We start from the raw sequence: 57,328 nt of genomic DNA on the forward strand, positions 1-57,328 counted from the left end.
TTATTCAGCTCCTACTCGATTTAGAAGATGTTTCTGGCTTTATATCTTCATATATATATTTTTGTATTTGTTCTTTTGTAATTTCTTCATCAAAGGTAGTATAGTATATACCATCTATTGTATCACCTTTACTATGTTCTGCAAGTGGAAATCTTAGTTGTTCTATATCAGTCATTCCAGAGGTTAATATCTTAGTTCCCAGACTTAAAACTTCAGAAGTTGAAAGACTAGTTTGAACATGAGGTAATATATCGTTAACCATTGAGGGTAATTTAAGAATGCCTACAGTAGATACTTTATTAAATATTTCTGTAAGTAACATTCTTTGTCTTTCAGTTCTACTATCATCACCACCACTATTTTTTCTTATTCTAGAATATGCTAAGGCTTGAGTTCCATTTACATGTTGTCTACCAGAAGTTGAAATTACTCCGTTTAAATCACCTAGTTCAGAATCTTCTACAGTAATATCTATGCCACCTAAAGTATCTATAATGTCTTTAAGATTGTTAAAATTAACTTTTGCATAGTCTGTAATATCTAAACCAAAGGTTTGATTAATAGTTTTTATAGCAAGTTCCTCTTGACCATAAGCATAAGCGTGGTTTAATTTATCATATCCATGACCTTCTATATTAACATAACTATCTCTTGATATAGAGGTTAGCTTTAATTTTTTATGAAGAGAATCAACAGTAGCAACTATTATTGCATCGGAACGTCCAATATCTCCCTCAGTTTGGTCAATACCGAATAAAACTATATTTTTAATTTTAGAGGATGTATTCTTAGATTTTTCTATTCCTAAGTCTGAATCATTTAAACCAACATTGTTTAATTTACCAATCATAGATAGTAAATAGCTACCTAAAGCTGATAAGGAAAATATTAAGATAGTTGCTATTATAATAAGTACCTTTTTGCCAGTGGTTAATCCTTTGGATTTTTTTTTCGATTTTATTTTTTTATCTTTATTCATAAATTCTCCTCCCATTAAGGATTAGTTGTTTTGTCAGTACCTTCTGTAGGTGGTTCGGCTGGGGTATCTGTAGATGTCCCTTCACCTTCAGTGTTATCAACATTATTGGAACCATTACCATTTGAGGAGTTACCTGTATTATTAGTTTTACCATTGTTATTCGGAGTAGAAACCTCTGTTTCCACATTGGTATTAGGAGTTATAGTTTCCGTATTTGTATTTTGATAATCTGAAATTTCATTACTATGTGAGTGTTCAGCATTGTGATTATATACCTTTTGGTTAGGCTCTAGCCACATTTTTCTATCATTAAAAATATACTCATGAATTTGTTCCTCAGTATAATCCTCATCATAGCATAAGTAGAATACACCATCAATTTCTGAGTTTTGAGTATATTCATCTCTTGGGAATCTTTCTTGTTCTATATTTTTAGTTCCTAGGTTAAGTACATTTGCTGCAAGATTAATTATTTCTTTGTTAGATAGACTGGTTTCTACATAAGGTAATAGTTTAGTTGCCATGGAAGCAAGCTCTGCAGTACCGGCTTTAGAGATTTTATTGAACATTTCAGTCATAATCTTACGATGTCTTTCTGTTCTATCAAAGTCACCATTAGCAGTACTTCTAATTCTACAATAACCCAAGGTTTGAAAACCATCCATATGTACTTTACCAGATTCGTTTTTTACTAAAGTCTTTGCTGCAGTATTTGACTTACTTGAAACTCTTACTATATATTTGTCAACTTCTACAATTTCTTCATCGGATAATTCCATATCTATTCCGCCAATTGCGTCTACAAGTTTTTTCAATTCCTTAAAATTAATTTTTACATAGTCCTCAATATTAAGTCCAAAGTTTTGGTTTAAAGTTTTTATTGAAAGTTGAGGACCACCATAAGCATGGGCATGATTGATCTTATCTTTTCCATAATCAGGTATATCTGCATAGGTATCTCTCATTATAGATGTAATCTTTAGTTTCTTATGAACAGGGTCAAAGGTTGCTATCATAAGAGCATCTGAACGTCCTACATCAGTTTTAGTTTCATCAACACCCAGGATTGCTATATTTACTATATCCTTAATTTCGCTAGTTTGTAGTTTTTCTTTAACCTCTTCTTTGATACCTAGATCATTTTCATCAATATCTGATCTTTTCATTTTTGACAGTAGATTATTTCCATAAAACAAACCAATACTAAGTATAACTATAAGTACAGCAATACAGGAAATAATTATTTTTTTCTTTCGAGATTTTTTTCTTTTATTTAAGTTTTGGTTATTTAAGTCTTCCAATGTTATCACATCCTAAAATTAAATTTTTTCTAACAAAATGATTTTAAAAAATATAATAATAACGAAACATATACTTTATTATTATAATATTACATATAATAATAAAGTATATATTTCAATAATATTCACATAAATATTACAGTATATTTATAAGTTAGTTGTTATCAGATTCACCTTCAGAAGAATCACTATCATCAGAAACTTCACTTTCCCATAATTTCTTATCTTTAAATATGTAGTCATGAATCTCTTCTCTTGCTATATTTTCATCAAAAGTAAAATAAAAAATTCCATTGATTAGAGAATCTTCACTATACTCGTTTCTAGGAAATCTGGCTTGCTCTAATTGTGTGTTATTCATAGATAGAACTTGAGTACCAAGAGATAATATTTCAGAGTTAGATAGGCTAGTTTCTACAAATGGAAGAAGTTTATTCATTGTAATAGCTAATTTACCAACCCCAGAATTTGAAATGTTATTAAATATTTCATTCATTACTTTTCTTTGTCTTTCAGTTCTATCAAAGTCACCTCCTAAAGTTCCACGAATTCTCGTATATCCAAGAGCTTCATATCCAGTCATATGAACCGTACCATTTTCTTTAAAGTGTACATGTTTTGGAGTTTTACCTGCAGCAGTATATACAACATCTAGATAGTTATTTACATGTTCTAATTCAGTCTCAGACATTTCCATATCAATTCCACCCATAGCATCAATAATACTTTCGAGTTTTGAAAAATCAACAGAAACATAATCAGTGATATTAAGATCAAAATTCTTGTTTATAGTTCTTATAGACAGTTCTGGTCCCCCGTAAGCATAGGCATGATTAAGCTTATCATATCCATAGTCAGGAATATTAACATAGGAATCTCTCATTAAAGAGGTAATCTTAATTTTATTATTAATTGGATCAAGGGTACCAATCATTATGGCATCAGAACGTTGTATATTATCAACTTTCTCATCTAATCCAAAGAAAGCAATGTTTACTACATCACTATATTCTTTTGTATAAGTATCACTAGTTTTAAATTTATCACTAATTTCTAAATTGTCATCATCGATTGTAGTACGTTTCATTCTACCTAGAGTAGAATTTATACTTACTAAGAATATAATAAGTAATATAATTAATGAGATTATTGTAATGGATATAATTCTTCGTCGCTTACGTTGCTTTGCTCTTTTTTTCTTTGAGCTCTTTTTTTTAGCATCTATAGATGCTGTTTTATTGACAGTGGTTCTTCTATTAATAGAAGTTTTATCATCACCCAATTAAACCACCCTTTCTAAGTATTTTTTATACTAGATGTCAATTATATATTAACAACTATGGTATATATAGAGATTACAAAAGTATTACAAAATTAAATATATTCCATAAACTATTCTATAATTATACGATAAAATTTCTTATAATGGTATATTAAAAGAAGTTTTTATTCTTCACAAATTTCTTTTAAAGTTCATATTATGAAAATAAGCAATATAAAAGGTGATACTTGTGTTATACGCGTTAATTTTGGCAGGAGGCAAAGGTACAAGGTTGTATCCACTGTCTCGCTCTAATAATCCTAAGCAGTTTTTAAAAGTTTTCAATGAAGATAGCTTTTTGACTAATACAGTAAAAAGGATAGAACCTTTAATAAATAAAGAAAATATATTTGTAGTTACTAATAAAGAATATATTGAAAAAATTCATGGAGAATTATCTCAATTAAATAAAGAAAATATATTTATAGAGCCTAGCAATAAAGAAACTGCTACTTGCATAGGTCTTGCAGCAGCAAAGCTATTAAAGAGAGATAAGGATGCTGTTATGGTAGTGTTACCATCTGACCATTATATAGAAGGAGAAAAGGAATTTTTGGATACCTTGAAGAATGCAGTAGAGCTTGCAGAAAAAAGAAGAGGACTTATAACTATAGGCATTGAACCTAGTAGGCCAGAAACTGGTTATGGATATATTGAAATGGGAGACTCGGTGGTAAGCTCTATGAAAACCTATAAGGTAGCTAGATTTACAGAAAAGCCCAATATAGATGTGGCTAAGGATTTTATTTTAAAAGGTACCTATCTGTGGAACTCTGGAATGTTTGTATGGAGAGCTGATGTATTTCTAAGAGAAATGCAAAAGTATTTACCAAAGATGTATAGTTCTATAAGTGAAATTTATAAACATGTTGGAGAAGAGGATGAAGAAGAAGTTATAGAGAGAGAATACAAGATAATTGATGGTATCTCGGTTGATTTTGGAATAATGCAGAAAACTAGAAAAGGATATGTAATAAAAAGTGAATTTCAGTGGGATGATATTGGAAGCTTTGCATCCTTAACTAGATTTTTAGATGAACACAACGGTAATAGGATAGTTGGTTCTGCATATTTAAATTCCAGTGAAAACTGTGCAGTATTTGGACAGAAAAATCTAATTATAGGTTTTGGAATTAAAGACTTAGTTATTGTAGATGCAGGAGATGTTATTTTAGTAATGGATAAAAATAAGGATCAAGAGTTAAAGCATCTACTTAATGAGATGAAGGAAAAAAAGGAACTAGAAGAATTTTTGTAATATGAATTTAAGCTTAGATTTAGAGGGTAATAATATCTTACTAAAACTAAGCTTAATAATTAAATTTTCTCAAACATATAAAACCCTACANNTGTAGGGTTTTATATGTTTGAATGAGAACGGAAAATATATATTTAAAATAAAGTCATCTAGAAGAGTATCACCTTTCTTCCAAGGATCTCTTATATACTTCATTATAGATATCTAAAGTTTTCTTAGCTGTATTTTCCCAAGAAAATTCCTTTGCTCTCAAAAGTGATATTTTGCTAAATTCATTTCGAAGGGTTTCACTACCAAGCATAAGTTCCATGGCATCTAAAAGAGCTTTATCACTATGTGAATCAATTAGAATACCACTATGTCCAACTACTTCTGGGATAGAGGTTGTATTTGAAGAAATTACTGGAGTACCGCAACTCATTGCTTCAAGTGGTGGTAATCCAAAGCCTTCATATAATGAAGGATATGCAAAGCATTCACAGGCATTGTAATAAATAGGCAAATCTTCGTCAGGTGCAAAACCTGTAAATTTTATATATCTTTTCATATTAAGTTTATCAACTAATTTTACTAGCTCCTGAGATTCATCTCTATAGGAGCCTACAATTACTAAATTATATTCTTTATCCATATGGTTTACTAACTTACTAAAGGTACTTATAAGGGAATATACATTTTTTCTTCTACTAAAACCTCCAACATAAAGAATGAAAGGTTTATCTATATTATATTTTTCTTTTATTATATTTTTGCACAGTTCTTTGTCTAAGGGCATGTATTTTTTATCGGCAGCTAAGGGAGTAACAAATACTTTACTCTCATCTATTGGGAAAAATCTTAATATATCTTGTTTTGAGTATTCTGATACTGTAATAATTCCGTTACTAGCTTCTGCGATATAAGGCATTTCTTTTAAAAATTTTAGTAAATAGCCTCTACCTACAGTTTCAGGCATTATATAGGGAATTAAATCGTGAATTGTAACTATTTTTTTGCAATGAACTTCAGGAGTCAACCCTATACCATTTTGTGGAATATGATATAAATCTATATTTTCTCTTTTTAAGTTTTCAGGGAAAAAATTATCCTGAAAGAATCTTTGATATTTTTTTGAGCACATAACTAAATTAGTATTTTCCTTTTGATAACTTTCATAGTTTTCACCAGACCAATAAATTTGATAAAAATTATTTCTATCTATGTTAAGTAAGTTTTTCAAAAGGTTTTCTGTATATGTTCCTATACCACTTCCGTTATACCAGTTTATGCCTCTACCATCTATGGCTAACTTCATAAATTTCACTCCTTTTAAAACCATATATTACATATTAATCAGGGAATAAATAAGTGTTACAAATACTTGAAAACTAAACACACATTTATTGGAGTTATCATATATTACCTATAGAAGGTTTATGGAGGAGGTTTTTTTGAAAGATTTAGAGATATCAGAAATATTGAAAAAAGAATATAACATTCGACTAACTTCTATAGAAAAAATAAAAAGCGTTTATAGAGTAGAGGCAGGTAAACAGATATATTGTCTAAAGGTAGTAAAATATGAACTTCCACATTTTTTATTCATATTAGGAGCTATGAAACATCTAGATAGCAATGGATTTCAGTATGTACCAAACATAATAAGAACAACAAGAGGAATGGATTATATAAAATTCAATGAGAACTTTGCCTATGTAACGCCATGGCTTAATGGTAGAGAGAGTTCTTATGAAAATCCAATTGAACTTTCTATGGCTGCTAAAAAATTAGGACAGCTTCATAAATGTAGTGAAGGATTTATAGTAAGTAGAGATATGAAACCTAGAGTTGGTTGGTTTAAGTGGATAGAAGTGTATAGGACAAGAAAGGGAGAAATATTGAGCTTCAAAGATATTATAGATAGAAGAGACAAAAAGACTGATGTGGACTTGTACTATTTGAGTATGATGAAAGAGGAACTTCAGAGATGTGACAGCGCAATTAATAATCTTTGTGATACAAATTATGAAAATAAGATCCTTGAAGAGATAAGGCTAGGGGGGTTTTGTCATCACGATTATGCCAACCATAATGTATTAATAGGCAAGGAGAATAAGGTTAATATCATCGATTTTGATTATTGCATTTTAGATACACATTTGCATGACTTATCTAGCCTTTTAATTAGAGCTATGAAATATGGAAGATGGAATGAAGAAAGAGTAAAAATTATATTAAAAGCTTATAAATCAACCCATAGGTTAGAGCAAGATGATATTAAAATCATGGCTGCATTTATGGAATTTCCTCAAGATTATTGGCAGCGAGGAATCCAATATTATTGGGAGAAAAAAATGTGGGGAGAGGATTTCTTTTTAAGGAAATTAAAAGCCTATGCCGATGACAGAGAAGAAAGACAGGAATTTATAAATATCTTTAGGAAATTTAAACTAGATAATCTTTAAGGAGGGGATTATGTGAGTAAGAATGAAAATAAAAATTATGGTGAATTTATTGAAGAGCTGGAAGAACTAAAAACCATAGAGGATTATGATAAAAGATTAGAGGACATGGAAGCTTATGTTAAAGAATTAAAGAAAATAAAAAAAAGAAAAAAGAAGATGATGGAGCTTGAAATGGAGAAAGAAGAAATACTGAAGAAGATAAATAAAGTAGAAAAAAATAAACGTAAGTAGAGGTGATAAAATGAATAGATTTTTTTATGATAGCTTCCAGCAATATTTATGTACTAAGGGTGTTAAAAAAGTAAATTTTATGCTGAAAAGTAATGAGACTTTAAGTAGATGCATATTAGAGGAAAAAGTAATAAATCAAATTCACATTATAAATGAAGTCCATAAGTTATCTTGTGGCTTTAATGGATATTTAAGAAAAAGAATAAATAATCACACTTGTAAGCTTATTGAAGATGATAAAATTCAGCTTAAAAAATTTAGACGTAGCCTAGAAAAAATTAAAGATAATGGACCAATAGATAGAGTAGAAGAGATAGTTTTAGAAAAAGGAGACAGAGTTTTAGCTAGAGGTGAAAAGGTTATTAATACCATAATGGATAATGGCTATATGGAGTTAGTTGCAAGAAGTATGGATAATGTAGAGATATGTTTGACTAATGTAGATTTTGATAATCTAGGAAAAAGTGAAACCATAGAAATTGTAAATTTCGATGACATAGCATATAACATGGTAGAGATGGATTACTATTATTTTTTAGTAAAGCTTAAGAGAAAGGGATTTAAGGTGGATTTTAATAAGTGTATAGATGAATTTTGTAAGTTAGAAGGATTGGGTGAAAGTAGTAAAGTCTTCATTAGAGCACTCTTATCCTATCCCTATGAATTTATTAAGATATATGAGAAATATAAGAAAAATAAAAAAAATTGGAATGAAGAGGAGTATATAAGAAGGTTATTAAATGGTATTAAAGAGGATGAAATGTCTTTAATATAAGGAGGTGACTGAAATATTATGGAAAATAGATTTTCTTATAAGGAGTGGCTTAGTAAATACAACCTAGATATAAAACTTTTCAATAGTTATGATTTTTTAGTAACCGATGTAATTCCATTAAGAAAGGTATTTATTCTGGTAACAGATAAGGGAAATAAAATATTAAAAAAAATAGATTATACCAAGGAAGATTTATATTTTATAGTATATGGCATAGATTATATAACAAACAATGGATTTGATAGAATCATAAATTTTTATCGAAATAATATGGGACATATCACCACAGTGTGGAAGGACAGTACCTATGTAGTTATGGATTTGATAGAAGGCAGAGAGTGTGAATACAATAATCCCTTGGACATTAATATAGTAGCTAGTAGTCTAGCAGAGATGCATGAAGCATCAAGAGGCATAGGATTTTCTAAGGAATGTAGCAGATTTAAAGGTTTTAAACTTATAAATAGTTATAAAGAAAAGCTTCAGGATTTAGAAAATATGAAGACTATGGCTCTAAGTTATAAGAATAAAAATGAGTTTCATGAAATATTTCTTACTCATGTAGATTATTTCCTTGAAAGAATGAAAAAAAGTATAGAAGCATTAGAAAAGTCATGTTACATGGAGCTATGTAAGAAGAAAAATAATTTTATTCTTTGTCATCATGATTTAGCTTATCACAATATCTTAATAAAGGATAATAAAGGATATTTTATAGATTTTGATTATTCCATTATAGATTTAAGAGTTCATGATATATGTAATTTTATAAATAAGACCACAAAGAATAGCTGCTATGACTTCAATGTGTTGAAACAAATTATAAAAGAGTATAATTCCATAGCGCCTATATCAAAGGAAGAGTACGAAGTGTTGCATGGAATGTTATTATTCCCAGAAGGATTTTACTCTATATCTAGAGATTATTTTTATAGGAAAAAACTTTGGAAGTTTAATAGTTACCTGTATAAAATACAAAAAAAAGTGCAAGATATAGAAGAAAGACAAGATATGGTAGAAACATTCAAAAATATTTACAAGTTGGCTACACCCTAGCCCCCCCTAGGATGTAGTATAAAAGGAAGATACTCTATGTATCTTCCTTTTTATTTGATGAAATTATTTTTTTATAACTATCTAGAGTTTGTATTGCAGTACTCTCCCAAGATAGAGAGTTTACTTTTATAAAACCCCTATTAATTAAATCATTTCTCAATGCATTATCTAGTAGTGCTTTCAAAATACTTTCTCCTAGTTCATCTATAGAATAGGGGGAGCATAGTAAAGCACTATCACCTAAGATTTCAGGTATAGAAGTTACATTGGATGCAACTACAGGAATACCACATGCCATAGCCTCTATAGGAGGAAGTCCAAATCCTTCATAAAAGGAAGGATAAACTAGAAGGGCTGCATTATTGTATAGATAAGGCATATGTTCCATTGCTATGAATCCAGGAAATATAACTTTGTCAGTAATTTTTAACTTTTCACAAAGATTCTTATAAATAATATAAGATTTACCCTTAGTTCCTGCTATGACTAATTTCATTTCATTAGGTAATTTATCATGAATTTTACTAAAAGCTTCTATAAGACCAGAAATGTTTTTTCGAGGACTGAAACCTCCTGTATACAAAATATAATTTTTAGGCAAAGAATAGTATTTTTTTATTATAGTACTGCATAGAATTTTATCAAGGGGTTTATAGATATCTTCACTGGCTAAATAGGTAACATATATTTTTTCTTTGGGGAAATTAAAATCCTTTGATATATCTTCCTTAGAAAAATTAGAAACAGTAATTATACCATCACATCTATTTACTATATTCTCCATGGAACTGTTAAAAAGGCTAAGATATTTATCACCAACTGTCTCTGGCATATGTGATGGAATTGTATCATGGAGAGTGATAACAAAAGGAAGATTATGGTCCAAAGGTAAGCCGATACCATTTTGAGGTACATGATATATGTTTAAATCTTCATTGTTTAAATTTATAGGAAGACTTACACTTTCCCAAAAACTATTAGTATTTATATTAGGAGTAGAGCAAATTTTAAAATTAGAATTAAAGTTTATGGGAGTATAATTACAATCACTAAAGAGGGTATATTTATTTAAGGAATCAATTTTGTTAATAGCGTTTATGAGCTGATAGGAATAAGTTCCTATACCTGTACCCCTGTACCATTTGGCAGCTCTAATGTCTATACCAATATTCATATAAATGCTCCTTTACAATAGGTATTATAATCCATACTATTCACTTAAACTCAAATATGTTATGGCTATTCTAAATTATACTGGTGATACATATAAATTATAGAGGGGGTGCGAAATTATGATGAGAGAGTTTGAAATTGAACGTCAATTTGATATTAAAATTGAAAGTATTAAACCCAATAAGGGTGTATATCAATTAAAAACCAATAAAGGTGTCAGGTGCTTAAAGAAAATAAGCTATGGTACTCAAAAATTATTCTTTGTATATGGAGCTAAAGAACATCTATACAATAATGGGTTTAAGAACATAGATAGATATTATCTTAATACAGAGGAAAAACCATATGCTCTAGTAAATGAAGATATTTATACTTTATCACAATGGATAGATGGAAGAGAATGTGATTTCCATAGTGATGGTGATTTAATATTGGCATCTAGAGCTCTAGCTAATTTTCATTTAGCGTCAAAGGGATATGAACCATCTGAGAATAGTAAATTAAAATCTGACTTAGGAAGATGGCCTCATTTAATGGAAAAAAGGATAAAATCCTTTGATAAGATGAAAGAAATGGTTAGAAAGAAAAGGAATCATAAGACGGAGTTTGATTTAAATTATATAAAATCAATGGATTATTATAAAGTTTTAGGGCAAAAGGCCCTAGAGGTTTTAAATCAATCTAATTATTATAATATTTGTAGGACATCGGAGGAAGAAAAAAGTTTTTGTCATCATGACTTTACTTATCACAATATAATAGTAGACGAAAAAAATGAAGTAAGTATAATAGACTTCGATTACTGTAAAAGAGAGGTCAGAGCTTTTGATTTATCTAATTTTATGATTAAAGTTTTAAAGAGACGAGAATGGGATTTTGAGATAGCAAAGCTTATAATTGATAATTATAATGAAATATCTCCAATAGAAGATGATGAATATATGGTGCTATATGCATTCTTGATGTTCCCTCAAAGATATTGGAGAATATGTAATAGGTATTATTATAATGAAGTAAATTGGGTACAAAACACTTTTAACAAGAAAATGGAGGAGCTTATACAAGAGAGAGAAAAATTTGAGAATTTTATGAGACAATTTAAAGAATTTTATAATATTTAAGGAGATTATCCTTGAGCATATTAAAAAAGTTGTGGAATATATGATATACCACAACTTTTTATTTTAAAATTAAATCCTTATTAAAAAGCATCCTTAATTAGTTCTGCAATTTCAGAAACTAGAGGTAGTCTAGGGTTTGAGGTAGTACATTGATCTTCAAAAGCTTCATCGGCTAATGAATATAGTACAGAATCTAGATGCTCCTTAGTAACACCACATTGACTAAGTGTATTTGGAACATTTAGTTCTAGCATTAGGTTTCTAATAGCTTCCACCAAATTATTTACAGCTTCTTCACAGGTAGAGTGAGCTAAGCCTAAAAATTTTGATATCTCCATAAACTTTTCAGGAGCTTTATAATATTCATATTTAGGGAAGGCTACTAACTTACTTGGATTACTTCCATTATATTTTATAACGTGTGGAAGCATGATAGCATTTGCTCTTCCATGAGGTATATGGAATTCTGAACCTAATTTATGAGCTATGCTATGATTAACGCCTAAAAATGCATTGGTAAATGCCATACCTGCAATACAAGAGGCATTGTGCATCTTTTCTCTAGCAAGAGCGTTACTTCCATCTTTATATGCAATAGGTAAATATTTAAAAACAATTTCTATAGCTTTAAGAGCTAGGGCATCCGTATAATCAGAAGCCATGACAGATACATAAGCTTCTATAGCATGAGTTAAAACATCTAACCCAGTATCAGCTGTAACAGATGGTGGTACAGTCATAACTAACTCCGGATCTATTATAGCAATATCAGGGGTTAGCTCATAATCTGCTAATGGATATTTTATATTATTTTCTTTATCAGTTATAACAGCAAAGGCTGTAACCTCAGACCCAGTTCCAGAGGTTGTAGGAATAGCAACTAATCTAGACTTTTTACCTAGAGAAGGAAACTTAAAAGCTCTTTTTCTTATGTCCATAAATCTAAGTTTAAGACCATTAAAATCTATATCAGGATTTTCGTAGAAAAGCCACATACCTTTAGCAGCATCCATTGCTGAGNNCCACCAAGAGCTACAATAACATCAGGCTCAAAGCTATTCATTTGAGCAGTTCCTCTCATAACAGTTTCTGTAGATGGATCTGGCTCTACGTCTAAAAATACATTTACATCAAAGTTAGCTTTCTTAAGATGTCCCATTACTTTAGATACATATCCAAGTCTATCCATGAATTTATCTGCTACGATGAAGGCTCTTTTACCTTTAAGTTTTTCAAGATATGAAAGGGAACCAGGTTCAAAGAAAATTCTTTCAGGAACTCTAAACCATTGCATATTAACTCTCCTTTTAGCTACACGTTTAATATTTATTAAGTTGTTTGCACTAACATTTTGAGTTGTTGAATTTCTACCCATGGTTCCGCAACCCAAAGTTAATGAAGGAATATTTACATTATAAATATCTCCTATAGCACCTTGAGAAGAAGGAGAGTTTATTATTATTCTACCAACCTTAACTCTTCTAGAGAATTCTTCAATAACCTGGTCATTGGTAGAATGAAGAACAGCAGAGTGACCTAGACCACCAAAAGCAATCATATCTTCAGAGGCCTTTATTCCATCTTCAGTATTATCAACTATAAACATTGAAAGGATAGGGCTAAGCTTTTCTCTTGAAAGAGGATATTCTGCACCGATTCCACCAGGTTCACATACTAAAACCTTTGTGTCCTTTGGAACTTTAATATCAGCCATCGCTGCAATTTTTGTAGCTCCTTGACCTACTATGTTTGGATTCATAGATTGTCTTTTTTCATCTATAGCAACCTTTTGAAGTTTTAACATTTCTTCTTTATTAAGAAAGTAACAGTTACGTTCTTTTAAGAGAGAAATTACTTCGTCACTAATTTCTCTATCTATAATAACTGCTTGTTCTGAGGCACAAATGGTACCATTATCAAAGGATTTTGAAAGCACTAAGTCATTAACAGATCTTTTAATATTGGCTGTTTTTTCTATATAGCAAGGAACATTTCCTGCACCAACACCAAGAGCTGGCTTTCCAGTAGAGTAAGCTGATTTAACCATACCAGGACCACCGGTAGCAAGAATAATATCTACTCCAGGATGAAGCATAAGTTTTTGTGAACCTTCAATGGAAGGACTACTAATCCATTGAATACAATTCTTAGGAGCACCTGCTTCAATAGCTGCATCCAAAAGCAACTTAGCAGTAGCTATACTACATTTTTGAGCTCTAGGATGAAAGCTAAATATTATAGGATTTTTAGTTTTTATAGCTATTAAGGATTTAAATATTGTAGTAGAAGTAGGATTTGTAGTTGGAGTAACTCCTGCTACTACGCCTATAGGTTCTGCAACTTCCATATAATCTTCTTCTTCATTTACAATACCCACAGTTTTTAAATCTTTTATACTATTGTATACATACTCAGAGGCAAATATATTTTTAGTTATTTTATCTTCATATACGCCCATTTCTGTTTCATCTATAGCCATTTTAGCTAGTTCACGGTGTTTACTTAGGGCAGAGATTGTCATTTTTTTAACTATATTATCTATGGAATTTTGATCAAACGTTAAAAGTTCCTCATAGGCATCACGAGCATTTTTAACAAGTTTATTAATTTCAGAATCTATAGATGATATGGCTTTATCATCTGAATGGTTGGAGTTTGAAATGGAATCATTCTTGGATTCCTTAATAGATTTTGTATCAATTTTTTCAGTAGACATTTAGTATATACCCCCTAAACTTTGTTATTTATTTAACTAATTATATTATAACCCATGAAAATTATATTTCAAGATATTTAGTTAAACTTTTATCAATCTTTTACTATATTTTTATATTTGTTTAGTGAGTTCGGTAGGTTTATATCTCACAATTATTAAGTAAAGTTCATATGATATAAAGAGGAAATTATGAGGAGAGATATAGGTGAATATAGGTGATAGAGTAGTGAGAAAATCTTATAATAAAGATATAGTCTTTAAAATAATAGATATAGAAACTGATGATAAAGGTGTTAAAAAATATTTATTAAAGGGGTTAAATATAAGAATTGAGGCAGATAGCATAGAAGATGATTTAGAGATTATTGATAGCGAGGTAGTTGGGGAGAAAGATAAAGTATTTAATAAAAAAGTAAATACTGCGATAAAGAAAGTTTTGCTATCAAGGTCATATACAAGGGGGACTTCCGCTGCATTAAGAGTTATAGACACTGAGATAAACAGAAAAGAAAAGAAAGGTACATCTTTTAAAAATAGTGAATTATTCTTTGGAAGACCAGGTAAAATTCTTCATATTGATGGTGATCCTCAATACCTAGATATTTGTTTAAAAACATATAAGCAATTATCCATTGAGGCTGTAGGTAAAGTCATAGCAGAAAAGGATCAACCCTCACAAATACTAGATTTAGTAAAGAAAATAAACCCTGATATAGTTGTAATTACGGGCCATGATGGAATGAGCAAGAATATATCAGATTATATGGATCTTGGAAACTATAGGAACTCAAAATACTTTGTAGAATGTGTTTCTTTATTAAGAAGTTACAATTCTAATTATGATGATTTGGTTATTTTTGCAGGTGCTTGTCAATCAAACTACGAAGCATTGCTTGATGCAGGTGCTAATTTTGCATCTTCCCCCAGTAGGGTTCTCATCCATTGTTTAGATCCAGTATTAATTTGTGAAAAGGTGGCTTATACTAATATCGATGATATAGTAAACATTGAAGATGTAATCAAAAATACAATCACAGGAATTAAAGGGGTAGGAGGATTACAGACAAGAGGTAAATATAGAGAAGGATATCCTAAATCTCAGTATGTAAAGTAAAATGAGAATATGAGTTGTGATTTATAGAGTTTTAACTATAATATGTATAAGATAAAAACGATGAAACTAGCATGAACAGAACAACTAGTTATATAGTTATGTAGTTAAATAGTTATATAGGCATAAAGTTATATAGGTTAATATATACCTATTTTTATATATAAATATTTATATAAAGGGACTGTCACACTAAAAAAATAGTGCGACAGTTTTTTTAGTGAACTTAAATAAATTATATACGTTTAATATTAATTATACACATTAGATCAATTATAATATTGGAAAGTTAGGTTCAAAAATAACCCTCTCATGCATTGACTAAAAATAAATAACAATATTTATTATATGATATAGTTAATGTTATTTAATACAAATATATTATGTTCAATCTATAGTTACTTACAGAAATGCTAATCGTACAGGATATATAACATCTAGTTATCATTGGTGGAAACCAAATTAAGATTGGAAAATAAGAAAATATGAAGAAATTAAATAAATTTTTAGATGCTATTTCACTTATTATGTTCATAATTTCTCTTATATTAATAGTTAAATATTGTACTAACGGTAAATATATTGTATTTGGATTTGTAACGCTTACTTATGTTTTTACGACATCCAAAGAATATATTATTAAAGGTGTTAATTCTTTTAAAGAGAAAAATAATAAACAATAATTATAAGTGTAAAAGTATTGCACAAAAGACATGGGATGATTTTACTCCATCTCTTTTTTTATTTTGGATAATGGATTATTATAACTAATTGTATGGTAACTATTAGGATGGCTCATAACTACAATTACATTTGGAATATGTTATCAAGGTTGAGTTTCATCTGAAGATATATTTTCTTCATTAGATTTAAAACTCCCATACATTTTCATCTTAAAATATAGATTTATATAGTTATATGTGAATATTCTAAAAAATTCTACACATAATAATGTCAAGTTGGTTTCTGGCCATTATAGCTGAATAAATGACATAGCGTTAAAAAAACAAAATAATACATAAAAATTTAACGAATATTTAACATTGACAACTAATATTAAAATGTTGTAAAATATTTAGTTTGCTTGACATAAGGAGAGGTAACTGTTATAATAAAGTTGGAAGCCTTTATGGAAATATTAGAAAGAGGGTGTCTACTGTGAAGATGGGAAATGTATTGACTACGATAAAAAAAGATATCGAAAGTCATGTTGGCGAAAAAGTGACATTGAAGGCAAATGGAGGAAGACGTAAAGTAGTAGTAAATGATGGTGTTTTGGAAAAAACATATGACAGTATATTTACAATTAGACTTGATAATAATGTGCAACGTACTGTTAGTTATAGCTATAGTGATGTACTAACAAAAACTGTTCAGCTAGTGTTTGCAGGGTAAAATGAAGAGGTGTTCTTTTAAGAATGCCTCTTTTGTTTTGCATATAATAATTATTCTTTTAAGAAAATTTAATACAAGTAGTTATATTTCATAACATTCTCATATATACATTATTAGTAGGTATTTTAGGAGGGAAAGTTATGGATTTGGATTTGATAAAAGACTATATAGAATATGAGCAATCAATAGCTGAAAATGACACAAAGATGTTCATAAAGGAAGAATATGTTATACCTGATACGCTACCAGATGTGGATAATATACTAATGTTAGATGTAAAGCCTATGATAACCAATAAAGAGGTTGGAACTGATAAGGTAAATTTAGAGGGTCAACTTCAGTATACTATCCTTTATATGGCTAAAGATGGAGGAGCTACTGAAGCTCATTCAGTAGTATATAATGGTAACATTTTTGAGTCTATTGACATGATTGGTGCCCAATCAAATATGTATTGCGATATAGAGCTAAACATTGAACATATGGATTGTGTTATTATTAATGAAAGAAAGATAGCTATTCAAGGATTTATTATATGTAAGTGCAATGGATATAATATAAATTCCTTTGAGATGGTTAAAGATGTACATGAAGGAAAGGATATTCAGTTTTTAAAGAACCCTATGACTGTAGATAAGGTTATGGAACCTATAGAAACTGAATTAGTTGGAAAAGCAGAAGTTAAAATAGACATGGATAAAAATGAGTGTCTAAAGGTTATAAAATATGACGTTACTATTGGTAAGAAGGATGTAAGAATATATGATGGTGGACTCAAGATAGAGGCTATGGCAAATGTAGCTATATTATATAAAGGTAAAAATGGAAGAGATTTGTTCTGCGTTTCAGAAAGTGTACCTTTATATAAAGAAGTTACCGTTGATGAGTTAAAACCAAATATGGAATACTTTACTGAATTTGAAGTTCAATCCTTTGAATACGATGTTAGACAAGATGATATGGGTGAAAATAGAGTAATTGATGTAGAATTTGTAGTTAAAGCTATTACTCATGTAATGTATAAAGAAGAAGTAGAAGTTATACAAGATGTATATTGTCCTACAAAACTATTAAACATGGATATTAAAGAAAATAATATTAATGTGATACAAGGTCATGGATATACTGAAAGTTTGGTTAAAGGAGATATTGACGTAAAGAATGATGATTTAAAACCAATTAAAGTTATAATGACTACAGGAAATGTATCTATTACTGATAAAAATATTAAAAATGATAAAATAGAAATTGAAGGGTTATTGAAGGCTGATGTGCTATATTCAACTGAGGATGAAGAGCAGTATTTAGTTACTGTAGAAGATGAGATTCCTTTTAGTTGCAAGGTTGATATAGCTGGAACAAATCCAAATATGCAAGCAAATGCTAATATATCTCTAGAGATGATAGAGGGAAGTTTAGAAGCTGGAAATGTATCTATTAGAGCCATTGTTAAAGTTCATTGTAAGGTATATTACAATATTAAAAATAAATTTGTTGTTAACATGGCAATTAATGATGGTGAAGTTCCAGAAAAAAAAGCAAGTATAATAATATATGTAGTTCAGCCAGAGGATACTCTTTGGAGCATAGCTAAGAAATACTTGACTACAGTTGATGAAATTATGAATATTAATGAATTAGCTGAAGGGGAAGAAGTTAAGCCATCTCAGAAATTAATTATACCAGGAAGAGCTACAGTTTAAAGAGCTTAAATTAGATATAGCATAATCTAATATTTTTATTAAATAGAAATGCCATGAAGTGTAGCATTAGCTCTGTATTTCATGGTATTTTATTTTTCTAAGCTGAGTATCACACTTATAAGTTTCTTGACGTAAAGGGTAAAAAGGATTATTCTCATTTGTAGTGAGGTGTATGAATAGATGAAGGTAAAAGCTTATGGTAAAATAAATATAGTCCTTGATATTATTGGGAAAAGAGAAGATGGATATCATCTTTTAAGGATGATTATGCAAACTGTTAATATATATGATGAATTAACTTTTAATAAAGGAGCAGAAGGAATACATATTACAAGTAATAAGGAATTTGTACCTACAGATAATAAAAACCTTGTGTATAAAGCAATAGAGTTATTTTGCCATACCTATGGCATAAAAAGAGAGATGGAAGTTCATATTGAAAAGAATATTCCTGTAGAAGCTGGCATGGCAGGAGGAAGTACTGATGCAGCAGCAGCTTTAAGAGCTATGAGGGATATATATAGGCCAAATGTTAGTAATGAAGAACTTAGATTACTTGGAGTTAAACTTGGAGCAGATGTACCATATTGTATAGAAGGGGGAACGGCTCTTTGTGAAGGGATTGGAGAAGTTATAACTCCCCTTAAGGATTTTAAAGATAAACTAATGGTAGTTGTTAAGCCAAATTTTGGGATATCTACAGTGGATACTTATAAGGGGTTTAAGCTTAATGAGGTAAAGGTTCATCCAGATGTGGAAGGTGTTATAAAAGCTATGGATAGGGATGATGTTAAATATGTAGCTGATAATATGATGAATTTACTAGAGCTTGTAACAATAAAGGATCATAAGGAAATTGAGGATATAAAGGGCTTTATGTGCAAAGAAGGCGCACTAGGAGCAATGATGAGTGGAAGTGGACCTACTGTTTTTGGTTTTTTTAATGACATTAATAAAGCAAATCAGTGTGCGGATAGGTTACGGGATAAATATAAAGAGGTTTTTGTCACAAGAACCATCTAGAATTTCTTTAGAAAATAATAGCTACAATATAATTGGGGATAAGAGTGTGATTCAAGGAGAATTGCACTCTTATTTTTCCGTTAAATTAGATTTTAAGAAGGTTAAAGGATCATGCTAAGAATTCTGTTTATGAATATAAACTTTATATTAAGGTAAAACTAGGTTTGCAGGAAATTGTTAAGGTTCCAGATAACTGATAAATTAAAATATAAATTTGAAGGATGATAATTTATGATGAGACTTTTTATTGAAAGATTTGATATATACCTAGTAATACTAATATTAGTATCTGGGTATATGATGGTAGGTAGCGATGTAAGGTATTTTTCAAGAGAGGATAAGCATAAAGCTAAAAAACAAAGTTTAGTAATTGGGATAGCTATGATGTTAGTTGTGGTTGGAATGTTTATTGTGAGAGGAATCGTTATCTAAAATAATAGATACAGAAGAAATTAGTTTTTAAATTTTGTGGCACTGAAGGGAAGGAGATATCTATATGAAGGCTCAAATTCGTGAACATATTTCTAATAGCACAAGAGAAAACATGGATTATCTTAAGAAATTATTTAAAGATACGTCTGACATGGTATTTAGGGAATTTAAGTTTGGAGATATTCTTTGTGGAGTCATATATATAGATGGTATGGCAGATAAGGAATTATTAAATGATTTTTTACTTGAACCTATGATGAAGATGAGTGGAAATGTAACAGATTCTAAGGAGATAAAAGATAAAATTATAGCTATATCTGATATGAGAGAAGTTAATAAGTTAAGTGATGGAATTACTGCAATATTATCAGGTGAAAGTTTAGTTTTAATAGATAACCTAAAAGGAGCATTAGTGGTAGCTAATAGAGCTTGGCCTAATCGTGGAGTTAGTGAGCCTTCAGGAGAGACTGTAATACGTGGATCTAGGGAAGGCTTTACAGAAACTATTAGGTTTAACACAGCACTTCTTAGAAGAAGAATTAGAGATGTAGGACTTAAAATTGAGGGAAGACAATGTGGTGTTAGATCTAAAACGGATATGGCTATAGTATACATAGATGACATAGTAAATACTGATGTATTAGAAGAGTTGAAGGAAAGATTAGATAGAATTGATATTGATGCAATTTTAGATAGTGGTTATGTTGAACAATTTATTGAAGATAATGATAGGACTCCATTTCCTCAAGTACAAAGTACTGAAAGACCAGATGTGGTAGCTGCTGCTTTATATGAAGGAAGAATAGGAATAATTGTAGATGGCTCACCTTTTGCATTAATTGTTCCAGCGGTATTAGTGGATTTCTTTCAATCACCAGATGATTACTATACAAGTTGGATAAGTGGAAGTATGGTAAGGTTCATCAGAATTGTAGGAATACTGGTATCTTTAGTTTTACCTGCTTTGTATGTAGCTGTAACCACATTTCACACAGACTTAATTCCTACAAAACTAGCATATGCTATAGCTTCATCTAGAGAGGGAGTACCCTTTGCTGCCTATGTAGAGGTATTACTCATGGAAGCTAGTTTAGCTTTTCTAGTTGAAGCTATTATAAAATTACCGAAACCAGTTGGTTCTACTATTGGTATAGTTGGAGGACTTATAATAGGTCAATCAGCTGTAGAGGCAGGACTCGTTAGTCCTATAATGGTTATAGTTTTAGGTCTTACAGCAATAACAACATTTTTAATACCTAACTATACAGTAACTTCAGCCTTTACTTATTTTAGAATAATGATTATTATTCTAGCAGCAGTTTTTGGTTTGTATGGAATAATGCTAGGTATTATATTCTTAATAATTCATTTAACAAGAATAAAAAGTTTTGGAATACCATACCTTGCTCCAGCAGTAGATTTAATTTGGAGTGATTTAAAAGACCTATATGTAAGAATGCCATTTAAAGTCTTTAAAGATAGGCCACATTTCTTAAAACCACAAGATAAAGTAAGACAAAAAACTAAAAGACAAGGTGGTACTAAATAAGGTGTTACCATAGCTGGGAGGTTGAAATATGAAAAATAAAGGATTTATTGAAGAATTTGCACTCTTTGCTAGCTTATCAGTATCCATGATAGGGGTAGGAGTTTTTTATGCTCCCGCTATTGTAGCTAAATATGTAGGAGCGGATAGTTGGATATCTGCAATAATAGCAGGAATTGCAATTTGTTTAATTCTTTTTTGTATATACGAAATAGTTAAAATAAATAAATATAAGGATATTACACCCATATTAAAAGATACCTATGGAGGCGTTTTAGGAACAATAATATCTTTAATATATTCATTGGTGATAATAATTGTATTATCATTTTCTCTTAGGGTATTTTCTGAGGTTATAACCATGTATCTTTTAGTTAATACACCTACTGAAGTAATAATAATAACATTTATATTTATAGGGATGTATTTAAGTCGTGGAGGCCTTTCTAATGTAGTACATTTTAATGAAATAGCCTTCTGGGTTATGTTTTTACCTTTAGCAATAATTTTATTGTTAACTTTACCAGAAGCAAATTTTAAAAATCTTTTACCAATAGGTGCTTCGCCTATTCAAAACTACTTTATATCTAGTTTTGAAATGTTATTTTTGTTTAATGGCTTTTCTGTTGCTTTTATTTTGATACCCTATGTAAGAGAAAAAGGAAAGATTGGTCCTATTTTGAGAAGAAGTAGTATTTTTGTAGGTCTGTTCTATGTAATAATATTTATCTTAGTGTCTGCTACTTTATCATCAGTACAAACTGCTGAAAGTATATTCCCAACCATAACAATGCTACAATCTATAAGTTCAAGAAGTGGATTTTTGGAAAAATGGGATGGTTTAGTTATGTCCTTGTGGGTAATATTTTATTTTACATCCTTTGCTAATATATATTACTTTGCTTCTTCGATATTAAAAGAGAGTCTTAATTTAGATGATATTAGAACATCATCTATGATATATGTCCCTATAGTATATTTAGCAGCTATGATACCTAAAAGTATTATAGAAGTTAGAAATTTAAAATTTGGATATTTAAGAATTGGTTTCATTACAACAATTATAGTTGTGATAGGGATAACTTTATTATTAAGCTATATAAAGAAAAGGAGGATGCAAAGTGAAGAATAAGATAATAAAACTTATTCCTATAATGATTATATCTTTACTTCTTACTGGATGTTGGGATAGTGTAGAGATTGATAGAAAAGCCTTTGTATCTACCATAGCAATAGATGTAGGTGAAGATATTAAAGTTAGAAGTGAAATAATAAATTCTAAGGACAATACATCAAAAGAGAGTATTGAAGATAATAATACATTAAGAGTTACTTATGGATTTCCAGACATTAGAAATATGGATTCTAAAAAGGGTACTGCTTCAGAACTTTCTATAACGGTAGAAGGGTATTCAATGACAGATACATACTTTAAAGCCCTTGCAAAGAGTAGTAGAACTCTTCACTTTGGACATAGTAAACTATTACTTTTAAGTGAAGACTTATTTAAGTATCCTGAAGTTTTACAAGAAGTAATGGATTATATTGAAAGAGAACCAAGTTTAAATAGAACAATTATGATGACTATAGTTAAAGGAAAGGCCAAGGATTATGTGGAAGTTAAGCCTGTAACTGAAGAAAATATAGATAATTATATTACTAGTCTTATGGGTAACAGTAGTAAGAATGGGACAATAGCACCTGTAAATTTAACAAAATACATAGATATGGTTAAATCTTACAATTCTAGTGCGTTGCCAGTCTTTTCTCTTGAAAATGAAAAAGATATACAGCTTACAGGTATGGCTATTATAAAAGATTTTACCATAAAGGATTATTTAGATAATAATCAGATGACAGATGTTCAAATACTTAGAGGAGATATTGGTTCTTGTAGAAAGGCTATAAATAAAGAAGGGCATAATATAGATTACTATATAAAAAATGTAGATAGAGATTTACATATAGACTATGGAGATAATAAATTAAAGCTTAAGTACACCATTGATACAGAAGGTACTTTAAAGGGGTATTATGCTAAAGCAGAATCTTTAGATAGTGAGGTTATAAAGGAGATTGAACAGCAATTTAATGAGTCTATTAAAAAGGACTTCCAAGAGCTTATAGATTTTACTAGAAATAATTTAAAAGTAGATGTATTAGATATTGGAAGTGATATTAGAAGGTTTCATAAAGGAATTTGGGATGAAGTAAAAGATAACTGGCCACAGGCTCTTGAAAATGCAGAAATATCTATTGAAGTGAACAATGATATAAGAAATATAGGGTTATCAAATTAAATATTAAAAGTATGATGTTCTAAAATATTAATAAAAATATTATTAAAAGTGAATATAACTTGTCCATGTGGTAACAATTAAGATATAATTTTAAGTTTTAGGAGGAAGAAACAATGAAAAAAATTATATCTATAGTTGTTACCATATTTTTTATAGTTATACTTTTAGTTAAGATACAGGGAGTTGAAGCAGCTAATTTTATTTCTGAAAATAAGATGTCTGATAATGTTTCAATAGAAGATATATCCGGAAAGTTAATTAGGTTTCACGTTATTGCTAATAGTGATAGCGAGAAAGATCAAAATCTAAAGCTTAAAGTTAGAGATAAAGTTTTAGAATATGTACAACCACTTTTGAAAAATAGTAAAAATATAGAAGAATCGAGAGCGATTTTAAGTAGAGAAAACGAAAAAGTTCTTGAGATAGCGAGAGAAGTTATAAAAGAAAATGGTTATGACTATTCTGTAGAATCTACCCTAGATAAGGAGAATTTTCCTGTTAAAACTTATGGTAATATTACCTTGCCTCAAGGACAATATGAAGCATATAGAATAATAATTGGAACTGGTGAAGGCCAAAATTGGTGGTGTGTTATGTTTCCTCCTATATGTTTTGTAGATATAACAAAAGGTGAAGTTGCATATGAAGAGACTGAAGAGGAAATGAAAAAAGTTTTAGATGATGAAGAATTCAATATGGTGGATAACACTAATTCAGAAAATGTTAGTAGCGAAAAAATAGAGGAGATTAAAGAAGTTGGTGATGCTTTAGCGGATAATACGGAAGATAATAATATAGTAATAAAATTTAAAATAGAAGATATATTGAAAAATCTGTTTAAATAATATTGAATATGGTAGTGAACATATATAAAATATAAGGAGTATAATTTATTTATGTTCACTATTTAATCCGATGACTAGCAGCTCTAATACTCCCATCTTTTTCGAAGAGGGAGTGTAAGAGCTGCTACGTCCCTGGATAACGATTTCCCCTAAAGGACAACGAATTCTAAGTATCGAAAATACTGATACTAAGAACTTTGTTAATTTTAACAATGAATAAATTGTACCAAGGATAAAATTATTGTTAGGAGTGATAAATATGAAGAAGGTAGCAATACTATTTGGAGGACAATCAACAGAACATGAGGTGTCTAGGGTATCTGCAACATCTGTGATAAATCATATAGATAAAGAAAAATATAGTATATTTCCAGTAGGTATAACTAAAGAGGGAAAATGGTTTCTTTATAAAGGTGATATGGAGAATATAGGAAATGGAAAATGGGAAGAAGACTTTAAAAATCAAGTTGAAGATGGAATTAAATTATTACTAAATAAAGAGGTAGATGTAGTATTTCCTGTACTTCATGGTATGTATGGTGAGGATGGTACTATTCAAGGGCTATGTAAACTGATGAAATTACCATGTGTAGGTCCTTCAGTTATGAGTTCAGCTGTATGTATGGATAAGGTTTATACGAAATATCTTTTAGAACATGAAGGTATAAAACAAGCAGACTATGTAGTGGTAAATGCCTTTGATTATGGAAATGATAGTGAAAAATTTATAAATGAAATTGAACATAAGTTAGGGTATCCTTGTTTTGTAAAACCGGCTAACAGTGGTTCTTCTGTAGGAATAACTAAGGCTCATGATAGGAAAAGTCTTGAAAATGGATTAATAGAAGCTTTAAAACATGATAGAAAGATTCTTGTGGAGGAAGGATTAAATGCTAGGGAAATAGAAGTTTCTGTACTTGGAAATGATGACCCTAAAGCTTCAGTTCCAGGAGAGATAATACCAGCTAAGGAATTTTATGATTATGAAGCTAAATATTCTAATGTAGAATCTAAACTTCTAATTCCAGCTAACTTAAATAATGAAGAGATGGCTACTATAAGAAATCTATCCCTTAAAATTTATAAGAAGTTAGATTGTGCTGGTATGGCGAGGGTGGACTTTTTAGTAGATAAGGAAAGTGGAGAAATATATTTAAATGAAGTAAACACTATACCAGGCTTCACAAGTATAAGTATGTATCCTAAGATGTGGGAAGCTACAGGGTTATCCTATAGTAATCTTATAGATAGGTTAATTGAACTGGCAGTTGAAAGAGGTTAGTAAATAAAATTTACTAACCATTACTTTCAAGTTGCTAGTAATAAAAGAAAATAGTAATATTATTATATGTGTTATTTTTAATATTTCCATAAGAAAGATATTAATATACTATAGATTAGAGCAAAAGATACAAGATAAAGAAACTAAGAGAGTTAGGTGGAGAAAAAAATGACAAGAGCATTAGCTATGGTTTCAGGCGGTTTAGATAGTATTCTTGCAGCAAAGTTAATTAAAGATCAAGGAATTGAGGTTATTGGAATATGCTTTAAATCTTATTTTTTTAACGAAGAAAATGCAAGAAGAATGGTAAAACAGATAGATATTCCTTTAGAAGTAGTAGATTTTAAGGAAGAACATTTTAAGATGGTTAAAAATCCTAAAAACGGATATGGGAAAAATATGAATCCTTGTATCGATTGTCATGCTATGATGATGAAGTACTGTGGACAACTCTTAGAAAAATTAGATGCAGATTTTATTATAACTGGAGAGGTTTTAAATCAAAGACCTATGTCTCAAAATAGAAGTGCATTAGATAAAGTTAAGAATGAAAGTGGGATAGGAAGCAAAATTCTTCGTCCTCTTTGTGCTAAAAATCTTAAACCTACAGAGATGGAAGAGAAGGGACTTGTAAATAGGGAAAATCTTTTAAATATTCAAGGTAGAGGAAGAAAGGCTCAAATGGAACTTGCTGATAAATGGGGAATAAAGGAATATCCATCACCAGCAGGAGGATGCAAATTAACAGAACCAAATTATTCTGTTAGGTTAAAAGAACTTTTATCTCATAACCAAAATCCGGAGGAACGAGAACTTGAATTACTTAGAATAGGTCGTCATTTTAGAGTTACACCTAGGGCTAAGGTTATATCTACAAGAACTCAAGAAGAAGGAGAAATGATAAAAAGTCTTCTTAAGGAAGGTGATACAATACTGTTAGTTCAGGACTTTAATGGTTCTATGATAGTAATTATAGGTGAAGCCACAGAAGAAGTAATATCTATTGCAGCTAAGATTGCCATAAGATATAGTAAAGGTAAAGATGAACCAAAGGTCACTGTTAGATATTCAGAGTTTGGAAGTAAAGATCACAGAACTGTGGAAGAAACTTGTGCAACTGATGAGGAAATAAATTCTTATATTATATAGAAAAGTTTTTAGAAGAGTAAATAAAATAGCCTTAGAGTTTAAATATATTTTAAATAAGATTCTTAGGAAGAATAGAGGTAAATATTATGGATAAGGGTGCTATAATTAGAGTAAGTAGTATACAGAATAATGATGAGGATGAATGCATTGAAATTGTTAGTCCAGGATTATTTTTCAAAGAAGATGATGAGTATGTTGCTACATATGAAGAAACAGAACTTTCGGGTTTAGGGGATACATTAACTACTTTTAGAATAGGTGAGAATTATTTTAATCTTATAAGAGAAGGAGACGTAAATACTAATATGGAGTTTAAAAATGGGAGTAGTTCGTCTATTCTTTATAATACTCCTCATGGTGGATTGTCTATTAAAATTAAAACTAATGATGTACATATAGATATGAATGAAGCTGGTGGGAAAGTAAAAGTTGACTATGATGTAATAATAGCTAAAGACCAAATTATTAATACTAAGCTTGTAACTACCATAAATGTTAAATAGTACAAAAATATTTTACTTAGAAGCTATGCAGAATTATATAATGCATAGCTTCTATTATTAAAGGGGTTGTGAATTTTGTATAACTTTGAAGATATAATTGGGAATAGTAAGGAAATTAGAAATGTTAAAGAATTAGCTATGAAGGTATGTAATTCAAAATCTCCAATTTTCATTTATGGTGATACTGGCACAGGAAAAGAATTGATAGTACAAGCTATACATAATAGTTCAATAAGAAGAAAAAAACCCTTTATAGCACAGAACTGTGCTGCAATTCCAGACAACTTGCTAGAGAGTATTTTTTTTGGAGTAGGAAAAGGTGGTTTTACTGGAGCTATAGAGTCAGAAGGGTTATTTAATATAGCCAATGGTGGTACTTTGTATTTAGATGAGTTAAATTCTATGGATATAGTTTTTCAAGGTAAGTTCTTAAGGGTTCTTCAAGAAGGGGAATTTAGAAGAATAGGTGAGACTATCACTAGAAAAACAGATATAAGAATAATAGCATCAGTAAATGAGAATCCTGACTTTTTAGTTAAGAGTAATAAATTAAGAAAAGATTTATACTATAGACTTAATGTTATAAGAATTAACATGCCTGAATTAAATGCTAGAAAAGAGGACATACCTATGCTTGTATCAATGTTTATAAAAAAGCATAATAAAAGATTAGGTACTAGTGTTAATGGAATAGATAGTTATGCATTAGAAGTTTTAATGAAAAAAGACTATGATGGAAATGTGAGAGAATTAGAACATTTAATCGAAGGTGCTTTAAATTATAAAAGACATGGAGTTATTGAAATATCTGATTTGCAATTAGGAAATATTACTGAAAGTTTGTCCCTTAAAGATAAACTTGTGAATATGGAAATTAAATATATAAAGGAAGCTTTAATTATTAATAGTAAAAATGTAAGTAAAGCAAGTAAATTTCTTAATATACCAAGGCAAACACTTCAATATAAAATAACTAAGTATAATATAATGGATTTGATAGATAAGGATAAGTAGTTTAAAATTATAATAGATTATTTAAATAGTTTAGTTCCGTATATGTATAGATATGTTTGGTTAAAATGATAAACAGAGTTCTTAGATTTTTCAACCTAAAGTAAAATATTTATTGATATAAAAATAAATATTTTACTTCGTAATAGATTTTTTGAAAATATAGTGTATACTTATATAGTAAAATCTATGCTACAACAAGTTTAGTTATATATAATTATATGAATATATTAAATAAACAATATAAAATTTTAATACATTTTAAAAGAAAGCTTCAAACTTCAATCATTTATAAATAATATCGAATTATATTAATCATATAAATATTATTTTCCAAAGTTACATTTAAATGAAATATACAATTAGGAGGTGATCCTTTGAATAGTGAAAATTTACATAGCATGAGTGTTATAGAATTAAAGAGTATTGCAAAGGAATTAGGAATAAAAAATATTACTAAGTTTAAAAAGAATGAATTAATTGAAGAAATTGAAAGAGTATCTTTAAAATCTGTTGAGATTAAAAATGAAGAAGATTCCCATAAGGATGATGAACAAATACAACCTGCTCAAATAAAAAAAGAAGGTATAATTCTTAAGGAGAAACTTACTAAGAAAGATTTAGAAGAAGATAATAGTAAAAATGAAGTTATTAGTAAAGGTTTGGATAATGAAGAATCAAAGGAAACTGTATTGGAAGAAAAGGTTGATAGTATAGAAGAAAAGCGTGAAAGATTAAAGAGCTTAATAAGTGAATCAGAAACATCAAAAGGAATATTCGAATTAAGTGACAATGCTAATTTTGGATTGCTTAGAATGAATAACTATTTAAGTGGAAATAACGATATATATGTTTCAATATCCCAAGTTAGAAGATTTAATCTTAAGAATGGTGATGAAGTAGAAGGTAAAGTAAGAAGTTCTAAAGAAGGAGAAAAATATCAAGCTCTTCTACAAGTAACAAAAATAAATGGTGAAAATCCAGAGAGAGCTGTTGGAAGAACATCTTTTGAGAGACTAACTCCTATATATCCTACAGAGAGATTGAAATTAGAAACCGAGGATTCTAAAGATTTATCAACTAGATTAATGGACATATTATCACCTATAGGGAAAGGTCAAAGGGGTGTAATAGTTGCTCCACCTAAAGCGGGAAAGACTTCTATCTTAAAGAAAATTGCTCATAGTATAGCAATGAATCATCCAGAAGTTAAAGTTATAGTACTTCTTATAGATGAAAGACCAGAAGAGGTTACAGACATGCAAAGATCTATTAAGGGAGATGTAATTTACTCAACCTTTGATGAAGAGCCAGAACATCATGCGAAGGTAGCTTATATGGTACTTGAAAGAGCAAAGAGGATGGTAGAACAAGGACAAGATGTAATAATTCTTTTAGATAGTTTAACAAGATTAGCTAGAGCATATAATTTAACAATAACTAGAACGGGTAGAACTCTATCAGGTGGATTAGATACAGGAGCTTTACTTATGCCTAAAAAGTTTTTTGGCGCAGCTAGAAATGTTGAGGAAGGCGGAAGTTTAACTATTCTTGCTACAGCATTGGTTGAGACTGGAAGTAGGATGGATGATATGATTTTTGAGGAGTTTAAGGGTACGGGGAACATGGAAGTACACCTTGATAGACAGCTACAAGAACGCAGAATCTTCCCAGCTATAGATATTTATAAGTCAGGAACTCGTAGAGAGGATTTGCTTCTTACAAAATCACAGCTTGAAGTTAGTTATAACATAAGAAAGATTATGTATAAGACAGGAAACCCTCAAGCTGTTACTGAAAAACTTATAGGAATTTTATCAAAAACTAACAATAATGAAGAATTTTTTGAAATTGTATCTAAAAATCAAGATATATTAAAATAGATTATATGAAAAGCCATAGGTAGAGTTTATACCTATGGCTTTTGGATATAAAAAAATAGGAGAAGTATTCTTCTCCTACATAAAAATATATATGATTATTCGCTTTTAAGGTTGAATTTTTTCATAAACTTGTCAACTCTTCCACCAACGTCTACATTCTTTTGCTTACCAGTAAAGAATGGATGACATTTTGAACAAATATCAACTTTTAATTCTGATTTAACAGAACCTGTTACAAAAGTATTACCACAAGCACACTTAACAACAGCTTCGTCGTTATAGTTTGGATGTATTCCTTCTTGCATTTCATTTCACCTCTTTCGATATAACATACATACCCGTATTATCAACTATTAGATTATAACATAGAGATAAAATAAGGTCAATATTATTATTAATTGTATTAGAGCTGGTAGTCATTGGATAAAACATTTATTTTTGAAAATGTACTTATAATATTAATTTGATTAATGGAGTTTTTTCTACTAAAATAATATTGTGTGATTAATTGATGGACTTTGGAGGAATATTACTATGAGTAAACTATATTTTAGATATGGAGCAATGAATTGTGGAAAGTCCACAAATCTTCTTCAAGTAGCTTATAATTATGAAGAAAGAGGAATGAAAGTAATAATAATTAAACCCAAGACTGATACAAAGGGCGGAAATAAAATTGTATCTAGGCTTGGAGTTACAAAAGAAGTAGATTTAAGTTTTTCTAAAGGAGAGAATATTTTTACTGCTGTAGAAGATTATATAAGGAAAAATGGACAAATTCACTGCATACTAGCAGATGAAGTTCAGTTTTTTACAAAAGCTCAAGTTGATGAAATGTTTATGATAGCTGTTAAATTAAATATTCCAGTTATATGCTATGGTTTAAGAACAGATTTTCAGATGGAAGGCTTTGAAGGTAGTGGGCGACTTTTACTAGTAGCTCATAGTTTAGAGGAGCTAAAAACAATTTGTAAATGTGGTAAGAAAGCTATATTAAATGGAAGAAAGATTAATGGTAAATTTGTTTTTGAAGGTAATCAAGTTGCTATTGATAATGAAGATAATGTAGAGTATGAGTCTCTTTGTGCAGAATGTTATATTAAGTATGAAGAAGAAGCATTAAATAGTAAATAACAACTAAAATAATAGGATACTTATATTAAAATAATATTATGAAGTTAGAAAGAAATAGAAGGTAGGTGTAAAAATGGAAAAGAAGACAACGGTCGGGGGACAGGCAGTTATAGAGGGTGTAATGATGAGGGGAACTAAGGGGCTTGCTACTGCTGTAAGGCTTCCTAATGGTAGTATTGAAGTTAAAAAAGAATCAAGTGAAAGCTTGACTAAGAAAAATAAATTTTTTGGATTTCCTATAATTAGAGGATTTATATCGCTTATAGAATCTCTAATTATAGGTATAAAAAGCTTAGAGTATTCAGCTTCCTTCTTTGAGGATGATGAGGAAGAGTCAGAATCTAAATTTGATAAATGGTTTGACAAAGTTTTTAAGGAGAAAGGAAATAGCGTACTAATGGGTATATCATTAGTTCTTTCCATAGTTTTTTCTATATTGCTCTTTTTTATTTTACCAACGGCATTGACTAGTTTGGTGAAAAAAACAATAACATCTAATGTGGTAGTTTTAAATATTATAGAAGGGATAATAAGAGTCATAATATTTATAGGCTATATATTTATTGTTGGAAAACTAGAAGATATAAACAGAGTATATCAATATCATGGAGCTGAGCATAAAACTATATTTTGCTATGAAAGTGGTATAGATTTAACACCAGAAAATGCTAAGAAATTTGGAAGACTCCATCCAAGGTGTGGAACTAATTTTTTATTCTTAGTTATGGTTATTAGTATAATTATATTTTCCTTCACGGGATGGCAATCTATAGGTCAGAGAGTGATTTCTAGAGTATTATTACTACCAGTAGTATCTGGAGTAACTTATGAGGTTATAAAATGGCTAGGAAAGAGCGATAGTAAAATATCAAAAATTATTGCATGGCCAGGGTTACTTTTGCAAAAAATAACAACACAAGAACCGGATGAATCTATGCTTGAAGTTGCAATAACTTCATTAAAAGCTGCAGAGGGGTTAGAATGAATTATAGTGAATGAGGAACAATATGAATATAAATGAAGCGTTAATAAAGGCATATGGTATATTAAAAAGCAGTGATATTGAATCATACATAATAGATGCACAGCTTCTATTATGTAGTGTTTTAAATGTAGAAAAGTTGTATATAATTATGAACAGGTCAGAAATATTAACTTTAGATAAAGAGCAAGAGTTTTTTAAACTTATAAATTTAAGAAGTTGCAAAAAACCTATGGCATATATCCTAGGGAAAGTTGAATTTATGGGTATTAACTTTTTTGTAGAAGAGGGAGTGTTGATACCAAGACCAGATACAGAGATTTTAGTAGAAGAGTGTATTTCTATAATAAAGAAAAATAATATAAGTTTAATATGTGATATGTGCTGTGGAAGTGGAGCTATTGGAATTTCAATAGGACATTATGTGGAAAATAGCAAAGTGTGGTTATATGACATAAGTGATATAGCATTAAATGTAACTAAAAAAAATATTTCAAATTTAAATTTAGGAGAAAAGACCAATGTAAATAAAAGTAATTTATTTCAATTACCTATAAAAGAAGGTTTAAAATTTAATATGATAGTGTCAAATCCACCATATATTAAGGAGGAAGTAATTCCTACGCTTATGGAAGGTGTTAAAGACTATGAACCTCATCTAGCTCTTTCAGGAGGTAAAGATGGGCTTGATTTTTATAGAATGATATGCAAAGAAGGAAAAGCGGTACTTTCCTCTGATGGATATTTGTGCTTTGAAATAGGACATGATCAGGAAATGGAAGTAAAATATATCATGAAAACTGAAGGATTTAGTGATATATATAGTTTAAAGGATTTGGGTGGAAATCACAGAGTTGTCATAGGAAAGTTACCATAAATAATATTTTTATGGTATAATGGAATGATGTAAAAAATTAAGATTTATGATTAAATTACGGAGAGTGTTAATATATGTTAGAGAGATTAGGTTTTTTGGAAAACAAATATGATGAATTATCAAATAAAATTAGTGATCCTAGTGTTATGGCTAATCAAAAGGAATGGCAGAAGCTTTGCAAAGAGCATGCTGAGTTAGAGATAATAGTAGGAAGGTATAGAGAATACAGAGATGCTGAAAATGCATTAGCTGAAAATAAAGAGATGTTAAATGAAGAATCAGATAGAGAAATGAGAGAGATGATTCAAGAAGATATAAAGGCATTAACAGAACAATGTGAGAAGGCTAAGGAAGAAATAAGGATATTATTATTACCTAAAGATCCCAATGATGATAAAAACGTATTTATAGAAGTTAGAGGTGGAGCTGGCGGAGATGAAGCAGCCTTATTTGCAGCCAATTTATTTAGAATGTATACAAGATATGCAGAGCGTAACAGATGGAAAGTAGAAATAATGAGCGCTAATGAAACTGATATTGGTGGATTTAAAGAAGTAGTATTCATGGTTAAGGGTGATAAGGCTTATAGTAAGTTAAAGTATGAAAGTGGAGTGCATAGAGTTCAAAGGGTACCTGACACGGAATCAAGTGGTAGAATCCATACATCTACAGCCACTGTTGCAGTACTTCCAGAAGTTGAGGACGTAGATATCGACATAAATATGAATGATATAAAAATAGATGTGTTTAGAGCTTCAGGAAATGGTGGACAGTGTGTTAATACAACAGATTCAGCAGTAAGAATGACTCACTTACCAACAGGACTTGTAGTTTCATGCCAAGATGAAAAATCACAGCTTAAAAACAAGGAAAAGGCTATGAAAATATTAAGAGCTAGACTATATGAAGCAGCAGAAGCAGAAAGAGCTAAAGGAATTGCAGATGATAGAAAGAGTCAAGTTGGAACTGGAGATAGAAGTGAAAGAATTAGAACCTATAACTATCCTCAAGGAAGGGTTTCAGATCACAGAATAGGATTAACTCTGTATAAGCTTGAAGCGTTTCTAGATGGCGATATAGATGAAATGTTAGATGGATTAATAACTGCTGACCAAGCCGAAAAAATGAAGGCAATGGGAAATGGTATTTAGATGTTAAATTTTGTAAGGTGGAGGATTACTTAATGGATATAGATAAAGTCCTAAAGAAGCAAAGAAAATCTTACAAAAGGTTTATGCTATCTATGGGCTTTATTTTTATAATATTGCCTATAGTGTTGCTTATAGCTAAACAAATAAATATATTTTTTATTATATATCTTTGTGTTATTGAAAGTTTAATATTATTTTCTGTACTAATGAGATACAATGAAGAATATTTAAAATTTCAATTATATGAAGATAAAATACTAATATCTATTTTAGGTGGTAGAATAAAATATAAAATTCACTATAGTAAAGTAGCAATTATTCATACAATACATCAAGAAAAATACTTTGATATATTGATAATAACAAAGTCTAAGTTTAGAAATAAAAGATTGAGATTGGTTACGAATAAAGTGCTAGAGAGATTCAATGGTATAGGGAAATATTATGTTAAAGTAAAAATGCCTAAGGATGATGACTACTATTACTTTGTAGTAAAACGAGGTGGAGTAAAGAAATATATGCTATTAGATCTACTTTTTAAGTATTGTGTAACTGCTGTATTTACTGAGGATGCTATAGCTAATATAAAAGAATATAGAAAACAGAATAAAATATAGAATTTATAAATATATTTTACTAATAATAATTTTCAAGGAGAAATTATGAATAGTACTATATTTATAATAGGAATTTTTTCTGCCATAGTATCTCTAATAGGAACTATGGTTGGTGCATTAATTGGAGTATCCTTAAAAAATCCTACTGACAAGTTATTAGGAGTTTTATTGGCAGTTGCTACAGGGATAATTATATCAATAATTTTTTTAGAACTTATACCAGAATCAATTGATAAGATCGGCTTTATTAGAACTCTCATAGTTATAATTATTGGAGTAATAGTTATATATTTTATAGATTGTTTGATTAAAGTAAGTAGCCACAGTAATGATAGAAACCCAAGTATGATAAATCATACAAAAGTTGCAATATTAATGGCCTTAGGGTTAATGATGCACAACTTTCCAGAAGGTATTATAATGGGTTTTGGATTTGTTAAAGGTTCGGGATTAGGTATAAAGATGAGTATATTAATATCCATTCATGATATACCAGAAGGAATTGCCATGGCAACACCATTAATAGCTGCTGGCAAGAAACCATTTAAAATTTTATGGTATAGTTTTTTAGTAGCATTTCCAACTGTTATAGGAGCTTGGATAGGTATGTTAATTAATTCCATATCATCTGCATTTTTAGGTTATAGTATTGCCTTTGCCAGTGGGATTATGCTTTATGTAGCTTTTGGGCAAATGCTTCCGGAAAGCAATGAATTGCATAGTAGTTATACAAATGCAATGTGGATTATATTTGGAATTATATTTGGGTTTATAATGATAAATTTATTTTAATGGATTATTGAAGTGGGTGTTAATAGGTATGAAAACAAAGGTTATGATGTTAAGTGAGGAGACTCCAGATGAAAGTGTAATAAAAGAAGCAGGAAAAGTTATAAAAGATGGTGGCCTTGTAGCCTTCCCTACGGAAACTGTATATGGATTAGGTGCTAATGCGTTAGATAGTAAAGCAGTAGCTAAAATTTTTATGGCAAAGGGTAGGCCGCAAGATAATCCTCTTATTATTCATGTAGGGGATTATAATATAGAGCCCTACGTTAAAAATGTACCAATTGTAGCAAGAGAAATAATAGAAAAGTTTTGGCCAGGACCAATAACCATAATACTTGAGAAGACTGAACTAGTTCCACAAGTTACTAGTGCAAAGTTGCCTACTGTGGGAATTAGAATGCCACAGAATAATATCGCTATAAGTTTAATAAAAGCCGCTGGAGTACCTATAGCAGCGCCTTCAGCTAATATATCAGGTAGACCTAGCCCTACTGATATGGAAAGTTGTGTTGAAGATTTAGATGGAAAGGTAGACTATATATTAGGAGGAGAAAATAGTATTGTAGGTGTAGAATCAACTATAGTAGATTGTACAGTTTCCCCTATATGTATTTTGAGACCTGGAGCTATAACCTTAGAGATGTTAAGGGAAATAGATAATAAGGTTTATATAGATCCATCTATATTATCAAAACCTAAAGAAGATTTTAAACCTAAGGCACCAGGAATGAAATATAGACATTATGCACCGAAGGCTCCTGTGAAGATAGTAGATGGTGATATAGATAAAGTTGTTGCAAAAATTAATGAAATAGTATTAAATTATATTAAACAAGGTAAAAAAGTTGGAATCATTGCAACTGATGAAACAAAATCTTTATATAATAAAGGAACTGCTGTTTCTATTGGAGCAAGATGTGATATAGAAGATATAGGTAAAAATTTATTTAGGGTTTTAAGAAGTTTTGATAGTATAGACATTGATATAATTCTTTGTGAAGCATTTGAAGAGAGTGGAGTAGGTACTGCAGTAATGAATAGGCTTAAAAAAAGTGCTGGCTTTAACATATTAAAAGTATAATTGGAGGGATAAATATGAAAATAGCAATAGGCAGTGATCATGGTGGTTTAAGATTAAAAAAAGAAGTAATTAAACACTTAGAGAAAAAGAACATAGAAGTTAGGGATTATGGTACATATACAGAAGATTCTTGTGACTATCCAGACTTTGCTGAAAAAGTGGCTGAAGCAGTAGTTGCTAAAGAATATGATTATGGAGTTTTAATATGCGGTACAGGAATTGGAATAAGTATATCAGCTAATAAAATACCAGGAATAAGAGCAGCGCTATGCAGTGATACTTTTAGTGCACATGCAACTAGAGAACATAATAATGCCAATATATTAGCAATGGGAGAAAGAGTTGTAGGAACCGGACTTGCTTTAGATATAGTTGATGCATTTCTTGGATCAACCTTTGAAGGTGGAAGACACGAGAATAGGGTTAACAAGATAATGGAGATAGAAAAAAAATATAATAAATAATTTTAGGAGGATAAGAACATATGAGTAAAGTTACACAAATAGACCATCCATTAATACTACATAAATTAGCATTCATGAGGGATATAAATACGGGGTCTAAGGACTTTAGAGAATTAGTAGAAGAAGTTGCTATGCTTATGGCTTATGAGGTTACTAGAGATATGCAACTAGAAGAAGTAGAAATTGAAACGCCCATAGGAATTACAAAGTGTAAAGTTCTTGCAGGAAAGAAAATGGCAATAGTACCTATACTAAGAGCTGGACTTGGAATGGTTGATGGAATGCTTAAGCTTATACCAGCAGCTAAAGTTGGTCATATAGGTATGTATAGAGATGAAGAAACTTTAATGCCGGTAGAATACTTCTGTAAGTTACCTCAAGACATAGAAGATAGAGATATCATAGTAACTGACCCAATGCTTGCAACTGGAGGCTCAGCTATAGATGCAATAAATGCTCTTAAGAAAAGAGGGGCTAAAAATATAAGACTTATGTGTCTTGTTGGAGCTCCAGAAGGAATTAAAGCTATTATGGAAGCACATCCAGATGTAGATATATATTTAGCATCAATAGATGAGAAGTTAAATGAACATGGATATATTGTTCCAGGATTAGGTGATGCTGGAGATCGTTTATTCGGAACTAAGTAGTATATTATTTAAATTGTAATATTGCCCTGATTAGATTTAGATTTCTAATTAGGGTATTTTTCTAAGAAAATAATATTAACGTATTAGATTACATACAAAAAGGAGCTCTAGTTAATACTAGAGCTCCTTATATTATTTAGGTAAATTTTATTAAATTGGGGGAATGGGGGGTTATTTACCAAAATATCTTTGTAATAAACCGTTGAAAGCAGCACCGTGTCTAGCTTCATCTTTGCACATTTCATGAACTGTATCGTGAATTGCATCTAGGTTTAATTTTTTTGCTAATGTAGCAAGGTCTTTTTTACCTTGGCAAGCACCATGCTCAGCATCAACTCTCATTTGTAAATTAGTTTTTGTATCTGCTACAACCACTTCTCCTAATAATTCAGCAAATTTAGCTGCGTGTTCAGCTTCCTCAAATGCTATTCTCTTATAAGCTTCAGCTACTTCAGGATATCCTTCTCTATCTGCTTGACGGCTCATTGCTAAGTACATTCCAACTTCTGTACATTCTCCAGTAAAATTAGCTCTTAATCCTTCGATTACTTCTTGATCAACTTCTGCTGCAATTCCTATTCTGTGTTCATCAGCCCAAGCTAGGTTGCCTTCTGATTTTTCTACAAATTTATCAGCACCTGCTTTACATACTGGACAAAACTCTGGAGCTGAATCTCCCTCGTGAATATAACCACAAACTGTACATACAAATTTTTTCATAAATATTTCCTCCTTAAATCTTCATGTTATATTAATATTTGTTTTTAGATTTTCTTAATGTATTTATCTTATGAACTTATTATATACTATTAAATAATAATTATCAAGAGAAAATTATTATTTTTTATTATTTTTTTTAGGTAATAAAAAAATAATATAATTTTATTATATTACTTAATAAGGTTAAGATCATATCATGTTGTTTATTTTAATATAAAGTTCAAATATTTATAATTTAAGTTAGTATAGAAATAGCATCGATAAGATACAATAAAAATAACTTTAAAGGATAAAAGTAAAGTAATAAGCCTAAAAAAAATGTTTATATACATAAGAGTAGCATTTATTAGTTAGAATTTTGAATAAGTTAATAAATATTTAATCAATATTAAGTAAAATTAAACGGAGCATCCATTTTTACAATAAATACAATGCATAAAAAATTGCATACAATGAATATACAATTATATACTTATATATATATAAAGTGTAATGTAGAGGTTTAAATTGATTCATTATAGCTTAGCAAAGAACATTTTGGTAATAAATCTTTTAATTCAGAAAATAATTGATATTTTAAATTCTTTTGACTACTTATTGTAAATTTTCAGTTTTAACAGACAAATGAATAAAAGTTTTTTTAAATAATCCTTTTATTGTAAAACCTCAAAAAATGTAGCAAAGCAGAGAGAACTTGTACTATTATTGATTATTTACTTCTTTAGAACTAATTTGACCTAATTTGGTGAAAATTTAGGTTTTAGAAGATTTGAACCTAGATGTATAATATCATATATGCAAAAGCGAGGTGGTCCAATCCAATGAATAAAGAGTGCTCAGAGGTTATTAAGCTTGTTGGCTTATTTGATTCTATTATAGGAATTATAGTTTCATTAATTTTAATGTTATTCTTTAACTGGATATCCTGGTTTTTTTTATTGGGGATAATTTGTAGTTTTGTGAATTTTATTATTAACTCACTGACAACTGAAATGATTATTATGAAGGATAAGAGATTTAAAGGTTTATTAATACTTTTATCCTATATAGTTAGAATAGGACTTGTTTGTGGAATATCTCTCGCTATAATTAAGAAAAGTGAGGTGAGCTTTTTTATTTTTATTGCAGGATATACGGCTCAGCTATTAGCTATATTATGTTATGGTTTTAGCTTGAAGAGCCAGAAAGGAGTATGATGTTATGGAAGAAATGGCACCTTTGTTTGCAATTAATATCTTTGGATATAAATATGAAGTTATGTCAAGTGTTTTTATGCAATGGGTATTTATTGCATTGGCATTGGTTTTATCCATTATATATAGTAGAAAGGTTAAAAAAGTTCCAGGCAAGGTACAAAGCATTGTAGAAGTTGGAATAGAATTTTTATCTAATGTAGTTAAAGATAACATGGGACCAGGTTCAAGTCCTTTTATTCCTTACATAGGATCCTTAGGAATTTATTTATTTTTATTAAATATGGTAGGGTTATTTGGAATAAAACCCCCTACATCAGATTTTAGTGTAAGCTTAGGAATTGCACTTACTACTTTTTTTGTAATTCAAGGGCATACTATTAAAAAGCTAGGTCTTTGGGGTTACTTTAAAGGATATGCATCTCCTGTACCATTGTTGTTACCAATAAATATAATGGAGAGAATTATGCTTCCAATATCATTAAGTCTAAGACTTTTTGGAAATATATTTGCAGCAACAATGATTATGGAACTTCTATACGGAGCTCTTACAGGATTAAATTTTATTGCAGCAATAGGATTACCTATACCGTTCCATTTCTATTTTGATATATTTGATGGAACCATACAAATGATTATTTTTGTAATGTTAACAATGATTAATATTAAGATTACAGCAGAACATTAAAAACTAAATTTAACTAAATAAAAATTATTAATAGTAAATTACTATAAATATAAAAAATATTTATTTTTGAGGAGGAATTATAAATGGATTCAGCAGCTTTTATAGCAGGAATGTCAGCATTAGGAGCAGGTATAGCAGCACTTGCGGTTATTGGTGGAGGATTAGGAACAGGAAATGCTACTGGTAAAGCAGTAGAGAGTATAGCAAAACAACCAGAGGCTAGCAGTAAAATAATGAGTGCTTTAATAGTAGGAGGAGCTTTATCAGAGGCCACAGCTATATATGGATTTTTACTTGGATTATTATTAATATTATTCGGAGTAAAAGGTTAATATCTTAGTAAAAATATTGAGAAGGAGGGTGTAGTTCCATATCTTAATTAGTTGCATTTTGAAGAAGATATAGTAGGAGTATAGTATATATTTGTGATTAAATTAAGAGGATGATGTGGAACGTAGCTTATGAATATTGATTGGAGTATTATAGTACCATCAACCATCAATTTCTTTATATTTTATTTAATACTAAGAAAATTTGTATTTAATAAGACTTTAGCAGTTATCAATACTAGAAAAGAAGAAGTGGAAAGTGCTTTTAAAAAGGCTAGAGATGAAGAAGAAAGAGCAAAGTTATTAAAGCAAAAGTATGATGAAGATGTTATAAGATATAGAAATGATGGCTTGAAATTAGTAGAAAGTTATAAGCAAAAAGCTGATAAAGTCTATGCTGAGATAGTTGAAGATTCACAAAGAGAAGTAGCTAACATAAAAGAACGAGCTACTAAAGAAATAAAAAGGGAAAGAGAAAAAGCTAGTAAAGAAATTAAGCAAGAAATTATTGATTTATCCATGAAACTTGCTGAGAAAACTTTAGAGAAAGAAATTAATGAAGAAAGTCACAGAGAGTTAATTGATAAATTTATAGCTAAGGTAGGTATTTAAAAATGTATGAATTTTTAGATAGGCGGTATGCTCTAGCTCTTTATGAAATGTGTAAAGAAGCAGGTAATATAGAAACTGTTTTGGAAGAACTAGGTGAAATAGTTGAGGAAATGGATAATAATGAAGGACTTATAAAGATTATCAGAAATCCTCAAATTAATAAGCACAATAAAAAGAGAATATTTGAGGAATTATTTAAGGGTAAGATAGAGGATGAACTTTTAAGTTTTTTACTATTACTTATTGATAAAGGAAGGATACTTTATCTAAGAGAAAAGTATAATCAGTTTAAATTAGTATACCTTAAAAATAATAATACCGTTGTAGCTAAAATTAAGTCTGTAATTCCATTAAATAATAATGAACGAGAAACTATTAAAAGTAAGTTGGAAAAACGTTATGAAAAAACAGTAATAATAGAGGAAGAAATAGATAAATCTCTATTAGGTGGAATGTTGATATCTGTTGGAGATGAAACCATAGATGGAACTATTAAGACTAAACTTATGGATCTTAAAAATATATCAGAAGGTAACGTAGGTAGATATAACTTTAGTGAGCTTAATAAAGAATTATTAGCAGATATTATAACAAATAAACCTCTAAATGAGGAAGAAACAAAAAAATTAAGAGGTTGGCTAATGGATTTCTATAGTAGAGAAATTGTCATAAATAATATAGTAGATGAGTCTTACAAAAATGATATCAAAGTTATTATAGGTGAAGATGTAACTACTAAAGCTACAATTGATGAGATAGTTAATAGTGAAAAATGTAAGATTGGTAAGGCTAAATCTCAAGAGTGTATTATAGATTTAGATGAAAAAGGCAAAATTCTTAATGCTACAGTTAGGACTGTAATTCCACTAACTGATGAAGAGAGAATTAAGTTAACTAAAGGACTTGAGAAGTTCTATAGTAGAAAAATAGTAATCCATGAAGAAATAGATGAGAGTATAGTTGGTGGAGTATTAGTTAAAATAGGAAATGATATTACTGATGGAACAGTAAAAAGTAAGCTTAGATATGTTAGAGATGACATGTAATACAGGCTTTAAATCGTGGTGAGAATAGAGGTGGAATCATGCATATTAAACCAGGTGAGATAACATCTATTATAAAAAGAGAATTAGATAGATATGAAAGTCACATTAACACTATAGATTCTGGAACTATAATCCAAATTGGAGATGGTATAGCTAGAATATATGGATTAGATAATTGTTTAGAAGGAGAGCTATTAGAATTTCCTAATAACGTATATGGAATTGCCCTTAACTTAGAGCAAGACAATGTTGGATGCGTATTATTAGGCTCTGAAGAAGGTATCAGAGAAGGTGATATAGTAAAAAGAACGGGTAGAGTAGTAGAAGTACCTGTTGGTGAAGCTCTTATAGGAAGAGTTGTGGATTCTCTAGGAAATCCTATCGATGGTAACGGAATGATAGTAACTTCAGAATATAGAGCTGTAGAAGTAGAAGCACCAGGAGTTATAGAGAGACAATCAGTAAAAAGCCCTATGCAAACAGGTATAAAGGCTATAGACTCTATGATTCCAATTGGGAAAGGTCAAAGAGAGTTAATTGTAGGAGACAGACAGACTGGAAAAAGTGCATTAGCAATAGATGCTATCATAAATCAAAAGGGTAAAAATGTAACTTGTGTTTATGTAGCTATAGGTCAAAAACAGTCAACTGTTGCTAATATAGTTAATACTCTAAAGGCTGAAGGGGCTATGGACTATACAATAGTTGTAGCTGCAACGGCATCACAATCTGCATCTCTTCAATATTTAGCACCTTTCTCAGGATGTTCAATGGCAGAATATTTTATGTATAAAGGTGGAGATGCACTTATAGTATATGATGATTTGTCTAAGCACGCTGTTGCTTATAGAACTATGTCATTATTACTTCGTAGACCACCAGGAAGAGAAGCTTATCCAGGAGATGTATTCTATCTTCACTCAAGACTTTTAGAAAGAGCAGCAAAACTTTCTGATGACTTAGGAGGAGGATCATTAACTGCTCTTCCAATAATAGAAACTTTAGCAGGAGATGTTACAGCATATATTCCTACAAATGTAATATCTATAACAGATGGTCAAATTTTCTTAGAATCTGACTTGTTCCATGCAGGTCAAAGACCAGCAGTAAATGCAGGTATATCAGTATCTAGGGTTGGAGGAAATGCACAAATTAAAGCTATGAAACAAGTATCATCAACCCTTAGAATAGAACTTGCACAATATAGAGAACTTGTGAACTTTACTCAATTTGGATCAGATTTAGATAAAGAAACTGTTAAGAGACTTGAAAAGGGTAAAAGGCTTATAGAAATATTAAAGCAGGGACAATATGCTCCTATGGATGTAGAAAAGCAAATAATAATAATATATTGCGGAGTGAATGATTTCTTAAGTGATATTCCAGTTCATAAGGTTAAAGCTTTTGAAAAGGAATTTTTAGAATATATAGGTACTCATTATAGAGACATACCAAGTTCTATAAAAGAAAAACAAGAATTAGATTCAGAAATAAAAGAAAGACTTAATATGGCCATAACTGAATTTAAAAAAGTATTTTTAACTGAAATTTAGAGATATCACCTAAATTTTTAGGAGGTGAAAATATGGGCGTTGCAGGATTAGTTATTTTAAAAAAGAGAATAAAATCTATAGAGAATACAAAAAAGCTTACTAAGGCTATGGCCTTAGTAGCAACATCTAAACTAAAAAAGGTAAGGGTATCCTTATATACAAATAATACGTATTTTAAAAGCTATAGAGAAGTTATGAATGAAGTAATTCCATCACTTCCAAAAGAAAATAGATATATGCAATCCAATGGAAGTAAAAAGAAATTAATCATTGTTATAACTTCAGATATGGGAATGTGCGGTGCCTATAATAATAATGTTATAGATAAGCTTAAAGAAATAACTAAAGGCCATGAAGAGGATTATTTAATAGCAGTTATTGGTGAAAAAGGTAAAAGCTTAGCTAAGAGACATAGGATTACGACATTAGATAAATATAGTCAAATTATCTCTGATGTACCTACGGCTACTGAAGCTAAGAGTATCTTTGAGTATAGCTTCAATATGTTTAATGAAGAAAAAGTTGGTGAAGTAAGTATACTTTATACTTGGTTTAAAAATCCAATAGTAAAAGAACCAAAAGAGTGTAGATTACTGCCTCTTACTTTTGAAGAAAACGAAGAAGACCATATTGGTGAAGATGAATTTGATATAGAAGGTAATAAAGAAGAGCTTATAGAGTCAATAGTACCATCCTATTGTAATGCAATGATACTTAATGCAATGATAAATTCTAAGGCTTCAGAACAGGGAAATAGAATGGAGACAATGAATAGTGCGACTCAAAATGCAGATGAATTAATAGCTTCTTTAAGGTTAAAATATAATAGGGTTAGACAAGGGGCTATCACTCAAGAAATTTCAGAAATTATTGGTGGAGCTCAAGCACAAAGTTAATAAGCCATTATATAGTAACCTATATAAAAAGTATAGATAGGAGGAGTTATATTTAACTTATATATTAATATAGTTAGATGTAGCGAATTAATATGGCACAACGTATTGGTAAAGTAGTTCAAATTATTGGACCAGTAATAGATATAAAATTTGATACAGACTCATTGCCTAACATTTATAATGCAATCCAAATTAAGATGGATGGTAGAGTTATTGTTGCTGAGGTTGAACAACATATAGGTGATGATATAGTTAGAACTATATCTATGGAATCAACAGAAGGACTTAAACGTGGAGTTAAGGCTATAGATACAGGAAGACCTATTGAAGTGCCTGTAGGAGAACAGGTACTTGGAAGATTGTTCAATGTATTAGGTCAAACTAAAGATGGAAAAGGTCCTCTTGATACTAATAATTATTATACAATTCATAGACCAGCTCCAAGCTTTGCTGAGCAATCAGTGGAACCAGAAATGTTTGAAACAGGTATAAAGGTTATAGATTTAATAGCACCATATCAAAAGGGTGGAAAGATAGGACTTTTTGGTGGTGCAGGAGTTGGTAAAACTGTACTTATACAAGAATTAATCAACAATATAGCTAGAGAACATGGTGGATTATCAGTATTCACTGGTGTAGGAGAGCGTACAAGAGAAGGAAATGACTTATACAATGAGATGTTAGATTCAGGGGTTATAAATAAGACAGCTTTGGTATTTGGACAAATGAATGAATCACCAGGAGCTAGAATGAGAGTTGCACTTACAGGACTTACTATGTCTGAATACTTCAGAGATAAAGGTCAAGATGTATTATTATTTATAGATAATATATTTAGATTTACTCAGGCGGGTTCAGAGGTTTCTGCATTATTAGGTAGAATACCAAGTGCTGTAGGATACCAACCAACTCTAGCAACAGAGATGGGGGCATTGCAGGAACGTATAACATCTACTAACAGTGGATCAATTACTTCTGTTCAAGCAGTATATGTTCCTGCTGATGACCTTACTGACCCAGCACCAGCAACAACATTTAGCCATCTTGATGCAACTACAGTTTTATCTAGAGCTATAGTAGAGCTTGGAATATATCCTGCGGTTGATCCCTTAGAATCAAGCTCAAGAGTACTAGATCCTAGAATCGTTGGTGAGGAACATTATGAAATAGCTACTCAAGTAAAGTATATTCTTGAAAGGTATAAAGAACTTCAAGATATTATAGCTATATTAGGTGTAGATGAATTATCAGATGAAGATAAAGTTCTTGTTAATAGAGCAAGAAGAGTTCAAAGATTTTTATCTCAACCTTTTACAGTAGGAGAGCAATTCACTGGTTTAAAAGGTAGATATGTTCCTATAAAAGAAACAATAAGAGGATTCAAGGAAATATTAGAAGGTAAACATGATCATTTACCAGAGTCAGCATTCTTATTTGCAGGAACAATAGATGATGTTATAGAGAAAGCTAAGACTTTGGGTTAATATTATTTTGGATGTGATAAAATATGAAAAAGGTCTTTAAGCTTACAATAATTACTCCAGAGAGTGAGTTTTTTAAGGGGGATGCAGTCTCTTTAAACTGTGAAACTACAGAAGGCAGACTAGGAATTCTTCCAGACCATTCTGCTATAATTGCAGGACTTGTACCAACAATAACAACTTTTGAAGATGTAGATGGAAAGAAGTACAAAGTTAATACTTCTGACGGAGTCCTAAAGGTAAGAAAAAATAATGTTAGTATTCTCTGTACTATAGCACAATGGGTAGAATGAACTAAAAGGAGCACATAAAATGATTTTCATATCATTTAATGTGCTCCTTTTAATTGCCTTGGAATAAAATTCTACAATAATTTAAAATAGTAAAAATATTACAATAATAATATTGATATATATAGTAATACTATATATAATAATATTATACATATTAAGTAAAAGGAGGAATGTAATTGGAAATAGATAAAGAGTTATTAAAAGGGTTTATAGACATTTTAATTTTATCTATTATTAAAGGTAATGATTATATTTATGGATATAACATAATGAAACTAGTTAATATAGCTGCTAAGGATAATTTCGAGCTTCAAACAGGAACTTTATATATAGCTTTAAAACGATTAGAAAAACAAAATTTTATCACATCTAAAGTAATAGAAGGAGATAATGGAATCAAAAGAAGGCATTATTTAATTACAAAAGAGGGTGAAGTTCAACTTAATAAATTGAATGCAGATTTTAATAAGATAACAGAGCTTATTTTAAAGTTTAGAAAGGGGGCAGTTAATGTTGAATAATATAAGTATTAAGTTAAAGAGGAAAATAAATAGATACTTAAGAAAGCTCTTTAGTTCAGCTTTTGAAAATACATTAGAAGTTAAAGAATTAAAGGAAGAATTAAAAAGTTACATTATAACTGAGGTTAGTGATTTAGTGGAATCAGGCAAATCAGAGGAAGAGGCTTTTGAAATAGCTAAAAATAGTATAGGGAATAATTCTGACTTTGAGGAAGGAGTATCAGGTATATTTAATAATACTAAATACTTATTTATCCTTAAATCTAGTTATGTATGTGTGCTTATATATAATTATTCAACTACTTGTGAGATTAAAAATTATAGGCCTTATAGATATATCAAATTATAACATTAGAATGATATCTAAATTTAGTTTTATAGTATTTATAATAGGAACTATAATATTTTTTATATGGACCTTTATGAATTTTATTTTTACAAGTCGTACTATTAAGTTTAAGATTCAAGCTATTGTTATAAATATTTTAAATATCTTCATCAGTATGTTATGGATTATGGCTTCTAAAGGAATAGTCAATGTTTTTAGAGTAGAAAAAAGTTATTATATAGCATTATTTTTAGATATGATATTGTATTTTTTTATATATTCAAAGAAAGTATTTAAATTTAAGTAAATATAGGGGGTATTATGAAAATTAAATTACTAAACATTTTTATTGTAGTATTTATAGCCATATCTATATTAGCTTTAACAGGATGTAATTCAAAAGAGGATAAGGCAGAAGATACAATAAGAGGATTTATTGATAAGCATTATGTAGCAGATAAAATAGATTTAGAAGAATTTGAAGAGTATGTTAAGAATGGAAGTGGAATAGGATATAACTTAGACAAGAAAGATAAAGAGTTTGCAGAATATATGACGGAAAAAGCTTTTAACAATTATATAATGGATAGATATATTTTTAATAGATTTAAGTTGCTCTATGAAAAAAATTGCACGGCAGAAATAAAGGATTTAGAAATAACGGAAAAAGAAAAGTCAGAAGACATGAGACGGTTTAATGTTAAGTTCAACTGGATTATAAAAAATGATAAAGAGGAGATAGTAGAGGAACATAAGGTAGGCAAAGATATGTATCTTTCAAAAGAAAATGGACAGTGGCTTATAAATCAATATAATAGATTTGAAATATTATATGATAACTTTAATATGGGTTAGTATACTGAAAATATATTGTATTATATGAAATTTTTTTATTAAAGTATTTTATATCTTTGTTATAATTAAAAATTTTATTTAAAATTAAATATATTTTAGAGGGAAATCATGAAAATTAAATTACTAAACATTTTAATTATCATATTTTTAGTAATATCAACATTAGTTTTAATAGGATGTAATGCAAAAGAGGATAAGGATATAATAACTACGAAGTTAGTTTAATTTTTTCATATAGATTAAGACCACCATACCTTAAAAAATATACTGTAGAAGTAGAAAATATGAATATAAAAGAAAAAGAAAAATCCGATGATATGAGACGTTTCAATATTTCTTTTGATTGGATGATAAAGAATGATAAAGAGGAGACTGTAAAAAAACTTTTGATTTATAATTTAAAGATAGAAATAAGAAGATAATTTATGTGATTTCATAAATTATCTTCTTATTTTCTACATTATGTTAAAAAGTAATTTATTTATGAACATATTTTAAAAGTTGCTATATATTATTAGTATAAATAAAAATATAACTTATTACATTATATGTAAATATGAATAAAAAAAGTAAAAACGTTAATGATTTAATATAGGTGGATTTATTCTTATATTAAGGTGGGATATGTATGAAGTTATATAGTAAGTTATTAATTATGGTAATGTTCACATTAAGCATATTAATTATAAGGGATAAAACCTTTTATGGGAAGAGTGAAGAGGATATGTTTAGTGGAATATTAAATAATGTAAATGCTTCTACTGAGGAATATGTAGTGGAGGGCAGGCTTTATAGTCAAGAAAGCAAAGAAAATATATATGAAACTATAACAACTAATATAGAAAAGGCTATGGGACAAGTTTACCAAGAAGTTAATAAGGACTTAAGTTTTAAAATAGATTATAACCATGAAGAATATGATGGAAGGATTTCAATAGCTGATTACGGTAAAGGATATGATGTTGTACTAAGAATTTCTATTTGTAAACCTAATTTAGATATTGATGAAGAAAAAACTCTAGAAAAGAAAATTAAAGAAATTTTATCCCCAATTAGTAGTAAGGTGGAATACTCACTATATGTAAAAAGTAAAATCTTAAATGGCACAATAGATGAAACAAGAGATGTGATTTTAAAGCAATTATATTTAAATAAAGCACAAAATATTAATGAAGTAGAAATAAGTAATGGATATAGTATTATAAGCAATACAAATTTATACGATAAAGAAATAATACTAGGTGAGGAGATAGATTTTAACTGTGCTATAGTTAGATATTCCTCAGGATGCTATTTAATAATGGGGACACCTGTAATCAGGATAACATACTAAGAAATAGCATTTTAAATGGAGGATTAACATGAGTAAATTTTATATAAATGGAAACTGTAGATTAAAAGGGAGTGTAAACATAAGTTCAGCCAAGAATGCTGTATTACCAATACTAGTGTCCACTATACTAACAGATAGTGTATCAACCATCAATGGATCACCTATGCTAGAAGATGTATTTGTACTATGTGAGGTATTAAGATCTCTTTCAGCAGAGGTTAATATAGATAGAGATGATAACAAAATTGATATTAATACAAGAAACTTGAAATATGAAGGTATAGATAATGACTTAGTAAGAAAAATGAGAGCATCTTTCCTAGTTATAGGTGCTATGGTAGCTAGATTTGGAAGGGCAAAAATTTCTCTGCCTGGAGGATGTAAAATAGGATCTAGACCTATAGATTTGCATTTGAAGGGACTAAAAGCTTTAGGAGCAACAATTAAAGAGGAACACGGATATGTTGAAGTAGTTGCAGAACAATTAGAGGGTAATACAGTTTATTTAGACTTCCCATCTGTGGGAGCCACAGAGAACTTAATGATGGCTGCAACTCTTGCTAAAGGAGATACTTTTATAGAGAATGCAGCTAAGGAACCTGAGATAGTAGATTTAGCTAATTTTTTAAATAAAATGGGAGCTAAGATTCAAGGTGCAGGAAGTGGTAAGATATGCATAACAGGAGTAAAAAGATTAGAAGGAGTTTCGTATACACCTATATTTGATAGGATTGAAGCAGGAACATTTATAATAGCAGCACCCATTACAAAGAGTAAAATTACAATAGAAGGGGTAGATGAAGAACATCTCAAGTCAGTGATAGTTAAATTACGTGAAATGGGTGTTAAGATTGATGTATTCGGAAATAAAATTGTTGTAGATGGAGATGTAGAGTTAAAACCATCAGATATTATGACTATGCCTCATCCGGGATTTCCAACAGACATGCAATCACAAATGATGACATTATTAAGTATTACCCCTGGAAGAAGCAGTGTGACAGAAACTATATTTGAAAATAGGTTTATGCAGGTGGCAGAGTTAAGAAGGATGGGAGCTAATATTAATGTTAACGGAAGAATTGCGACAATAGAAGGTGTTAAAGAGCTTACAGGAGCTGAAGTAGTAGCACCAGATCTTAGAGCAGGAGCAGGACTGGTTTTGGCAGGTTTATGTGCTAAGGGTGAGACTATAATAGATCACATATACCATGTAGATAGAGGATATGTAACAATAGAGGATAAACTCAATGACCTAGGCGCAGAAATAACTAGAATATAATTATATTTTATATAGCTCAGCTTTTAATTTAAGGCTGGGCATTTTTATATTTGCAAAATTATAAGCATATTAACATAAATATAATAATAAATATAATTAAGTCTATCTAGTATAGAAGACAAGTTTATTTATTAGGAGGAAGAAAAGTGAAGTACTATGGGAAGATTAAAATAAATTTTAATTATGATAAAGCTATAGTTATTATTAAACCAATATTGATGGTGGCTATTTATTCAGCAGTATTACTAGGATTTCTAATATTATCCTATAAATTGATATTAGGTGAAGGAGGCAATATAGGTAAAAAAGGAAATGACTCATCACAGGCTATAGAGGTGATACAATCTAAAAATAAAGGTGAAAAATTAAATAAGGGCATTTCATTTAAGATAGATGTAGATACAATAAAAGTCTATTTGACAAAGGAAAATAGAATTATAGAGGTGCCTTTAGAAGAATATATTAAGGGAGTAGTATGTAGTGAGATGCCATTAAACTTTAATAAAGAGGCTTTAAAGGCACAAGCTATAGCAGCAAGGACATATACCTTAGCTCATACAAAAGCTGTATCAAGTGGATGTGCCAATGGAAGAGGAGCAGATTTGTGTGATACTGTTCATTGTCAGGTATATACACCCAAAGAAGTAAAAATAGCTCAATTAGGTATAGGTGGAGAAAATAAATGGAAACTAGTTGAAGATGTGGTGAATGAGACTAGAGGACAGGTATTAACATATAATAATGAATTAGTATTGGGGGCTTATTATTTCTCTACAAGTAGTGGAAAAACTGAAAATGTTGAAGATGTATTTTCTACAGCACTACCTTATCTTAGAAGTGTTGAAAGTTTAGGTGAAGATATTGCACCAAGATATAAAAGTACAGAAACTATAGACATAAACAGATTTGCACAAGTGGTTAATAGTAGTTATAGTAATGCAAATTTATCACCTGCTAATCTAGAAGATCATATTAAAATAAATAATTATACAGATGGTGGGTCAGTGAAAGAAATAACCCTTGGCAATGTTACTATAACAGGGGTTAAATTTAGACAGTTGTTTGGATTGAATTCCGCTAACTTCTCTTTAGAGTTTTTAAATAATCAAGTTGTTATAAATTGTAATGGCTTTGGTCACGGAGTAGGTATGAGTCAATGGGGAGCTAATGTAATGGCTAGCCAAGGCAAGAGTTGCGAAGAAATTTTAAAACATTATTATACAGGTATTAACATAAAAAATATCAATAAAGATTAGAAAGAAATAGGGCTTTTGCCCTATTTTTTAGTTTTTAGCAAAAAAATATGAAAAAGATGAGGTAAATAAGAAAAAATTTTTCTTATAGTGTATTAATTTCCCAATAAACGTCCACAATACTGATGGAGGTGTTTTTATGAACAATAAACTTAACAAAGTGAAGCAATTTTTCAAAAAAGAAGGCTTCTATGTAATTTTATTTGTTTGTCTATGTGCTGTTGCTACAGTTGCAGCTGTAACAGCTGGAAGAAATAACAATAAGAATTCTGAAGAAGATAAAGTAGCATTAGAACAAACAGAAAAAGAAGTTGTAACTCAACCAGAAAAACCTGAGAATGCACTACAAGTTAAAGAGGAGCTTGAGCCAGTACCAACAGTTAAGAATAATGATACTGCAGCAGTTTCATCTCAAACTAAAGTTAGTTTTAAAAATCCAGTAGAGGGTACTTTAGGTAGAGCATATTCTGAAGATCCAGTATATTGGGCAACAACTAAGAGTTATAAAAATCACTTAGCTATGGATGTTAAAGCCGCAGAAGGTTCAGCAGTTGTAGCAGTAAGTGCTGGAGTGGTTAAAAAGGTAGATGCAAATACAGAAGGTACCTATGTAGAAATAGACCATCAAAATGGACTAACTACAATATGTGGAAATCTTAAAGAACAGGTTCTAGTTAAAGCAGGAGATAAAGTTACAGCTGGTCAAGAAATAGGAGCTGTAGGTAAAACTACAAACCTTGCATATGAGGAATATGGAGATTATCTTCACTTCCAAGTATTACAAGGTGGAAAAGAAGTAGACCCAGCTAAATATGTTAGTTATAAGAAATAACTAAAATAAAATTAATATTCTTGCTAGTTTTTAAACTTTAAAGTAAAAGGCTAGCAAGAATGTAATTTAAATAAGGAAGTTAGCATATTTATAATTATAGAAGGGTTAAGGAGGTAACGCTTTGAAAGACTATATTGAAGATAGAGTATTAGAAGTAGCAAAATATATAATAGAATCCGAGGCTACAATAAGAAAAACAGCGTCGGTATTTGGTGTAAGTAAAAGTACAATTCACAAGGATATGACTGAGAGATTACCTAAAATAAATGCTCAAATAGCAGAGGAAGCAAAAAACATCTTAGATTTAAATAAAGCTGAAAGACACATTAGAGGTGGAAAAGCTACTAAAATGAAATATAAAACAATTGAAGGTTAGGTAGAATAGTAATATAATAGGTGTATATTGTTTTAGTAAATATTGTATAGTATTTCAATAAGAAGAAAATACTAGAGAGCAGGAGTGAATTTTAAGATGTTTTTTTTCGGTGTAGGAACAGATATGGGAATAGACCTAGGTACGGCTACAGTACTAGTTTACACAAAGGGTAAGGGTATAATACTAAAGGAACCTTCAGTTGTAGCAATAGATAAAAGTGCCAATAAGGTCTTAGCAGTAGGTGAAGAAGCTAGAAAAATGATAGGTAGGACGCCAGGAAATATTGTTGCAATTCGTCCACTTAGAGATGGGGTAATATCAGATTATGATGTTACAGAAAAAATGTTAGAGCACTTTATAAAAAAAGCTTGCGGTAAGAGAAAGATGTCAACGCCAAGAGTTGTAATGTGTGTACCATGTGAGGCTACTGAAGTGGAAAGAAGAGCTGTTGAGGACGCGGCAAGAAATGCAGGAGCTAAAAAGGTTTTATTAATTGAGGAACCTTTGGCAGCAGCTATAGGAGCAGGGTTAGACATAACTAAAGCTAGTGGTAATATGGTTATTGACATAGGTGGAGGTACTACGGATATAGCAGTAATTTCTTTAGGAGGAATGGTTGTAAGAGAGTCTATTAAAGTTGCTGGAGACGATTTTGATGATGCTATAATTCGTTACATAAGGAAAAAGCATAAATTAATGATTGGAGAAAGAACAGCAGAAGAACTTAAAATAAACATTGGATGCGCATATCCTAAAAATGAGGATATGAAGGCAGAGATAAGAGGAAGAGATCTTATAACTGGACTACCTAAAAATATCACAGTTTGTTCTAGTGAGATGGAAGAGGCATTAAAAGAAGCTGTTACTTCCATAGCTGAATGTGCACATTCTGTACTAGAAAAAACACCACCTGAACTGGCTGCAGATATAGCTGATAAAGGTATAATAATGACTGGTGGAGGCGCTTTATTAGATGGACTAGACAAACTCATTGAAAAAGTTACTAATGTACCAGTGTATGTAGCAGAAGATTCAGTATCTTGTGTAGCTGTTGGAACAGGAAAAATGCTTGACTATGTAGATAAGTTAGACGATTCGTTTACAGGATATAATGTTTCAATAAATAGTTAAGATGTACAAGTTAGAATATAAAACCTATATTTTAAATTATGTAAATAAGTTTATATGATGTCCAACAATAGAAGTTAAAAATAAAGGTTATATAAATATAAAAATGTGATTTAATATACCTACTATGCAAAAAAATATTTGTATAGTAGGTATATTTTATTTTGTATCATTTCTAGTTGTTGTAAGGAACTCATTTTCTATGAAAGGGAGAGTTAATAAAAATTATAATTCTATCTTCGAAATTAAGGGTTGATAAAAAGATTTTAATAGTATAAATAGTTAAATAAGTCCACATAACGTATATAATATCTAGGTGATAATTATTCATTATTAATCACATAATGAGTTGAGATAATACCCATGAACAAGTCCTTGAGTTATTACTTTGGATATTTCCCAAATTAGGTTTAATCGTATATTTCTACTTGTAAAGGGTTCGTCAATATCGCTAGAATCGACAATACCTATTATTGATATATCGCCTACAGGGGAAAGAGATTTACCAACACCTTTTCCGGGATTAATGGGGTAATCTCGAACTTGTATCTGGCCAATTTTATTAGGAGGACCAAGACAAGCATCGATACCAATAATTTTAGAATCTGGATGTTTTAATTTTATATCCGATAGTTTACTATCTAAATTCAATGCGTGTATAGGATTAGCTATAGTTCCATAGACGGGCAATGGAAAAAATTTTTCTTCTAACATGCTACCAATAAGAGGACCTAAGCAGTCTCCAATGCATCTATCAGTTCCTATACAAACAATAATTGTGTTTGCATTTAATTCATCTTTTAAAAAGTTGGATAAGGTATAATAACCTAATGAATCTTTGTAATGAATCTTAACTTTGCTCACAGAAACACCTCCATATGAATTTATATGAAGTAACTTAGGTATAAATTCTAAAAAATATGGAATAATTTAGATAGTTTTATTTAAGGAGGATATGTTATGAATAGAAAGGGATATTCTGTGATAATAATTTTGTATACAATAATAAATATAATAGCGTTAGTGAGCTTTAATATAAGTAATGAAAACTTAGATTACAAAGAGGAAAATAAGGTTATAGCCAAAACCGGTGAGAAAGGTGAAATTTATAATAAAGAAATTACTACTGGTATAGAAAAGGAGAATATGAATGCAAATACTTCACAGGATTTAATTAAAGATAATGAGATTAATGAGGCTATTGTATTAGATGAAGAATTAGAAAAAAGAAAAATTCAAGCAAATAGAGAAAAGCAAAATCAACTAAGTGAAATGTATAAGAGTGATTATGAAATAGTTAAAATTGATGAAATAGAGTTTGATAAATATAATAAGCAGGTTAAGGAAAAAAACAAAGTAATGAAGGTACCACCAGAAGAATTAATAGATGAGTTAACAATTTCGGAGAAGGCAAAGATAATAGGAATATGTAAAGAATTGGATGAAGAAGATTATTCAGAGATAAACAAATTCCTTACTTATAATAATGAACGATTAGCTGTATTAAGAACTCTCAATGTCATAGAGAGTAAGGTAGATGAAGAGCAAATAGAAGAATTAAAGAAGATATTTTCTAAATATATAGATATGAACAAAGTAGAAGGAAATTAATTATATAAATAACTATTTAAATATAAACTTATGCTTATAGTTCTCTAGGAAAATAGAGAACTATAAAAATAGTTGTTGTATTCATGCGAGTTTCAGGTATTATTATGTAAGAACTAAATTAAATATATTGAAATGATAGTTTAATATTAATGATTTTAATTAGTATAATGCTTTAAATTTAAGTGACGAAATACCTAAAATGAAAAAAATATGATTAATTGAAAAAAACAATAAAATTTTTATAAAAATATTGAAAAAAGGGGTTGAAAAAAAATCAATATAATTGTATACTAAGTCTTGTCAGTTTAGTGACATTTTTATTTATGTAAAAGATTGGAAATTAGTTCAGGTCAAGCTACTGTGAAAATCTAGTTATATTAAAATTATGGAGGAGTTCCCGAGTGGCCAAAGGGGGCAGACTGTAAATCTGTTACGTTTCGTTTCGATGGTTCGAATCCGTCCTCCTCCACCATATAAGGTCGCATAGCTCAGCTGGGAGAGCACCTGCCTTACAAGCAGGGGGTCACAGGTTCGATCCCTGTTGCGACCACCATAGTCAATTTAAATTCATTAAACTGCACAAACTATATAATATGCTGGCATGGCTCAACGGTAGAGCAGCTGATTTGTAATCAGCAGGTTGTAGGTTCGATTCCTATTGCCAGCTCCATAAGTGGAGGAGTTCCCGAGTGGCC

At 29.9% G+C, this 57,328-nt stretch carries 57 protein-coding genes, 3 tRNA genes and 1 pseudogene; 52 read left to right on the forward strand and 9 right to left on the reverse strand.

Annotated features, from left to right (window positions below; translation table 11 throughout):
• Nucleotides 1-4 precede the first annotated feature (4 nt).
• The 3 genes from B3630_RS08030 to B3630_RS08040 all read right to left on the reverse strand — a co-directional run bounded on the left by B3630_RS08030 (nt 5) and on the right by B3630_RS08040 (nt 3,562).
• A complete protein-coding gene (locus B3630_RS08030) occupies nt 5-979 on the reverse strand; it encodes an LCP family protein (protein WP_346897077.1) in 975 nt (324 codons plus the stop codon).
• 14 nt (nt 980-993) lie between these two features.
• Entirely contained in the window at nt 994-2,280 is a 1,287-nt protein-coding gene (locus B3630_RS08035) for an LCP family protein (RefSeq protein WP_346897079.1), read from the reverse strand.
• 154 nt (nt 2,281-2,434) lie between these two features.
• A complete protein-coding gene (locus B3630_RS08040; RefSeq protein ID WP_346869213.1) occupies nt 2,435-3,562 on the reverse strand; it encodes an LCP family protein in 1,128 nt (375 codons plus the stop codon).
• A 229-nt stretch (nt 3,563-3,791) separates the two neighbouring features.
• Here B3630_RS08040 and B3630_RS08045 point away from each other — a divergent pair, with 229 nt between their 5' ends.
• Nucleotides 3,792-4,859 (forward strand): mannose-1-phosphate guanylyltransferase, encoded by a 1,068-nt coding sequence (locus B3630_RS08045; RefSeq protein ID WP_346897081.1) that lies wholly within the window; start codon nt 3,792-3,794, stop codon nt 4,857-4,859.
• A gap of 160 nt (nt 4,860-5,019) precedes the next feature.
• Here the strand turns inward: B3630_RS08045 and B3630_RS08050 are convergent, their stop codons facing one another.
• The gene (locus B3630_RS08050) at nt 5,020-6,153 is read right to left on the reverse strand and encodes a glycosyltransferase family 1 protein (protein WP_346897083.1); all 1,134 of its coding nucleotides are present in this window, start codon (nt 6,151-6,153) and stop codon (nt 5,020-5,022) included.
• Nucleotides 6,154-6,289: 136 nt separating this feature from the next.
• On the opposite strand from B3630_RS08050, the gene B3630_RS08055 reads away from it, so the two are divergent.
• From B3630_RS08055 to B3630_RS08070, 4 genes are read left to right on the forward strand one after another with little or no spacing between them, the layout of a single operon-like run.
• Entirely contained in the window at nt 6,290-7,303 is a 1,014-nt protein-coding gene (locus B3630_RS08055) for a CotS family spore coat protein (protein WP_346897085.1), read from the forward strand.
• Between the two features lie 12 nt (nt 7,304-7,315).
• Nucleotides 7,316-7,534, forward strand: coding sequence for a hypothetical protein (locus tag B3630_RS08060; protein ID WP_150846273.1), 219 nt, complete (start codon nt 7,316-7,318; stop codon nt 7,532-7,534).
• Between the two features lie 10 nt (nt 7,535-7,544).
• Nucleotides 7,545-8,309: a hypothetical protein gene (locus tag B3630_RS08065; RefSeq protein WP_346897087.1), complete on the forward strand. Its 765-nt coding sequence runs from the start codon at nt 7,545-7,547 to the stop codon at nt 8,307-8,309.
• Between the two features lie 18 nt (nt 8,310-8,327).
• Nucleotides 8,328-9,365, forward strand: a complete 1,038-nt coding sequence (locus B3630_RS08070) for a CotS family spore coat protein (protein ID WP_346897089.1) — start codon at nt 8,328-8,330, stop codon at nt 9,363-9,365.
• Between the two features lie 34 nt (nt 9,366-9,399).
• Here the strand turns inward: B3630_RS08070 and B3630_RS08075 are convergent, their stop codons facing one another.
• Complete coding sequence (locus B3630_RS08075; RefSeq protein ID WP_346897091.1) at nt 9,400-10,539, reverse strand: glycosyltransferase family 1 protein; 1,140 nt, start codon at nt 10,537-10,539, stop codon at nt 9,400-9,402.
• 118 nt (nt 10,540-10,657) lie between these two features.
• Between B3630_RS08075 and B3630_RS08080 the strand changes: the two genes are divergently transcribed.
• On the forward strand, nt 10,658-11,659 hold the full coding sequence (locus tag B3630_RS08080) for a CotS family spore coat protein (protein ID WP_346897093.1): 1,002 nt from the start codon (nt 10,658-10,660) through the stop codon (nt 11,657-11,659).
• 80 nt (nt 11,660-11,739) lie between these two features.
• Here B3630_RS08080 and adhE read toward each other — a convergent pair.
• Nucleotides 11,740-14,321, reverse strand: a pseudogene (gene adhE, locus B3630_RS08085) (bifunctional acetaldehyde-CoA/alcohol dehydrogenase).
• Nucleotides 14,322-14,580: 259 nt separating this feature from the next.
• On the opposite strand from adhE, the gene yabG reads away from it, so the two are divergent.
• From yabG to rho, 14 genes are all read left to right on the forward strand, one after another.
• Entirely contained in the window at nt 14,581-15,489 is a 909-nt protein-coding gene (gene yabG, locus B3630_RS08090; protein ID WP_346897095.1) for a sporulation peptidase YabG, read from the forward strand.
• A 1,155-nt stretch (nt 15,490-16,644) separates the two neighbouring features.
• Nucleotides 16,645-16,881: a Veg family protein gene (locus B3630_RS08095; protein ID WP_035134339.1), complete on the forward strand. Its 237-nt coding sequence runs from the start codon at nt 16,645-16,647 to the stop codon at nt 16,879-16,881.
• Between the two features lie 140 nt (nt 16,882-17,021).
• Nucleotides 17,022-18,584, forward strand: a complete 1,563-nt coding sequence (locus tag B3630_RS08100) for a DUF3794 and LysM peptidoglycan-binding domain-containing protein (protein WP_346897097.1) — start codon at nt 17,022-17,024, stop codon at nt 18,582-18,584.
• Nucleotides 18,585-18,764: 180 nt separating this feature from the next.
• The gene (ispE, locus tag B3630_RS08105) at nt 18,765-19,607 is read left to right on the forward strand and encodes a 4-(cytidine 5'-diphospho)-2-C-methyl-D-erythritol kinase (RefSeq protein WP_346897099.1); all 843 of its coding nucleotides are present in this window, start codon (nt 18,765-18,767) and stop codon (nt 19,605-19,607) included.
• Nucleotides 19,608-19,838: 231 nt separating this feature from the next.
• Complete coding sequence (locus B3630_RS08110) at nt 19,839-20,039, forward strand: CLC_0170 family protein (protein WP_346897101.1); 201 nt, start codon at nt 19,839-19,841, stop codon at nt 20,037-20,039.
• A gap of 64 nt (nt 20,040-20,103) precedes the next feature.
• Nucleotides 20,104-21,588: a spore germination protein gene (locus B3630_RS08115; RefSeq protein ID WP_346897103.1), complete on the forward strand. Its 1,485-nt coding sequence runs from the start codon at nt 20,104-20,106 to the stop codon at nt 21,586-21,588.
• Between the two features lie 28 nt (nt 21,589-21,616).
• On the forward strand, nt 21,617-22,717 hold the full coding sequence (locus tag B3630_RS08120) for an endospore germination permease (protein ID WP_346897105.1): 1,101 nt from the start codon (nt 21,617-21,619) through the stop codon (nt 22,715-22,717).
• Nucleotides 22,707-23,885, forward strand: coding sequence for a Ger(x)C family spore germination protein (locus B3630_RS08125; protein ID WP_346897107.1), 1,179 nt, complete (start codon nt 22,707-22,709; stop codon nt 23,883-23,885). Before B3630_RS08120 ends, B3630_RS08125 begins: the two co-directional genes overlap by 11 nt.
• Before the next feature lie 113 nt (nt 23,886-23,998).
• Nucleotides 23,999-24,730: a stage II sporulation protein R gene (gene spoIIR / locus B3630_RS08130; protein WP_346897109.1), complete on the forward strand. Its 732-nt coding sequence runs from the start codon at nt 23,999-24,001 to the stop codon at nt 24,728-24,730.
• A gap of 259 nt (nt 24,731-24,989) precedes the next feature.
• A complete protein-coding gene (locus B3630_RS08135; RefSeq protein WP_346897111.1) occupies nt 24,990-26,012 on the forward strand; it encodes a D-alanine--D-alanine ligase family protein in 1,023 nt (340 codons plus the stop codon).
• Nucleotides 26,013-26,180: 168 nt separating this feature from the next.
• Nucleotides 26,181-27,161, forward strand: a complete 981-nt coding sequence (locus tag B3630_RS08140) for a tRNA 4-thiouridine(8) synthase ThiI (RefSeq protein WP_346897113.1) — start codon at nt 26,181-26,183, stop codon at nt 27,159-27,161.
• An 86-nt stretch (nt 27,162-27,247) separates the two neighbouring features.
• Entirely contained in the window at nt 27,248-27,664 is a 417-nt protein-coding gene (locus tag B3630_RS08145; RefSeq protein WP_346897115.1) for a DUF1934 domain-containing protein, read from the forward strand.
• A 75-nt stretch (nt 27,665-27,739) separates the two neighbouring features.
• Entirely contained in the window at nt 27,740-28,678 is a 939-nt protein-coding gene (locus B3630_RS08150; protein ID WP_346897117.1) for a sigma-54 interaction domain-containing protein, read from the forward strand.
• Between the two features lie 374 nt (nt 28,679-29,052).
• Complete coding sequence (gene rho / locus B3630_RS08155; RefSeq protein WP_346897119.1) at nt 29,053-30,558, forward strand: transcription termination factor Rho; 1,506 nt, start codon at nt 29,053-29,055, stop codon at nt 30,556-30,558.
• 95 nt (nt 30,559-30,653) lie between these two features.
• Here the strand turns inward: rho and rpmE are convergent, their stop codons facing one another.
• A complete protein-coding gene (rpmE, locus tag B3630_RS08160; RefSeq protein ID WP_035135372.1) occupies nt 30,654-30,863 on the reverse strand; it encodes a 50S ribosomal protein L31 in 210 nt (69 codons plus the stop codon).
• Between the two features lie 229 nt (nt 30,864-31,092).
• Between rpmE and B3630_RS08165 the strand changes: the two genes are divergently transcribed.
• The 9 genes from B3630_RS08165 to upp all read left to right on the forward strand — a co-directional run bounded on the left by B3630_RS08165 (nt 31,093) and on the right by upp (nt 38,303).
• On the forward strand, nt 31,093-31,692 hold the full coding sequence (locus B3630_RS08165) for a thymidine kinase (RefSeq protein WP_346897121.1): 600 nt from the start codon (nt 31,093-31,095) through the stop codon (nt 31,690-31,692).
• Nucleotides 31,693-31,765: 73 nt separating this feature from the next.
• Entirely contained in the window at nt 31,766-32,677 is a 912-nt protein-coding gene (locus B3630_RS08170) for a DUF1385 domain-containing protein (RefSeq protein ID WP_346897123.1), read from the forward strand.
• 22 nt (nt 32,678-32,699) lie between these two features.
• On the forward strand, nt 32,700-33,551 hold the full coding sequence (gene prmC / locus B3630_RS08175; RefSeq protein ID WP_346897125.1) for a peptide chain release factor N(5)-glutamine methyltransferase: 852 nt from the start codon (nt 32,700-32,702) through the stop codon (nt 33,549-33,551).
• 74 nt (nt 33,552-33,625) lie between these two features.
• Nucleotides 33,626-34,702, forward strand: coding sequence for a peptide chain release factor 1 (prfA, locus tag B3630_RS08180; RefSeq protein WP_346897127.1), 1,077 nt, complete (start codon nt 33,626-33,628; stop codon nt 34,700-34,702).
• A gap of 32 nt (nt 34,703-34,734) precedes the next feature.
• Nucleotides 34,735-35,319, forward strand: coding sequence for a hypothetical protein (locus B3630_RS08185; RefSeq protein WP_346897129.1), 585 nt, complete (start codon nt 34,735-34,737; stop codon nt 35,317-35,319).
• Nucleotides 35,320-35,364: 45 nt separating this feature from the next.
• Nucleotides 35,365-36,111, forward strand: a complete 747-nt coding sequence (locus B3630_RS08190) for a ZIP family metal transporter (RefSeq protein WP_346897131.1) — start codon at nt 35,365-35,367, stop codon at nt 36,109-36,111.
• Nucleotides 36,112-36,139: 28 nt separating this feature from the next.
• The gene (locus B3630_RS08195; protein WP_346897133.1) at nt 36,140-37,189 is read left to right on the forward strand and encodes an L-threonylcarbamoyladenylate synthase; all 1,050 of its coding nucleotides are present in this window, start codon (nt 36,140-36,142) and stop codon (nt 37,187-37,189) included.
• A gap of 14 nt (nt 37,190-37,203) precedes the next feature.
• Nucleotides 37,204-37,653, forward strand: coding sequence for a ribose 5-phosphate isomerase B (gene rpiB, locus B3630_RS08200; protein ID WP_346897135.1), 450 nt, complete (start codon nt 37,204-37,206; stop codon nt 37,651-37,653).
• Between the two features lie 20 nt (nt 37,654-37,673).
• Nucleotides 37,674-38,303 carry a uracil phosphoribosyltransferase gene (upp, locus tag B3630_RS08205; protein ID WP_346897137.1) on the forward strand — a complete coding sequence of 210 codons (630 nt, stop codon included), beginning with the start codon at nt 37,674-37,676 and terminating at the stop codon, nt 38,301-38,303.
• A gap of 171 nt (nt 38,304-38,474) precedes the next feature.
• Here the strand turns inward: upp and B3630_RS08210 are convergent, their stop codons facing one another.
• Entirely contained in the window at nt 38,475-39,023 is a 549-nt protein-coding gene (locus B3630_RS08210; RefSeq protein WP_035135384.1) for an NADH peroxidase, read from the reverse strand.
• Nucleotides 39,024-39,844: 821 nt separating this feature from the next.
• On the opposite strand from B3630_RS08210, the gene B3630_RS08215 reads away from it, so the two are divergent.
• The 19 genes from B3630_RS08215 to B3630_RS08305 all read left to right on the forward strand — a co-directional run bounded on the left by B3630_RS08215 (nt 39,845) and on the right by B3630_RS08305 (nt 55,025).
• Nucleotides 39,845-40,219 (forward strand): ATP synthase subunit I, encoded by a 375-nt coding sequence (locus tag B3630_RS08215; protein ID WP_035135386.1) that lies wholly within the window; start codon nt 39,845-39,847, stop codon nt 40,217-40,219.
• A gap of 4 nt (nt 40,220-40,223) precedes the next feature.
• Nucleotides 40,224-40,904, forward strand: a complete 681-nt coding sequence (locus tag B3630_RS08220; RefSeq protein WP_346897139.1) for a F0F1 ATP synthase subunit A — start codon at nt 40,224-40,226, stop codon at nt 40,902-40,904.
• An 83-nt stretch (nt 40,905-40,987) separates the two neighbouring features.
• A complete protein-coding gene (atpE, locus tag B3630_RS08225; protein ID WP_035135390.1) occupies nt 40,988-41,236 on the forward strand; it encodes an ATP synthase F0 subunit C in 249 nt (82 codons plus the stop codon).
• A gap of 129 nt (nt 41,237-41,365) precedes the next feature.
• Nucleotides 41,366-41,845, forward strand: a complete 480-nt coding sequence (locus B3630_RS08230) for a F0F1 ATP synthase subunit B (protein WP_346869181.1) — start codon at nt 41,366-41,368, stop codon at nt 41,843-41,845.
• Nucleotides 41,846-41,847: 2 nt separating this feature from the next.
• Nucleotides 41,848-42,891: a F0F1 ATP synthase subunit delta gene (locus B3630_RS08235; protein ID WP_346897141.1), complete on the forward strand. Its 1,044-nt coding sequence runs from the start codon at nt 41,848-41,850 to the stop codon at nt 42,889-42,891.
• A gap of 38 nt (nt 42,892-42,929) precedes the next feature.
• On the forward strand, nt 42,930-44,444 hold the full coding sequence (atpA, locus tag B3630_RS08240) for a F0F1 ATP synthase subunit alpha (protein ID WP_150844162.1): 1,515 nt from the start codon (nt 42,930-42,932) through the stop codon (nt 44,442-44,444).
• A 32-nt stretch (nt 44,445-44,476) separates the two neighbouring features.
• Nucleotides 44,477-45,340, forward strand: a complete 864-nt coding sequence (atpG, locus tag B3630_RS08245) for an ATP synthase F1 subunit gamma (protein ID WP_346897143.1) — start codon at nt 44,477-44,479, stop codon at nt 45,338-45,340.
• A gap of 92 nt (nt 45,341-45,432) precedes the next feature.
• Nucleotides 45,433-46,824, forward strand: a complete 1,392-nt coding sequence (gene atpD, locus B3630_RS08250) for a F0F1 ATP synthase subunit beta (protein WP_150844164.1) — start codon at nt 45,433-45,435, stop codon at nt 46,822-46,824.
• A 23-nt stretch (nt 46,825-46,847) separates the two neighbouring features.
• Entirely contained in the window at nt 46,848-47,114 is a 267-nt protein-coding gene (locus tag B3630_RS08255) for an ATP synthase F0F1 subunit epsilon (protein WP_035135416.1), read from the forward strand.
• Nucleotides 47,115-47,290: 176 nt separating this feature from the next.
• The gene (locus B3630_RS08260) at nt 47,291-47,635 is read left to right on the forward strand and encodes a PadR family transcriptional regulator (protein ID WP_346897145.1); all 345 of its coding nucleotides are present in this window, start codon (nt 47,291-47,293) and stop codon (nt 47,633-47,635) included.
• Nucleotides 47,625-47,984 (forward strand): permease prefix domain 1-containing protein, encoded by a 360-nt coding sequence (locus tag B3630_RS08265; protein WP_346897147.1) that lies wholly within the window; start codon nt 47,625-47,627, stop codon nt 47,982-47,984. The genes B3630_RS08260 and B3630_RS08265 overlap by 11 nt, the downstream gene beginning before the upstream one ends.
• A 300-nt stretch (nt 47,985-48,284) precedes the next feature.
• Nucleotides 48,285-48,818 (forward strand): hypothetical protein, encoded by a 534-nt coding sequence (locus B3630_RS08270; protein WP_346897149.1) that lies wholly within the window; start codon nt 48,285-48,287, stop codon nt 48,816-48,818.
• A 284-nt stretch (nt 48,819-49,102) separates the two neighbouring features.
• A complete protein-coding gene (locus B3630_RS08275; RefSeq protein WP_346897151.1) occupies nt 49,103-49,240 on the forward strand; it encodes a hypothetical protein in 138 nt (45 codons plus the stop codon).
• A gap of 206 nt (nt 49,241-49,446) precedes the next feature.
• Nucleotides 49,447-50,151: a hypothetical protein gene (locus tag B3630_RS08280; protein WP_346897153.1), complete on the forward strand. Its 705-nt coding sequence runs from the start codon at nt 49,447-49,449 to the stop codon at nt 50,149-50,151.
• 28 nt (nt 50,152-50,179) lie between these two features.
• A complete protein-coding gene (gene murA / locus B3630_RS08285; RefSeq protein ID WP_346897155.1) occupies nt 50,180-51,433 on the forward strand; it encodes a UDP-N-acetylglucosamine 1-carboxyvinyltransferase in 1,254 nt (417 codons plus the stop codon).
• Between the two features lie 146 nt (nt 51,434-51,579).
• Nucleotides 51,580-52,689 carry a stage II sporulation protein D gene (gene spoIID / locus B3630_RS08290; protein WP_346897157.1) on the forward strand — a complete coding sequence of 370 codons (1,110 nt, stop codon included), beginning with the start codon at nt 51,580-51,582 and terminating at the stop codon, nt 52,687-52,689.
• Nucleotides 52,690-52,825: 136 nt separating this feature from the next.
• Complete coding sequence (locus tag B3630_RS08295) at nt 52,826-53,518, forward strand: M23 family metallopeptidase (RefSeq protein WP_346897159.1); 693 nt, start codon at nt 52,826-52,828, stop codon at nt 53,516-53,518.
• Between the two features lie 121 nt (nt 53,519-53,639).
• Nucleotides 53,640-53,894 carry a sporulation transcriptional regulator SpoIIID gene (gene spoIIID, locus B3630_RS08300; RefSeq protein WP_035135408.1) on the forward strand — a complete coding sequence of 85 codons (255 nt, stop codon included), beginning with the start codon at nt 53,640-53,642 and terminating at the stop codon, nt 53,892-53,894.
• 96 nt (nt 53,895-53,990) lie between these two features.
• The gene (locus tag B3630_RS08305; protein WP_346869042.1) at nt 53,991-55,025 is read left to right on the forward strand and encodes a rod shape-determining protein; all 1,035 of its coding nucleotides are present in this window, start codon (nt 53,991-53,993) and stop codon (nt 55,023-55,025) included.
• Between the two features lie 330 nt (nt 55,026-55,355).
• On the opposite strand, the gene yyaC is transcribed toward B3630_RS08305, so the two are convergent.
• On the reverse strand, nt 55,356-55,886 hold the full coding sequence (gene yyaC / locus B3630_RS08310) for a spore protease YyaC (protein ID WP_346897161.1): 531 nt from the start codon (nt 55,884-55,886) through the stop codon (nt 55,356-55,358).
• Between the two features lie 96 nt (nt 55,887-55,982).
• On the opposite strand from yyaC, the gene B3630_RS08315 reads away from it, so the two are divergent.
• From B3630_RS08315 to B3630_RS08330, 4 genes are all read left to right on the forward strand, one after another.
• Entirely contained in the window at nt 55,983-56,633 is a 651-nt protein-coding gene (locus B3630_RS08315) for a hypothetical protein (RefSeq protein ID WP_346897163.1), read from the forward strand.
• A 387-nt stretch (nt 56,634-57,020) separates the two neighbouring features.
• Nucleotides 57,021-57,105: transfer RNA gene (locus B3630_RS08320), tRNA-Tyr, on the forward strand.
• Between the two features lie 5 nt (nt 57,106-57,110).
• A tRNA-Val gene (locus B3630_RS08325) sits at nt 57,111-57,186 on the forward strand.
• 42 nt (nt 57,187-57,228) lie between these two features.
• Nucleotides 57,229-57,303 (forward strand) — tRNA-Thr (locus B3630_RS08330).
• Nucleotides 57,304-57,328: the final 25 nt, after the last annotated feature.

This window comes from Clostridium sp. UBA7503 (genome assembly GCF_002477055.1).
GTDB lineage: Bacteria > Bacillota > Clostridia > Clostridiales > Clostridiaceae > Clostridium_J > Clostridium_J sulfidigenes.

Excerpts from the sequence above, each read along its gene's own strand:
- B3630_RS08030 (WP_346897077.1), bottom strand. The coding sequence starts at position 979 with ATGAATAAAGATAAAAAAATAAAATCGAAAAAAAAATCCAAAGGATTA.
- B3630_RS08050 (WP_346897083.1), bottom strand. The coding sequence starts at position 6,153 with ATGAAGTTAGCCATAGATGGTAGAGGCATAAACTGGTATAACGGAAGT.
- B3630_RS08065 (WP_346897087.1), top strand. The coding sequence starts at position 7,545 with ATGAATAGATTTTTTTATGATAGCTTCCAGCAATATTTATGTACTAAG.
- B3630_RS08070 (WP_346897089.1), top strand. The coding sequence starts at position 8,328 with ATGGAAAATAGATTTTCTTATAAGGAGTGGCTTAGTAAATACAACCTA.
- B3630_RS08075 (WP_346897091.1), bottom strand. The coding sequence starts at position 10,539 with ATGAATATTGGTATAGACATTAGAGCTGCCAAATGGTACAGGGGTACA.
- B3630_RS08080 (WP_346897093.1), top strand. The coding sequence starts at position 10,658 with ATGATGAGAGAGTTTGAAATTGAACGTCAATTTGATATTAAAATTGAA.
- B3630_RS08100 (WP_346897097.1), top strand. The coding sequence starts at position 17,022 with ATGGATTTGGATTTGATAAAAGACTATATAGAATATGAGCAATCAATA.
- ispE (WP_346897099.1), top strand. The coding sequence starts at position 18,765 with ATGAAGGTAAAAGCTTATGGTAAAATAAATATAGTCCTTGATATTATT.
- B3630_RS08110 (WP_346897101.1), top strand. The coding sequence starts at position 19,839 with ATGATGAGACTTTTTATTGAAAGATTTGATATATACCTAGTAATACTA.
- B3630_RS08115 (WP_346897103.1), top strand. The coding sequence starts at position 20,104 with ATGAAGGCTCAAATTCGTGAACATATTTCTAATAGCACAAGAGAAAAC.
- B3630_RS08120 (WP_346897105.1), top strand. The coding sequence starts at position 21,617 with ATGAAAAATAAAGGATTTATTGAAGAATTTGCACTCTTTGCTAGCTTA.
- spoIIR (WP_346897109.1), top strand. The coding sequence starts at position 23,999 with ATGAAAAAAATTATATCTATAGTTGTTACCATATTTTTTATAGTTATA.
- B3630_RS08135 (WP_346897111.1), top strand. The coding sequence starts at position 24,990 with ATGAAGAAGGTAGCAATACTATTTGGAGGACAATCAACAGAACATGAG.
- B3630_RS08140 (WP_346897113.1), top strand. The coding sequence starts at position 26,181 with ATGACAAGAGCATTAGCTATGGTTTCAGGCGGTTTAGATAGTATTCTT.
- B3630_RS08145 (WP_346897115.1), top strand. The coding sequence starts at position 27,248 with ATGGATAAGGGTGCTATAATTAGAGTAAGTAGTATACAGAATAATGAT.
- rpmE (WP_035135372.1), bottom strand. The coding sequence starts at position 30,863 with ATGCAAGAAGGAATACATCCAAACTATAACGACGAAGCTGTTGTTAAG.
- B3630_RS08165 (WP_346897121.1), top strand. The coding sequence starts at position 31,093 with ATGAGTAAACTATATTTTAGATATGGAGCAATGAATTGTGGAAAGTCC.
- B3630_RS08170 (WP_346897123.1), top strand. The coding sequence starts at position 31,766 with ATGGAAAAGAAGACAACGGTCGGGGGACAGGCAGTTATAGAGGGTGTA.
- prmC (WP_346897125.1), top strand. The coding sequence starts at position 32,700 with ATGAATATAAATGAAGCGTTAATAAAGGCATATGGTATATTAAAAAGC.
- prfA (WP_346897127.1), top strand. The coding sequence starts at position 33,626 with ATGTTAGAGAGATTAGGTTTTTTGGAAAACAAATATGATGAATTATCA.
- B3630_RS08185 (WP_346897129.1), top strand. The coding sequence starts at position 34,735 with ATGGATATAGATAAAGTCCTAAAGAAGCAAAGAAAATCTTACAAAAGG.
- B3630_RS08190 (WP_346897131.1), top strand. The coding sequence starts at position 35,365 with ATGAATAGTACTATATTTATAATAGGAATTTTTTCTGCCATAGTATCT.
- B3630_RS08195 (WP_346897133.1), top strand. The coding sequence starts at position 36,140 with ATGAAAACAAAGGTTATGATGTTAAGTGAGGAGACTCCAGATGAAAGT.
- rpiB (WP_346897135.1), top strand. The coding sequence starts at position 37,204 with ATGAAAATAGCAATAGGCAGTGATCATGGTGGTTTAAGATTAAAAAAA.
- upp (WP_346897137.1), top strand. The coding sequence starts at position 37,674 with ATGAGTAAAGTTACACAAATAGACCATCCATTAATACTACATAAATTA.
- B3630_RS08210 (WP_035135384.1), bottom strand. The coding sequence starts at position 39,023 with ATGAAAAAATTTGTATGTACAGTTTGTGGTTATATTCACGAGGGAGAT.
- B3630_RS08215 (WP_035135386.1), top strand. The coding sequence starts at position 39,845 with ATGAATAAAGAGTGCTCAGAGGTTATTAAGCTTGTTGGCTTATTTGAT.
- B3630_RS08220 (WP_346897139.1), top strand. The coding sequence starts at position 40,224 with ATGGAAGAAATGGCACCTTTGTTTGCAATTAATATCTTTGGATATAAA.
- atpE (WP_035135390.1), top strand. The coding sequence starts at position 40,988 with ATGGATTCAGCAGCTTTTATAGCAGGAATGTCAGCATTAGGAGCAGGT.
- B3630_RS08230 (WP_346869181.1), top strand. The coding sequence starts at position 41,366 with ATGAATATTGATTGGAGTATTATAGTACCATCAACCATCAATTTCTTT.
- B3630_RS08235 (WP_346897141.1), top strand. The coding sequence starts at position 41,848 with ATGTATGAATTTTTAGATAGGCGGTATGCTCTAGCTCTTTATGAAATG.
- atpA (WP_150844162.1), top strand. The coding sequence starts at position 42,930 with ATGCATATTAAACCAGGTGAGATAACATCTATTATAAAAAGAGAATTA.
- atpG (WP_346897143.1), top strand. The coding sequence starts at position 44,477 with ATGGGCGTTGCAGGATTAGTTATTTTAAAAAAGAGAATAAAATCTATA.
- atpD (WP_150844164.1), top strand. The coding sequence starts at position 45,433 with ATGGCACAACGTATTGGTAAAGTAGTTCAAATTATTGGACCAGTAATA.
- B3630_RS08255 (WP_035135416.1), top strand. The coding sequence starts at position 46,848 with ATGAAAAAGGTCTTTAAGCTTACAATAATTACTCCAGAGAGTGAGTTT.
- B3630_RS08265 (WP_346897147.1), top strand. The coding sequence starts at position 47,625 with ATGTTGAATAATATAAGTATTAAGTTAAAGAGGAAAATAAATAGATAC.
- B3630_RS08270 (WP_346897149.1), top strand. The coding sequence starts at position 48,285 with ATGAAAATTAAATTACTAAACATTTTTATTGTAGTATTTATAGCCATA.
- B3630_RS08275 (WP_346897151.1), top strand. The coding sequence starts at position 49,103 with ATGAATATAAAAGAAAAAGAAAAATCCGATGATATGAGACGTTTCAAT.
- B3630_RS08280 (WP_346897153.1), top strand. The coding sequence starts at position 49,447 with ATGAAGTTATATAGTAAGTTATTAATTATGGTAATGTTCACATTAAGC.
- murA (WP_346897155.1), top strand. The coding sequence starts at position 50,180 with ATGAGTAAATTTTATATAAATGGAAACTGTAGATTAAAAGGGAGTGTA.
- B3630_RS08295 (WP_346897159.1), top strand. The coding sequence starts at position 52,826 with ATGAACAATAAACTTAACAAAGTGAAGCAATTTTTCAAAAAAGAAGGC.
- B3630_RS08305 (WP_346869042.1), top strand. The coding sequence starts at position 53,991 with ATGTTTTTTTTCGGTGTAGGAACAGATATGGGAATAGACCTAGGTACG.
- B3630_RS08315 (WP_346897163.1), top strand. The coding sequence starts at position 55,983 with ATGAATAGAAAGGGATATTCTGTGATAATAATTTTGTATACAATAATA.